This is a genomic window from Shewanella sp. YLB-07, from assembly GCF_009377275.1.
In genome coordinates this window covers 1-57,671 of sequence record NZ_VOQB01000023.1, presented here as the reverse complement: position 1 = coordinate 57,671, position 57,671 = coordinate 1, and the positions used below count along the sequence as shown (strand labels likewise).

The window sequence follows — 57,671 nt, the reverse complement described above, 5'->3', positions numbered from 1 at the left end:
TTTGTTGTTTTTTGGTGTTTTTAACTGCTATTTAGAATGGGTCTTTAATACGTTATTTTTAAATGATTATTCTGGAGAGAAAATCTATTTCACTAAAATGTTTTGTGAGGAGAAACTGGATAGCTTCATTGTGAATGAAGCCGAAGGAGAGTTCATAGGTGTTGTATTTACAGTGATGAATGAAGTCAATAATATGTTGGTTAGGGCCGATGACATCAAATTTAATATTATTGATCAAGTAGGTTGTCAGTTAAGAAATATTACTTGTTAACGTAAAATTATTTTGTAATATAGCTAGTGGTAAAGGTAAGTAAGAATAGGTTTTTAAGGTGTTGAGGTTTTTGATTTCGAGTCATTTTAAAATAGAAGTAATCAGGTTTGGAGATGATTAGTTGTATCTCATTTAGTTTGTGGTGGTTGTAAAATAGGAGCGAAAGATGAAGTATCTGATTTGGAGAGCTAAGGTAAGATTATTGATCGAAAAGCACTCGGATTCTGCTGAGGGTTGGGAGTCTTTGGCTGATTGGAAGGAATATTTTATCATGGGTTTTACCCCACTTAGGGCAATCCTCAATGTCAGAAATATAGCTAGTGAGAATGTCGAGTGACTGTGAACATTTGGGTAAACGACAGCACTTCTCTCAACACTGCCAGTATTTTCAAGCTGGCTAAGGGTTTCAATCACTCCTCCTGTTAAAGCTGGCTCATTATAAATTGAGTCAGAACCTGCTGTCTGAATTTCACCATTTACACCCCTAACACTTTCTTCGTTTCGAATAAAACATAGACTTGTTCGATTAGTTTTATCGCCAAGTAGAACATTTAACCAGCTATAGACTCAGTATGTTATTGATTAGCAATGGGCGGGTAGGGTTTTTAACTTAAGTTTCAATTACTTGGTTGTGTAGCTGTCCGTAAGGCTAGTTACGTTAATCTTGTTTTTCAGTTTAAATATTCAACGAAAGGGCTCGTTATTATATTTGGAGTTTAATTATGGAAAAAGTACTTAACTCTTTCGCTCATCGCACTCAATCAGTCCGTGAGAATGAATTGGAACTGTTATTGTTTAGGCTAAATGCGACACAAATTTTTGGCATAGATACTCAAAAAGTCAGAGAAGTGGTTAAGCAACCTCTGTTTAGAGCTCTGCAGACGCCACATCGCTGCATCAACGTTGAAACGAGTATACGTGGCATATCGATTTCGGCGATCGACCTCAGAGGTTTGATGGGGTATAGGGATGTCATTGGTGAGCATGAAAATAATATGATCATCACTGAGTATAATGGCAGTGTTCAGGGATTTAAGGTGGGTGAGTTTTTAAGAGTCGTTGAAATATCCAGACGGGATATCTCATCGATATCTAAGGTTGTTCGCTCCGATAAATACTTAACCGGGATATCTACCATTATGAACGTAGAGAGAATGGGGAGAATCGATCCTGTTTTCATCATAGATCTTGAGAAAATACTGGTGGACCTCGTCGATTACGAAACTCTGAAATGTTGAATTCGAGAGAATTGTTGCTGAACATGTCTAGATTTTTTATTTTTCTAAATCAATAACTTTGCAGCGTATCGGTAGCGTTGGCATGCTGGCACCTGAGGATAAGCTACGGACGAAATCGATGGCTTTTATCAGATCTTGTGGTTCAATTTTTAGGTCATTCGCGATACGTCCATCATTAGTCATATCAGTATCTACGACACTTGGACATAAACAGCAAACTTGAATGTTATCAGGAAGAAGTTCCTGATAAAGAGATTGACTATAGCTAACGATAGCCGCTTTTGTGGCTGAGTAAGCCGCAATTTTTGCTACGGGCTCTAAACCAGAGGTAGAACCTAGGTTATAGACTTCACCGTAACCTTGTAACTTCATTTTTTCGACCACCAAATTACATGTCGTGATAGTCGAGACTAGGTTTACGTTTATCAACTCAGAAAGCTGATCGAGAGTTAGGTTGGTGTGTCCAGCCATTAAAATACCGGCACTATTGACCAAAACATCAATCGTGTCGTGGCGCGCTATAATGGATTTAATCGCTGATTCAACTTCAGTGGGCTTGTTGAAATCTACCGTAATGGTTTCTATATTGTTTGTTGTATACAGTGATTCCAGCTCCAATTTTGTCTGGTTAAGGTTGTCCTTATTTCGGGAAACTAAAATAAGCGAGTAACCTTGCTGAGCAAAGTAGTGAGAGATAGCTTTTCCAATACCACGACTAGCTCCTGTGATTAACGCAAATTTGGACATGAGTGGTGACCTTTATCATTAGTTTTTGGCAATATACATTTTTTTTAGGACTTTCACAAAGTTGAAATATTGTTATAAATATCGAGTCTAGCGGTTATAAGATGTGTGTTACCCAACCATCTATCATACGTTTGATGCTGTGTTTAGCCCTCACTTCTCCTTAAATGTTGCGGCCTTACTGAGTCAGTGGCGGCTGATTACCATCGAGCAGAGACTCTGTTGCAACCATAAGAGAATTAAAGCGTTCCTTATGAATTTGAGGGCATTGTTCTGCGAGTTAATCGTGTCGTATTTTAGTATCGCGGATGGTGTTGTTATCTGGTTTGTTTTTGGCGTAAAGAAAGACAGTAATGATCAGTATACGTATGAAAGGCAAAGGCAAAGGTGGTTCTGTTTAATATGAATAAAGTGCAGTTTGGTTTTAAACCTTCGTCGCTTATTCTAGTGACTAAATTAGGATGTTAGCTTGCTAGTTTCCTAACATTATAGGAGTCAAGAATTCTGCCCAAACGAAACGCCTGTAACCTTAGAAGAGTATTTAGGTTGGCTTTGGTTAAAAAACCTAGTTTGGGTAATGAAATGATATTAAACTGTAGCGATGAACTTGCTAAATTTATTCGGCATTATCAAACGAAATGAATGTTTTTTTTCGTTCCTCAACATTTTAGTAAGAAATTTATTGTCCATTATTAGGGCGCTACACACATTTTTAGGTATGGAGTACCTTTATATGAAAAAATTGAATTTATCAGTACTTTTATTTACTTTGTTTTTCTCTTTGGCAGCGACTGCTAATAGCAGTTTTCGTCTAGAAAATGGCAAGCTGTTAACTATAGGTAAAAGTAAGTCTGAAATCATAATGCTCGCAGGTTCGCCAATTTCTGCAGATGTTGAAAAAGTAGCAATAGACAAGGGTCAAGATGGTGACTCAGTAAAGCGGGAAGTGTTAACTTATAAGCTAAAAGGCTCTATTGGGGGCTTCTACCTTGTTGTTGTAACCATTGAAAATAATAGAGTTGTATCCATTACATCAAAGCAATATGAGCGTTTTTAACTGTTTGGTTATTAATTATGTATAGCAAGGCGGTTAAGCGGGAATAAATACAGTTGCTTGTGTTCACTTCGTTCACTATTTTTAGCCAAACTGTATTTCCCCTCTTAGCTTAGAAGACTAACTTAGACATATATGGCATAATTTTAGTGTTCAATACTGTCAGTGTTTTCAAGTCGGCTAAGTGTTTCAATCACTCCTCTTGTTAAAGCCAGTTCATAATAAATTGAGTCAGAACCTGCTGTTTGAATTTCATCGTTTTCGTCCCTAAATACCCATTCCTAACACTTTTTTAGCTCCGAATATATGGTCCAGTTTTATTGGGGAAAATAAATGCTCCTGTTCTTTCCCTGAGTTAGCCCCCTTTGATACCAAGGTAAAAGATGACCTCGATGTAGTCATACTGACTTATTTCTTTATTATAGTGCTCTGCTTCATCTCTATTTTCAACGAGGTAATTACCTTGATAAAAATGCGTATATGGGTTGTGAGTCTATTTTTAGCCATCTTAGTGATGGGGTGTGATCGTAACAATGATGACGATAAAACGTCAGTAAATATTCACTGTCCACCTCAACAGAAATAAGGGATCTACCTATGTCACTTTGTATGAGTCGTCGTAAATTTCTAAAAAATGCCAGTGTTGGATCTGCAAGTGTAGCGGTATCCGCCATGATCCCCGCTTCCATTGCAAAAGCACTATCCATCTCTGCGAATACCAAACATGGCGATATTCGAGATGTAGAACACATCGTTATTTTGATGCAAGAGAATCGTTCATTTGATCATTATTTCGGTAAGCTAGCAGGGGTGAGGGGATTTGCTGAACGTCATCCTGTACCGACGAGTTACGGCAATATTTGGCAACAGAAATTTACGGATAGATTAATTTATCCGTATCACTTAGATGCTCGATTAGGTAATGCACAGCGAGTAAATGGTACACCACATATTTATCCAGATGCGCAAGATGCCTGGGATTTTGGCCGCATGAATGCGTGGCCTACGCACAAAGAAAAACAATCGATGGCGTATTACACTGAGGCGGAGTTACCATTTCAATACGCTCTCGCGAATGCTTTTACCCTGTGTGATGAGTATTACTGTTCGTTTCATGGTGGTACGAATCCAAACCGTCTTTTTCTTTGGACTGGGATTAATCATCATGCCGCAGATCCAAATGTTCCTGCTATTACCAATGATTTTTCAAATTTAGGCAAGCCAAGTGAAGGTTATACGTGGAAAACATACCCAGAGCGCTTAGAAGAAGCGGGCATAAAATGGAAGGTTTATCAAAATCTCCCCGATAATTTTACAGACAATCCACTGGCCGGATTTAGGCAATACCGAGAGGCTAACGCACAAAAAGGCAATGATTTAGATGGCAAGCCATATCCTGTTTGGGCAGAAAATGATAATGCGATTAACCCGCTATTGAAAGGGGTTAGCAACACCATGTCAGACGATGGCTTTTTAGACAGCCTGAAAGTGGATATTGCCAATGGAACCCTACCAGAAGTTTCTTGGATTATTTCGCCCGCTGAGTATTCGGAACACCCGGGGCCATCAAGCCCGGTACAAGGTGGCTGGTACACACAACAAGTCTTAGATCTTCTAACGGAAGATCATGAGGTGTGGAGTAAAACGGTCTTTATCGTTAACTTCGATGAAAACGACGGGTTTTTCGATCACATGCCGCCACCGTGTGCGCCGTCGATTGAAAACGGGATCAAGTATGGTGACAGCACCATAGACACTTCTGGAGAATATCACTCAGACGATCATCCTTATGGTCCGGGGCCGCGTGTTCCTGCTTTGGTTATTTCGCCATGGAGTCGAGGTGGTTGGGTGAACTCTCAAGTTTTTGATCATACCTCTATCATTCAGTTTATAGAGTCTCGCTTTGGTGTGATTGAAGAGAATATTACCCCTTTCAGACGTGCGGTTTGTGGAGATTTACAATCGACTTTAAATTTCACGGATCCGAATGCTGAATCCTTAATGCCCTTACCTGTTATTAACAAATATGACGCGGATCAAATAAGAGAGAATCAAGAGACACTGCCTCAATTAGATCCGCCGTCTGAAGCCGAACAAGGCTTTCCCGTCACAGGTCGTGGGATTCGTCCATCTTGCGCGCTGCCTTATGAATTACATGTCAATGCTGCTGTTGATAATGCTGATTTTTGCATCAATTTACAGATGAGCAATACAGGGGAACAAGGCGTTGTTATTCACGTGTACAACATGTATGAGCTGGACAGTATCCCTCGTCGCTACGCGATTGGTAGTGGAGAAAACATCAATGCGTCGTGGTTGGCAAATGAGAGTAACAATGAATATGATCTATGGCTGCTTTCTGCCAATGGTTTTCACCGCCGTTTTAAGGGGCGTTGTGATAAGACAGTAGCAGCGACGCAAGAGATATCAGTCTGTTATGACGTCACAAAGACAGATCCCGCAATTATCATCACGTTAAAAAATCAAACAGAGAAAGATGATGAACTAACTGTCGATTTTAGTCTTTATGAAAAAAGTAATGTGCAAACGTATCTGGTTACTGCTGGTACAGAAATGGAAATTAGGCAGTCAGTAAAAACGTGGGCTAATTGGTACGATTTTACCGTAACAAGCAAAGATACTGGATTATTACGGCGGTATTGTGGACGCATTGAAACAGGCCTTCATACTTATTCTGATCCGCTGTTAGGTTTGCGTTAAAAACGGAGCTTGTTCTTTATCGAACCGTCCAGCGATAAACAGTCCATATATGGCACGATTTTAGGCTTATTGACTGTTAGCGCATTAAAACCGGGGAATCATCAGGGCAAACTAACTTGACTGCACCAGGGAGCACACGGATATGGTGCGTGAGGTGAAAGGTGGGTTCACCATCTAAATTTACTGGTAGTGGAGTGTCAGAAGTTAAGGTGATTTCTGTCACTTGCATTCGATTGACATATTCACCGCTAACATGGGGATCTTTAAGTTCATCAACGACTTGCTTAAGTGCTGAACTTGGGAAGTGTTTCACCAAGACGACATCAAGCAATCCATCGTTTAATAAGGCTTTGGGCGCAAGGTTTTGTCCTCCGCCCGCTAATCGGCCATTACAGATCGCGCCCAATAGTCCAGCACCTTGCAGTTGGATCTGCTGTCCATCTGCTAAGGTTGCCGCGATTTTTCCTTGATACGGCGTAAAGTTAAGGGCTTGTATAAGTCCGGAGATGAAATAGGCTTGCCCGCCTAATAGATTTTTTAGTTCAACAGGGGTATCAACGGTGATTTGTGCGCCGAATCCGGCCGATGCAACATTAATAAAATGGCGGTCATTCGCCAGAGCTAAATCAATGGGATGTGCGGTAGCGGTCACTGCAAAGCTCAGGGCAGTGTCGATTTTTAATGGGATAAGGCATGCAGTGGCAAAATCATTGGCCGTGCCGAGTGGTAATATCGCGAGCTCCATCTCTACCTTATTAGGATGAGCTGAAGCGGTTGGGTTAGCCAAAATAGCTAACGCATCGGCAACTTCATTAACGGTTCCATCACCACCACCGGCTATGATACGGGTGATGTTAAGTGCGGCAGCTTCCTTAACATAACGAGCCACATCCCCGCCTTCCCACGTACAGCGAACCTCAATGCTATGTCCTTGCTCTCGAAGTAAGTTAACAGTCTGCCTAATGAGTGGCAAACCTGCTTTCTTGCCGTTAAGAATTAACATCGTCATAGTGAGTGTTCAGTCCTGAAATTGGCTGATTATTCAGCGTATGTACTATACCTTAGACCAGTACTGAGGTCTGGCCACAATAATAAACAGCACCATCCACATTTAATGATACTGGCAAGGTTAAATATTTCTTGTGAGCATGAGTTAAAAATTACTCCTCCTGTTAAATCCTGCTCATTATTGAGTCAGAACCTGCTGTCTGATTCTCATCATTTTCGCCCTCAAAAAAATAACCAAGACACCCAGGATTGTTAGATGAAGATCCCTTGGCCACGTTCCTTTTATGCCGCAGCGATTATGGTTGGGGGATGTGGTTTCCCTCCGCCAATACTCACTGGGCTGGAAGAGGGGCCCCTTGGCGTTCGCAGTACATGAAAATTCGCCGTTTTGAATATATCCCAGAGGCGACAACAGGCGCAATTTATCAGAATCAGGGAGAGTCCTATCCTAAAGATTTTTTCAGGGCGTTAAACGGACTGACCGTGGCGAATCAATTGGCTCAAGTGTATGCCAGTGCCCCCACCGGAGAGAGCATTTATTACACCGTTGAAATGAGCAGTCCCACCCTTAAGATTGAAGGCCATCCGCCAGGGAAGGTGTACTTAGTGCGCGGCTTTGACGCGCTGACGGCAAAAGATCACCAAGGCAATCTGATTGAATATCACGCGGCAGGTATTGAGATCCAATTCCCGAAAGTGGGTGAGGGCAATAGCACGTTGAATATCGCGGTGCCCAATGTGAATGGTGACGTCTCGCGAAGCTTAAGGGTCATTAAGGAGGCGGGTGACAAAATTGAAGTGGTATTGCGTTTATACACCAGCTCTGGCTATCAATCCGGCCCTGCTGCTCCTGAGCTGCGATTAACCGCTAAAAGTTATGAGAAAAAAGAGGGGGTGATCACGCTGGTGTGTGGCTGGAAAATTGAGTTTATCAATAAAAAGTGGCCCGCAAGAATCTATACCGCATCGGATTACCCCGGCTTGGATTATCTGTAATGGCGATAGCGTATAGCCGCTTACTTCGTTACCGCACCGTGCCTTATGTCGATGGTGGGCGAGATATGAATGGCTGGGATTGTTATGGCCTGGCGCGGTATGTGGCTCAAACCCATTATCACTACTCAGAGCTGTCTATGTTTGACACCATTTTAGCGGCCAATAAACGTCAACTCACCAAAGCCTACCGCGCAGAAACGACCACGTTAACTCGCACGAATACGGCAGCCGATGGGTGCTTGGTGGCTTGTCTGCAGCAGGGTGTTTGTGTGCACCTTGGCATCGTGGTTGAGGTTAGCGACAACAACCAACTGGTCGTGCTTCACACGGGCGAGAAAACAGGGGGCTTAATGACGCCGCTCCCGTTGTTTTTACATCAACAGCAGCAACTGGAATTTTGGCAATGATATCGTTAATCGTGTACCCCAATAAGCTAGATAAAAGCGTGTACTCATCTTATGGAGTTGAGCAGTCGAGCACACTCTTAAGTACGTTAGAGGGGTATTGCTTATCCCTTGAACGCGATCAATTTATGGTCTTTGTTAATGATAAGCCCCTGTTGTTTGAGCATTGGTCTGCGTGTCGACTTAATGACGGCGATATGGTGGAAGTCGTGATCGAGCCTAAAGAGCCTATTACTATCTTTTATGCGGTGGTGGCTGTGCTCGCGGTTGGCAGCGCAATCTACAGCATGAACAATATCCCCGATACGTACAACAGCACGACGCCGAAAGGCTCCTCTATTTACGATATCAATTCTCAAGGCAATCGAGTCAGGATCAATGGTGCTGTCCCTGAGTTATTAGGACGGCATAAAGTGATCCCCGATTTAATCGCGCCTCCTTATAAAACCTTTGAGGATAATGAGCAATGGCTGCTGTTGTTGATGTGTGTAGGCGGGGGGAATATCGATTTTGACCATCCAGATAAGCTCAATTACCCCAATGATAAACTTATCTACATTGCTGAAACGGAAGCGGATCGCTTAGGTATTGATTGCCAGTATTTAATCGCGCCCCCTGGTTCTGATTTAACGGCTCATCCAGCGCATCAAATCATGTATACGGCACCGGAAGTGGCCAATGGTGAGGTTGAGATTGAGGTGGCTGGGTTAGTGATTGGGGTGGCGTCGAGCTTTAATAAGTTTTTAAAACCCGCTTCAACGAGCAGTTTACGGCTGATTAAACAGGAGTTGATAGGGGGCCTTGAGCCTATTGAGCGAGAAATATCACAACAATGGCCAGTGACCTTTACCAGTGGCTCGAATATCGAAATAGAGGGCAGTACAAACGACAATGGTTTCTACAGCATTGTTTCGGTAAACGATAATCGTCGCGTGCTGATATTGAATAAACTCGACACTGATGGCATCGATGACCCCAGTTGGACAGGGTTTGTTGGCAGTGTATTAATCGCCTTTTCTCAAGTGAATTTAACCGGCTCCGTTGACGGGAGAAAGTCAGGGCCGTTTGCAGCCAGTAAGAGCGGAAAATCAGCTCGCTATATATGGATAGATTATAAATTTCCCCGTGGATTAGGGAAGCTTAACGACCGAGGTTCCATCGATGAGTTAACCGTGACGTTTCGAGTGGAATGGCGCGCGATTAGCAGTGCTGATGCGTGGCAAGCCGCTATGTTTACGCATACCGATAAGACGCTTGACCAACTGGGGTTTAGCCAGCGTATTGATATGCAGATTGATATGCGTGCAGAGGTCAGGCTATCACTGGTGACCAGTAAGCTCGATGATTTAAAAGCGCATGATGATTTGATGTGGGTGGGACTGCGCTCTGAGGTGCAGTCTCCTGTGAACTATCCACACGACACCTGTTTGCTGATGAAGCTTAAAGCCTCTTCTGCCTTGTCGGCAGCGGCCTCAACCAAAGTGAGTGGTATAGGCACACGGGTGATACCGACCATGCAGCCAGATGGCAGCTTTGTGACGGATAAAACCCGAAATCCTGTTAACGCTTTGGTACACCTGTTTAGCACGTCAAACTTAGATTATCTCACCGATTTAGACCATTCTCGATTGCAGTATCTCAATGATATCTGCGCGTCCCGTCGGCAGTACTTTGATGGGGTTTTTGATAACCAATTGACCTTTATCGATGCCGCAAAACGTATGTTAGATGTGGGGTTTGCGATACCCAGTATCGAGTGGGGCAAGTTAAGGCCGGTAAGGGATGATGCCAATCGAGTCGTGGAGCAGATGTTTCAACCAGATAACATGTTGTCGCCGCTTCGGGTGCGTGAAGAGCTTATCATTGATGATGAGTTTGATAGTGTTGAAGTTGAGTACATGGACAGTACGACCTGGAAGTCATCAACGGTCTTGTGTTCATTACCTGGTGACTCTGGTACTAAGCCTAAAAAGGTACGTGCGTTTGGGATAACGGAGCGGCGTGAAGCATGGCGCTATGGCATGCGCAAACGCAGAGAGTATAAGTATCGGCGTATCACTTATCTGTTTGATACCGAGCTCGATGGCTTTAACTGCGAGCGCTTGTCGTGTGTAGGCATTGCTGATGAGGATGACTTTCAGGGGCGTATCGTGAACTTTGATAGCCACGATAATGTCGCCTTGCTGTCTGGAATTATCGAGTGGATACCAGGAGAGAAACACTATACGGTTTTAAGGGCACCGGATGGTTCCCCTTGGGGGCCTGTTGAGGTGTATCAAGGCGGCTCAGATAGGGAGTTTGTGCTGTCCAGTTTACCGCCGTTCCCCATCTCTCAGGGCAGTCAGGATGACGTGCTATACCGCTTTGGCATACTGGATAACATAGAGACGAAAGCCTTGATAAACACCATGCAGCCCGCAGGGACTGAAAAGGTGTCATTAGTGGCATCTGGTTATGATGAACGGGTATATGCAGATGATAATAATGAACCACCTACATAGCAACAGTGTATTGGTTTAACTCGTTAGATTTGGATGAGAGAAAGTATGCTGAAGTCTTAGTCCATTATTTGAACTTAAAACCATCTTAATGTTGCCAAAACCTCACTTTGGAACTCTTCAGCTACCTCTTCAAATCTTTCATAGTTTCCGCCGAACATACCTGCTTTAATAGGCCCCCAATTATCCTTATGTAGGCTTGCCTCACTCTTTAACTTCTTGAATGGTGAAGTACCATTTCTATGGTTTTTCCAACCAAACCGTCCTATTGGCGCCCCCAGATAACTATCTTGTTGCTTATTTAGATCAACAATAGCTAAGGCAAAAAGAATTTCGAACTCATCAAAAACAGCTTCATAGCCTTTACCTAAGAAAAATAGGTCATCTAGTCTAGGCTGAAGTATTTTGAATAGGTACTCACTTAGTGGGGTGTGATTACGCTCGTGATCTGGGATTGTTTTGAACATATCCATTAACTCGCCTGCTGCGCTAGCAACTTTTTGAACAAAGAATGATTCCTTGTCGTAGGAATCACTAGAGCCTAGCTTAGTATAAAATAGCGCAGCAAGACTCAAGTAATTCTTACTTTCAATCGCAGCTATACCAGCGCAGTAGGTCAGTAGCAAAAGTGGATACCACCTAAGTTCAACCCAAACAACAAGCCCGTCTTGATTTGCCAATAATCGATCGCAGGATCTAGAAATAATCTTTGTAAGTGAATTCAATTGGCTATCTTTAGCCCAATAGGATAAACAAGCTACTATGGCAGATAGATCTTTTGTGTGTTGCTCATAAGATACTATTCGATCCAAAAACTCTTCGTTTGAGAATTGACCACGAACAGCAAAACTGTCTTCACTTGTGGTAGATAAGAATTGGCGAACCTCCTCAATGGTAAAATCATGAAGTTTTATTTGTGAACTTTGAGAAGATATCAGTTCTTTGACGTAATCGACTTTTTCTCCAGTGGTTTTAGAATTTCTTACTTCATTCAAATATGGGATGGTTATTAATTCATCAACACCTCTCGTTTCATCGTCTAAAGAAGTATCACGTTGTGGTGTAAATATTATAAAATCGCCATCACCATCAAACTGACCGTAATGAGGCGTTTGTTTAGAATTTATATCATTAGCAACCTTTGAATAAACGTAGGCCATTAAGCCACTAGCTGTAATAACTCCGTATTCGTTAGCTGCTTTCCCCCTTATCCCCTCTATAAAGTGACCTGTAAAAACTGAATGATTGGGTATTGGACCGCCAGAATCAGCTACAACTTCATTAGCTTTACCAGCTGTAATAACTTGCCTAGAAAACCTTTGGTACATATCCCTTAAAAACCGACTGCTTCCTGGCTTTAAGTCTCTATGAACAGCAAGTCCTCCATAACAAGCATCCATAACAAACAAAATGTGTTTCGGTCTAATTAATTCTGCATTTCGGGTGAGTTCATCCCATCGAATAAAAGTAGAGTAATCATCCATATCTGCATCATATGGCACGAGAAAGCCGACTTCACCTCTAATACCCGATTTAGTATGACCATGGCCAGCAAAAAAAACAAACAACCGATCATCAACTTTTACGTCATCTTTAGAAAACCGTAGAAATGACTTCAGAATATTAGATTTAGTAGCTTCTTGATCAATGAGATAAGTAACATTCTCTTTATCAAAGCCAAGCTCATTTATTAAAATTTCGCTTACTTCTTTAGCATCATTAACTGCGTACTCTAAAGGAGGAGCCTTCGTATACTGATTAATTCCTATAACAAGAGCTCTACTAGTCTCGTATTTTTGTTGAAGTATAAATTTTAAATCACGCACTGACTTTAATCCTCGTATGCGATAACGCGCTGTGATGCTGAGTAAGTGACCGAGCTACGACTGACTTCCCCTCGCAAGTACCGATGGTCACCGAGCGTTTTGAGTTGCTGATTAACACGTTCTCATCTTATTTGCCGCAACGAGGACAGCTCCCTGGAGTTGGTGCAAAGTTTATGGTTGATGATCCTATTCTATCACCGAAAAAATCACCACCACGATGCTTTACTCCATCCAAAGAATCACCTCTTTTAGTACGAATCATATGCATGAGTTGTTGTTGTTCAGCTTGAGATAGTTGCATAAACTGATTAATTATACTTTCAACATTACTTGTCATTATTTTTCCTTAATAGTTACCACAGGAGTTACATTTTGTCGGTTTATAAGAAGACGGCACCTTTTGACACGCATGACATATTTGACCGAAATACAGTAATGTTTGATGGTTAGCAAACCTCTTTTCTTTATCAGTTATATTTTGTCCTAAATCTCTGAACTCTCGGTCTTCGTACAATTTTCGTGTTTCTTCAAAGTGTATTTCAAGGACTTCAATTGGCTGATTTGATTCCTTGATTTTCTTGAACTGATTGTACAATTCAGTATTGGATCTAAGTGACTCCACTGCATACTCATATGTTTCATCCCAGCGTGCGACAATTGACCATGTTGATAGGGCCAATTGGAAAACACCTGTGATACCAGCAGTCGTAAGTAATACAGGGAGAATCTTGCTGTTATAGCCAAAAGATAAGACTATCGCGCCAACTATCACCGGAGTGACTAAGCCAAAAAAAGTTATTAACGTTCGCCTCAGTTTTAATGAATTTGCCCGTTTTTCAAATATTCTAGTAGTTCCAAAAGCCCAAAACTCGTAGTTGTTCGCTTTCTCTTTAATTTCCATCAAGTCTAACCGTCGCTCCTAAAAAATTAACGCTTATAAAAATGATATTTGAAGGCATTAACGTACCAATATACTTTAGAAAAACAATACCATACTTGGTTCACAGAAAGTAAAGATAACCGTATAAATCATTTAATATTTTGTGGGTTAGGTTTTGTATAGAGGTATAAATATCTCAAATAAAAATGAGCCATTGCATTTGACAAAGAATGGGGCTGAAATGGCTTAGAGTGATCACTTTAATCTGAACCAAAAGGGAGATTAAACTCGATTTAAAGATGGTTTAAATCCATCCTGATACTCGGGTCTATTTTTAATATTTGAACGTTAATAGGACTTGTGACAAGCAAGATATTCACTTTATGTACCTTTTCAGAACCTCGCCATACGCTGCAGCAATAATGTTTTGCCAAACCATGTGAACTGGTAATTATTTAGATGAGACCTGTTCTCATTTGCCAAACCGAGTGAAATGTTTTGCCAAACCTCGCGACGCGCTACAAAAATTTCAAACAAAAACTCTCCTACCTTAGTCTAAGGTTTAGCCTTGAAATGACACCTAGTTTACGCGCACGTCAACTTCTATCTGTCTGTTTTTTAACTGCTTTAACTGTTAACCCTTGCTGGGTTGCCGTTAGCGTTAGACTAAGGTCGCGATTGTTGTTGTGCTCTGCCTTGATAGATTAACTGTGACTTTAAATAACAAATCAGCACAGGGGAGTCGCTATGAGTTTTGAAAGCAACGACAAGGCAGAGGGATATTGGCGCGAGAATTTACGCCTGGTACTTAAATTATTAGCTATATGGGCTGCAGTATCTTTTGGATGCGGCATTTTACTGGTAGATGTACTGAATGAAATTCATTTTATGGGATTCAAGTTGGGATTCTGGTTTGCACAACAAGGTGCCATGTATGTGTTCGTCGCGTTAATTTTTGTCTATGTGGCGAAAGCCAATGCATTAGACAAAAAATATAATGTTCACGAAGACTAATGAACCGAACCTAGATAAGGAGTCATGAGATGGACGTACAAACGTTAACTTATTTGATTGTGGGCACAACATTTGCCCTTTATATCGGAATTGCGATCTGGGCGAGAGCCGGTTCGACAAAAGAATTTTATGTTGCAGGTGGTGGTGTTCACCCGGTAATGAACGGCATGGCAACGGCGGCAGATTGGATGTCGGCAGCCTCATTTATCTCCCTCGCGGGTATAGTGTCATTTACTGGCTATGACGGCTCAGTGTATCTGATGGGTTGGACGGGTGGTTACGTGCTGCTGGCATTGTGTATTGCCCCTTACCTGAGAAAGTTCGGTAAATTTACCGTACCTGATTTTATCGGTGACCGTTTCTACTCACAGACCGCACGTACCGTTGCGGTTATCTGTGCCATCTTCATCTGTTTTACCTATATCGCGGGTCAAATGCGCGGTGTGGGCGTGGTGTTCTCCCGCTTCTTAGAGGTCGAAGTTGAAACTGGCGTCTACATAGGCATGGCGGTGGTCTTCTTCTACGCCGTACTCGGTGGTATGAAAGGCATTACCTACACTCAGGTTGCGCAATACTGTGTACTTATCTTCGCCTTTATGGTGCCGGCTATCTTTATCTCTGTGATGATGACGGGTCATATCATTCCTCAAATTGGTTTCGGCGCTGAGCTTATCGATGCCGCGGGTAATGGCACAGGGGTGTATCTGTTAGATAAACTCGATGGATTATCCACAGAACTCGGATTTGGGCAATATACCGAAGGTTCTAAGAGCATGATCGATGTGTTCTTCATTACCGGCGCCCTGATGTTTGGTACTGCGGGTCTTCCACATGTGATTGTGCGCTTCTTTACCGTACCTAGAGTGAAAGATGCACGAGTATCAGCGGGTTGGGCGCTTGTTTTCATCGCCATTATGTACACGACCATTCCTGCACTCGCGGCGTTCTCTCGTGTGAACATGATTGAAACCATTAACGGTCCTGAGTCTACCGGTGTTGCTTATGAAACGGCTCCCGAGTGGATTAAGAACTGGGAAAAGACAGGTCTGATTGAGTGGGATGATAAGAACCAAGATGGCAAGATCTATTATGCCAAGGGTGCTGAGAATGAGATGAAGATTGACCGAGACATCATGGTTCTCGCGACACCTGAAATTGCTAACTTACCAGCTTGGGTTATCGCGCTTGTTGCTGCGGGTGGCTTAGCGGCTGCACTCTCGACATCAGCGGGTCTCTTGTTGGTTATCTCGACATCGGTATCTCATGATTTACTCAAGAAGAACCTGATGCCACATATCTCAGATAAGAAGGAGTTGATGTTTGCCCGTATTGCGGCGGCGCTGGGTATTGTGATGGCGGGTTACTTCGGCATCAATCCTCCCGGATTTGTCGCAGCAGTGGTGGCCATCGCCTTTGGACTCGCCGCATCGTCACTCTTCCCTGCAATCATCATGGGTATCTTCTCTAAGACCATGAACAAGGAAGGCGCAATCTCAGGTATGGTGGTCGGTCTGCTATTTACTGTAGGCTATATCGCATTCTTCAAGTTCATAAACCCTGAGATCAACAATGCAGAGCATTGGTTCCTGGGTATATCTCCTGAAGGTATCGGTATGCTAGGCATGATGATTAACTTCGCCGTGGCCTTTGCTGTAAGCAAGGTAACAACAGCGGTACCTGCAGAGGTGGTGAGTATGGTCGAGTCTATCCGTTTCCCTAAAGGAGCGGGTGAGGCGCAAGATCACTAGTTAGATGTTTATCTGACTTTGGTATCTGACTCAGGTATCTACATCTGGTATCGACATAAATGAACAGAGCGCTTAGGCGCTCTTTTTTTGTTTAAATAATGGATGAAACAAGTTAATCCAAAACATGTGTTGGAATAACAATTATAAAATTCATGTCCATTCCAACGGTGACTTAGGTATCCAACAGGTATTGGACTTTAACAAGCTGGATCAGCAAGCCTACCCGAGAAAGGATCATCGTTTCACCTTACATCACATGGGCTATTTCACCGATAAACAAGCCGATGAGATGAAGAGTCTGGGCATGGAAGCTTCGGTTAATCCTTTCTATCTATGGGCGTTAGCGGATAAGTATGCGACTGATGGACTCGGCCCCGAGCGTGCCGACTCTCTGGTTGCGGTGAAAAAGTTAGTCGATAGAGATATACCTGTGTCTTTCCATTCAGACTTTGCCATGGCTCCGGTTGAGCCGCTGACATTAGCCTGGACCGCGGTAAATCGAGTGACAGCTAACAATCGCAAGGTATCTCAAGATCAACGTATAGATGCATACACGGCGATGAAGGCAATTACCATCACAGCGGCGAGAACGTTAAACCTGGAGGCCAAGATAGGTTCAATCGAAGAGGGTAAGGCGGCTAACTTCACTATATTGAAATCCAGCCCGCTTAAAATAGATCCCATGGCGATCAAAGACATCGCTATCTTAGGCACGGTTTTTCACGGCGATATCAATATCAATAAGGCGGCTAATCTGAAACATTAGTTACACTAAGATCTAGTCTCTTTTTGAAAAAAACTAATTTGAAAAGACTAGGCAGTGACAGAAAAGAGTGAAATCGATTTCGCTCTTTTTTATTTTTACTCTTCAGCAAATAACCCCGTCTTATTGCTCAAGTTCCTCGTGCTCATCTGATTGTTTCGGGTTTTAAAACCCCCGCAACCTCAGGCAGTGCCTGGTATTAAGGCATATACTTACCACATTGCTCATGGTGCTTGCTCCTGCTTATAGTTGAAAGTAACAGCTACAAGCCTGCAAGATTTGGTGGTGTGGTATGTTTGGCTTATTTTTGTCTGCTTCGGTTATTGTGAACAGGTATTTCGCTAACGGCCTAATATGCCTCTGTTTACTGCTGACCAGTCTCACATCTGCTGTGATGGCAGAGACGCTAACCCGAGGCCCTTACCTTCAGCTAGGCACAGAACACAGCATGACGGTAAAGTGGAGGACGGATGTCACCGGGCCATCGGCTGTCAAATATGGCACCGAACTCAGTAATTTAGCTGGTAACGCCACGGGTCTAGATGAAACCGATCACAGCGTCACTCTCAATGGACTCGCGCCCAATACTCGCTACTATTATGCCGTCCTCGATAATCAAGGCGGCGTGCTTACCGGTGGCGACAGCACACATTTTTTCTTTACCTCGCCAAGTGTCGGTAACACAGAGCTGACTCGGGTGTGGATCATCGGCGATTCAGGTACGGCCAATAGCAATGCCAGAGCCGTGCGGGATGCCTATAAGGCCCGCACAGGCAGCAGTTATACGGATCTGTGGATCATGCTGGGGGATAACGCCTACTCGACGGGCACAGACAGTGAGTATCAGGTGGCAGTGTTCGATATTTATCCTGAATTGTTAAAGCAATCTCCGCTCTGGTCAACCCTTGGCAATCACGATGGTGCCACTGCCGACTCTGCAAGCCAGCAAGGGCCCTACTATGATATTTTTACCTTGCCAACAAACGGTGAGGCGGGCGGTGTACCGTCGGGCACCGAGGCCTATTACTCGTTCGATTATGGTCAAATTCACTTTGTCTGTTTAGAGTCATATGAGACCAACAGATCCGCTAGCGGCGCCATGTTGACCTGGTTAGTTAATGACTTAGAAGCCACCAGTCAGCCCTGGATAGTCGCTTACTGGCATCACCCGCCATATACCAAAGGCTCTCATGATTCTGACTCAGAAAGCCGTTTAATCGAGATGCGGGAAAATGCACTGCCAATTTTGGAATCATATGGCGTCGACCTGGTGCTATCGGGACACAGTCATTCCTATGAGCGTTCATACCTTATCGACAGTCACTATGGTCATTCGTCTAGCTTCACAGAAGCGATGCAGCTAGACGCGGGTGATGGCAATAAAGCGGGTGATGGCAGTTATCAAAAAATGGCTCAGATCCAGCAAGCCAACAATGGCGCCGTGTATCTGGTTGCGGGCAGCTCGGGTAAAATTTCAGGAGGGGCGCTCAATCATCCTGCCATGTACGCTTCGATCAATCTGCTTGGCTCGGTTATTTTAGAGGTTATGAATAATGAGCTGACGGCCACCTTTATTGACAATACTAATGCCATTCAAGATGAGTTTACCCTGACGAAGGGGCCGGATGTCCTACCGCCGACAGTGACGTCAATTCAGGCGATGGACTCTATGACAGTGAAACTGAATTTCTCCGAAAACCTAACCCAAGCCAGTGCGACAGATATGTCCCATTACCTACTGGATAAGGGGGCGAGTGTTATATCGGCGCAATTAAGTGCCAATCAGCGTCAAGTGACTCTGATCACATCAGCGCTGGTGCCATCACAAGTCTACACCTTGACCATCAATGGCATTCAAGACATCTCTCTTAATACTATTGCCGCCAATACTCAGCAGGAATTTACCTATATCAACCTGATCACCATAGAGTTTCAGGATGGTGTCAGCCCTGAACTCAGCTACAGTGGCACCCGTGATGCTTATATTAGTGAGCTCAATATAACGACTAACTATGGTGCGAACACCAATCTCTATATCGACGGTGACGATGGGGCCGGTGTCGATCTTTCGAGCCTGCTTAGCTGGGATATAAGCCAGATCTCCTCCGATGCAATTATCGAGTCTGTGGCCATAACCTTGGAGGTTTTTAATCCATCTTCAAGTCAATATGAGGTTTACCCGCTTAGCAGAGCTTGGGTTGAAGGTGAGGTTTCTTGGGATCAATATGCCACAGCTCAGTCTTGGCAGCTTGCTGGTGCTCAAGGGCTTGGCGATCGCAGTTGGGGAGCTTTAGCGACTATCTCTCCATCGACAGGCTTGTTTACGCTCAACTTTAATGAAGCTGGCATTACACTGGTTCAGTCTTGGCTTGATGACTCGGTCACCAATTACGGGGTTATCTTAGCTAATACCTCGTCCAGCGATGGCGCCGACTTTTACTCGAGGGAATCGAGCAGTTTTCATCCAAAATTGACTCTGGTCTATTCAATGCCTGAGCCTGAAGGGGATCTTGTGCCACCCACTCAAGTTGAAAACCTAGTGTTGATGTCTGTGGGTACCGATACCGCGTCGATTTCATGGGATGCAGCGAGCGATAATCTGGCTGTAAGCGGATATAAAATTTTTCGCGATGATGTGATGCTCACCACGTCGACTGATACGAATTTTAATGACAGCGGCTTAACGGCTTCGACAAGTTATATTTATAAAGTCGTCGCGTTCGATGGTGCCAATAATGAGTCAGTTCCCAGTATCGGCTTGGATGTGACCACTCAAGCTGTGACTGCTTCACTTCATATAGAAGACATTGGCTTGGCGATAGAATCCGTTAACAAGAAAAAGCTCAGGGCAAGGGCCGAGGTGTTAGTGGAAGATAGTGTGGGCATACCTGCTGCCAATGCTAGCGTTCAAGGCACTTGGTCGGGTCTGTCTAGCTTATCTGTGTCTGGGGTGACAACGAGTGGAGGTAAGGTGAGCTTTGGCTCAAGTAATGTGAGCAAGAACAGCAGCGGGCAATTCATCTTCTCGGTTAACTCAGTTAGCCTCACCGGATACGGTTATCAAGAGAGTGATAATCTTGAGACCAGTGATTGTATTGGCCCAGATGCCAGCCCATGTGATGGCCAGGGTGATGGTCTGAGTGCGCCAATGGGATTATCCGGCAGTTTCGATGGCAATCAAGTCTTACTTGATTGGAGCCCTGTACCTCAAGCGACACATTACTACGTTTACCGCTTGGGAAGTTCAGCTAATGACTATAGCCTTTTGGATCAATCATCAACAAGCAGTTATCAAGACAGTGGGATTAGCTTTAATACCAGCTATTACTACAGTGTTTCGGCAAGTGATGACATGTATGAATCGGATTGGTCAGCAGAAGTCCAGGTGACAACGACTATCTCTCCTCCCACAGTGTTAACAGCCGATGGTGTGTCTTTGTCTCTTAAGAGAAAAGGGCGAGCTTATGATGTTATCGCACAAATCAGCGTGAAAGATGATTCTGGTAATACTGCATCGCAAGCCTTGGTGAGCGGCGAATGGACCTTAGCCGATGGCCCTAAACTGGCGGATTCAGGGACAACAAGTGAAGCTGGAACCTTAATCCTCAAGCTGACTAAAGAGTCGGCAAAGAGTGGCGACATCTTCTTTTTTACCGTGACAGATATTGAACGAGGCTCAGATAGCTTTGATGGCGTAATGACCTCAAGCTCTGTGACTGTGCCTTAATGATGAACGCTGAAGTGATGGCAATATTAGCGATGAAAAGAGTTATGAAGATATTAATTGGCGTATGTCTCAGTTACAGCCTATTTTGTTCAGGGCTTGCGGGTGCCCATGCCCAGCTCGATGTTCGGGTTCAGCATATGAATGACTTGCTTGCCCCTGATTTGAATGCCCAATTAGCCTCCCAGACTAATAATGCCCACCTATTGCTGCAGCGTGGCGAGCTTCATAGTGAAAATCATCATTGGGGCTTAGCCTGGCAAGATTTTCAAAGCGCCATGGATAGCACTGACGATGCCAACCTGCGTATCGATATCTGGTTTTACATGGGAAGAATGAGGTTGCAATCCGGAATGCCAGACGAGGCCTATAACTTGCTATCTAAGGTGATCAAACTCGAGCCAAGTTATAAGTCGGCCAGGCTCAATCTGGCGCGCACTTATATAGAGCTCAATGATTATAGAGCGGCCGTCGATGAGATGGATATTTTTATGAGCCTGTTACAGCGGCCCACCCCAGATCAATATATAGAACGTGCGAATATGGCAGAGCTGATAGACAATGATGGGGAGGGCTTGGTCATCGAGGGGCTTAATGAAGCTGTTAATCAGTTAGGCCCTATCGTCAGTCTAGTGGACTTGTTAGTCGACAGTTATCTTGAACAAGATAAGCGCGAAGAGGCGTTGAGGGTTATCGAGCTGTTGCCCCATGACGTTAATAGCTTGCCTCGTTGGCAACTTAAGAAAGGAGATATCTACCAAGAGCTGAAGCAATATCTTGATGCCGAAACTGCTTATAAATATGGTTTAAACAGTATAAGCCAGATGCCTGAACATCGGCGTTTAACACCTGCAATAGAGGATTTAAAAAGCCAGCTTGAAGCTAAATTCTTAAATTAAATGCTGTTATAAATTACCCTGATTGAGCTCTTCTTAAAAAATTGCCCACTGTGGCCATTGGTCGAATACCCTTATCTTGTTCAACTGGGTATAGTTTTGTTATCAGTCTCTTCCGGTTTTCTGGTGACAGTCTATGGATGCAAGTGAGCTACAGCCAATATCTCAATTTATTAAGGCCCAAGCGCCGTTTGATACCTTAACTGCAGCCGCCCTCGAGCGTTGTTGTAAAAGTTTAACCGTCGGCTATTACAGCAAGGCATCGGCGATAGTGCCTCTGGATGAAACCCATCCTCAGCTTTATATCGTGCGCAGCGGTGCATTTGAGGTGCGAGATGATGATGGCGAGTTAGTCGACAGACTCGGTGAGGGGGATTATTTTGGTTTTCTCTCGCTGCTGTCCGGTGAAAAGGTCAGTAATCGGGTACAGATATTAGAAGATGGTCTGGTTTATCACTTAGATCCCGATACGTTCAATTACCTTCGCGGTGAAAATCGCCACTTCGATCGTTTCTTCAATCGTGCTTTCGCGAAACGGCTTCGCCATCAAGGCCGATTTAAGGCAAAAGAATTGGCTACCACGAGTCGGGTAAACACCTTGATGTCGAAACATCCTTTGGTGATCGACAGCAATTCTACGGTTGGTGAAGCAGCGCAAAAGATGCGTTTGGCGCGGGTTTCTTCGGTGCTGGTTATCGACAATCACCAGCTGGTGGGGATCTTGACCGACAGAGACTTGAGAAATCGCGTGCTGGCTGAAGGGTTAGACGGGCATCTGCCCGTGCATCAGGCGATGACGACCCGGCCGAAGACATTGACATCAAGCTCCCTGGTATTTGAAGCCATGCTGCTTATGAGTGAGCACAGTATTCATCACCTGCCCATCGTAGATGAGGGAAAGCCCATTGGTATCATTACCAGCACAGATATATTACGTGGCCAAAGCTCCCAACCTTTATTGCTTATCGGTGAAATAGAGAGACAAGACACAGTTGAAAGTCTTATTAGCGTGAGTAAGCAGATCCCCTTGTTGCTGCAAAACTTGATCAGTGCCGATGCCAGAGCCGAAGAGATTGGCCGGGTGCTGACGTCGGTGACTGATGCACTGACCAGGCGCCTTATCGTGCTGAATCAGCAGTTACTGGGCGAAGCTCCCATGGCTTTTTGTTGGCTGGCATTCGGTTCTCAGGGGCGACAAGATCAGGCTGCGTGTTCCGATCAGGACAATGGTCTGTTACTCGCCCATGAACCCGATGAAGCGGCGGCGGCTTATTTTGAGGCCTTATCGAAATCGGTCTGCGCCGGACTGGATCTGTGTGGTTATGTTTATTGCCCCGGGGAGATCATGGCGCAAAACCCCCAGTGGCGCCTCACTTTGAAGCAGTGGCAGCATAAATTTGAAACTTGGGTCAATACCCCTGAGCCTAAGGCACTGATGCACGCCAGCATTTTCTTCGATATGCGTCCTGTCTACGGCCCAAGCTCGTTATTTAATGACCTGCAAGATACCGTGCTGGCAAATACCAAGGGCAATGATATCTTCCTTGCCGGTATGGCAGGAAATGCCCTGACCGAGTCGCCGCCCCTGGGCTTTTTCAAGAAGTTTGTTTTAGAGCGTGATGGCCGTGAGGTCAAGGGTATAGATCTGAAACATAAGGGCAACGCGCTTATCAATGACATTGCCCGGGTCTATGCCTTGTCGGCCGGGATCAAGGAGGTAAATACGGCAAAAAGGATCCGAGAATTGATGGATCTCAATATCATCAATCGCAAAGATGCCCTCAATCTGGCCGATGCCCATGAGTTTATCGCCCATATGCGCTTATCCAATCAAGGCTATCAAGATAAGCACTCACAGGAGATCACTAACTATCTCAAGCCCCAGCATCTGTCTTCTCTGGTGCGCCATCAACTCAAGGATGCTTTTAAGGTGGTTCATGATGCTCAGTCCGGCATTAAACTTAAATTTACCCGGAGTTTTTAAGGTGATTAATGAGGTGGTTCATGATGTTCAACTCGGCATTAAACTTAAATTTACCCGGAGTTTTTAAGGTGATTAATGAGGTGGTTCATGATGTTCAACTCGGCATTAAACTTAAATTTAGCCGGAGTTTTTAAGGTGATTAATGAGGTGGTTCATGATGTTCAACTCGGCATTAAACTTAAATTTAGCCGGAGTTTTTAAGCCGTGATCTCTCTGCTGCTCAAATCTCAGTTGTGTTGGCGTGCCTTTCGCTGTCGCTCGGAAGTGATGAGGCAGTATCATCGCGAATTAATGGCCGTGATAAGCCAAGATGTCAGCCAATCTAAGTTAATAGCCCTAGATCTGGAAATGACAGGTCTAGACCCTAATCATGATCAAATTCTCAGTATTGGCTTAATTCCCATTGAAAATAACTTGCTGCTACTCGATAAGGCGGAGCAGAAGCTCATCAAAGTCGACGGCGGCGTGGGTCAGAGCGCGGCGATCCACGGCATCTTAGATAAACATTTGCAAGATGCGATAGACATAGAGGAAGCCATATCCTGGTTTCTTGAAAAGACACTCGGTAAGGTGCTGGTGGCTCATCATGCACCTTTAGATATCAATTTCCTGCAAAACGCCATGAGTAAAACAATCGGAGAGTCAGTTAAGCTTTGCGCGATAGATACCCTGACCGTTGAGCGCAGACGTTTACTGAGAAAGCATGATGTATTAAAAGAGGGGTCCCTGAGGCTAGGTGCGTGTCGTACTCGGTATGGTTTACCTGTGTACGCCGCTCATAATGCCTTGGTCGATGCCTTAGCATGTGGTGAGTTATTGCTTGCTCAGGTTGCAGCTATTGGCCAAGGAGAGCCATTAACGGTTGCCGAGTTACTTGCAATTAAATAACGCACAAACATACTTACAAAGTTCATATTCACATCTTTAGGTTAACTGACTAATCTCGAGTTAAGTTTTTATCTAAGAGGCTTATTTATGGCTTTACCTCTTCTCCTGGTTGGTAGTGCGCTGGGCGCGGTATTTTTGGCCAATGAAAGAGAGAAACGTCATCAGTTGGAGCTGAAGAGGCGCAGCGGCACAGTGCCGGTTCCCGAGGGTAATAATAAGCACGTGGGTCTTCACCCGAGTCTTTGGCAGGCGGGCCATAAGCGGGTTAAACCTTTACCCGGGACTATTATCTGTTGCTTTGTCTATGGCGTGATAGAGCACACAGGGATCTGGCTCGATGATCATACCTTGATAGAGCTCCATGGCAATGGTCTTATCCGCGCTGTATCGACCCAACGTTTCTTAGCCGGACGCACAGGCAGTAAGATCTATATCGCCTGCAGTCATGATCATCGACCGCTGGTGGATGAAGATGCGTTAATCAAAGCAGAGCAGGCTATTTTTACTTATCGGGAATATGACTTGTTTGATAACAATTGCCATCGTTTCGTCTGGTCCTGTCTCAGTGGCAAGGAGGAGTCATTACCGGGCTTTAATGATCTCAATAAACGCCTGTCAGTCCACTTTGGACAGAGTATTTATTGGGATGAAGCGATATTTTAGGATGATTTATCGATAACGCTGACTAAATTGTATTGTCCATTGTTCTAATATAGAAACAATTTTGCCCTAATGTCACTCCTCCTGATGTAGATGTAGTCAACTAAGGGGAAATTCGTTTGAAATTCTTCTTTCCATATGGATGAGATTGATAACTATTGTAAATAACTAATATCCGATTGCGATTGACAGCCCCGTACCATCAAAGATTCCTCATTATTTACTTGACCTCTGCTCCAATTCTTGAAATTTATTGATCCATAAGCCAAATATCTTGGTATTGTTGATTGGTTTTGTGAACATTAGCAACACGCCTTATTGTGCTTTTTGAGTCTGATACTGGCTGCATTTGACCCTATGCGTTGTTTTGTTATACCTAAACGAACTAAAAATAATGGCTATTGCGTGACTGAGTTTACATCTTAGGGATCTGCATTAGAAAACATCACTATCGCCACCAGGAAGACACTATGAAAATCGGAATACCAAGGGAGATCCTCGCGCAGGAGAGCCGGGTAGCCGCGACTCCAGCCACTGTGATACAGCTTAAGAAATTAGGCTTCAGTGTTGTAGTACAAAGCGGTGCCGGAGAACTAGCTAACTTCAAAGATGAAGCGTATCGAGAAGCTGGCGCCGAGATTGTTAGCCTTGAAGATGCATTTCAAGCCGATCTCATACTGAAAGTTAATGCACCGGCTATCAATAGTGATACGGGCGTTGACGAGGCCGATCTATTAAAATCCGGTGCGACAGTAGCAAGTTTTGTATGGCCGGCTCAGAATCCTGAGCTGCTAGAAAAATTCAAGGCTAAAGGCATTAACCTACTCGCTATGGATATGGTGCCACGTATTTCACGTGCGCAATCCCTCGATGCCCGTAGCTCTTTAGCCAACGTCGATGGTTACCGCGCCGTTGTCGAAGCTGCGAACCATTTTGGACGTTTCTTCACCGGACAAATCACAGCGGCGGGTAAAGTGCCGCCGGCAAAAGTCTTAATTATCGGTGCTGGTGTTGCCGGACTTTCAGCCTTAGGCGCCGCGGGAAGTATGGGCGCCATAGTGCGAGCCTTCGATACTCGTCCCGAGGTGAAAGAGCAGATTAATTCCATGGGCGCCGAGTTCCTGGAACTGGATTTCGAAGAGGAGTCTGGATCCGGTGACGGTTATGCCAAGGTCATGAGTAAGGCATTTATCGATGCCGAGATGGAGCTCTTCCGTCAGCAGGCCAAAGATGTCGATATTATTATCACCACGGCACTCATTCCCGGTAAGCCGGCTCCCAAGCTTATTCTTGAGGACATGGTCTACCTGATGAAGCCCGGCAGTGTGATTGTCGATCTCGCAGCGGCCAATGGCGGCAACTGTGAATTGACGGTACCGGGTGAAGTAACAGTGGTGAACAATGTGACCATTATCGGTTACACCGAGCTCTCCCGTCGTTTACCGACTCAAGCCAGTCAGCTATACGGTACTAACTTAGTTAACTTACTTAAAATTATGGTGCCTGAGAAAGATGGTAACTATGAGATTAATTTTGACGATGAAGTGATCCGTGGTTTGACTGCCGTGAAGGAAGGGGAAATCACCTTTCCGCCACCTGTGATCCAAGTCAGCGTTCAACCCAAAGCTAAGGAAGAAGCCGTAGTAGAAGTGGTTGAAGCTAAGCCTAAAAATCCATGGGTTAAGCCAGCTCTTGCCGTTGTCGCCGCGGGTCTGTTTGGCCTGATTGCCAACTCGGCACCGCTTGATTTCATTCAGCACTTCAGTGTATTTGTGCTCTCCTGCGTCGTGGGTTATTACGTGGTGTGGAACGTGAGCCATTCGCTGCATACGCCTCTGATGAGTGTGACCAACGCCATTAGTGGCATCATAGTCGTAGGTGCTCTGGTGCAGATGAACAGTGACAATACCGCTGTTTTAGTATTGTCGGGGATTGCGATATTGATCGCCTCAATCAACATTGCCGGTGGTTTCACCGTCACTCAGCGCATGCTGAAAATGTTCCGTAAAGACTAAGGGGAAAGATTGATATGTCTATAGGATTATTAAGTGCTGCCTATCTTATTGCAGCAGTCTTGTTTATCTTTAGCCTCGCAGGCTTAAGTAAACAAGAAACCGCACAACGCGGTAACTTCTTGGGTATGATCGGCATGGCCATCGCCATAGTGGCGACCCTAGCCAGTACTCAAATTGACGGTAATAGCTGGATCATTACCGGCGCCATGGCTATCGGTGCCGTGATTGGTATCCGTTTAGCGTTAAAAGTCGAGATGACCGAGATGCCAGAACTTGTGGCTATCTTACACAGTTTCGTGGGTCTGGCGGCAGTGTTAGTGGGTTTCTCGAGCACCATAGATCACGGCGCTTTGATGGATGCTATCACGGGGCAAATTGATCCAGTGGCTAAGATTATCCACGATGTGGAGGTCTTCCTGGGGATCTTTATCGGTGGTGTCACCTTTACCGGCTCAATCGTCGCCTTTGCCAAACTTCGTGGCTTGGTGAAGAGTACCCCTAAAGCTCTTCCTGGTGCTCATTGGCTTAACCTTGCCATGTTAGTTGCCTCTGTTGCTCTTGGTATTTATTACATGCAAACCGATGCCATAGCTGCTTTGGTTATCATGACGGCTATCTCGTTTGTATTTGGTTATAACTTGGTATCGGCCATTGGTGGCGCGGATATGCCAGTGGTTGTCTCCATGCTTAACTCATATTCGGGTTGGGCCGCGGCTTCAGCTGGTTTCATGTTAGGTAACGATCTCTTGATCATAACCGGTGCCCTAGTGGGTAGTTCGGGCGCCATCCTGTCCTACATCATGTGTAAGGCGATGAACCGCTCATTCATCTCGGTGATTTTAGGTGGTTTCGGTGCCGAAGGTGGTACTGTGGTTATTGGCGATGGTGAGCAAGGTGAGCATCGTGAAACTCAGGCTGAAGATGTGGCTGAGATGCTCAAGAATGCGCGCACAGTCATCATAGCCCCAGGTTATGGCATGGCGGTGGCACAGGCTCAATATCCAGTGGCTGAAATAACTAAGAAACTGCGTGATCTAGGTGTGAAAGTTCGTTTTGCCATCCATCCTGTCGCGGGTCGTCTTCCTGGTCACATGAATGTCTTGTTGGCCGAAGCAAAACTGCCCTATGACATAGTGATGGAGATGGACGAGATCAATGATGACTTCGCCAATACGGATGTGGTGCTGGTTATTGGTGCTAACGATACTGTAAATCCTGCCGCGAAAGAACCTGGCAGTCCGATTGCCGGTATGCCAGTACTCGAAGTGTGGAACGCCGATAACGTGGTGGTTTTCAAGCGCTCTATGGCGACCGGCTATGCCGGGGTCCAGAACCCGCTATTCTTCAAAGAGAACACTGAGATGCTGTTTGGCGATGCTAAGGATACAGTGTCTAAGATTTTAGCCAGCATCTAAGAGCTTCTGCCTAATTGTTAGTCTAAGTGTTAATCGATAAATGCCAGTCAGAGATGACTGGCATTTTTTATTGCAATAAAATTTACAATATCTTTTATTAACTGAACCTTAAAAAATTGATTTAAATCAATACTCAATAGATATCGCCTATTCTTATTGAGTTAATCACGCCTATTTCATGTCGTGTTTTTACTGGTAAATGTGATTTATATCAATATACTTACTTGGTATTCGACGTTTTCTAACTTAGATCTCTAACGTTAAGCACGAATATTTACTATGCCAATCCTATAGAAAATTAACCGTCAGCTTCATGATGAACTTTTCCGATTAAAGACTTTTTTGAATTTACTACTTACAGTTCATTCGATGGATTAGGCATGCCTGAACAAAATCAATACAAAAGGAAAGACTATGTCTAGATTCGATCTTTCGCGTCGCTCGTTTATCAAACAATGTGTGGTGGGCGGAGTCGCCGTCTACAGCGCGCCTATGCTGTTTAACGCAGGCAAGGCGAACGCGGCAATGATTTCTGATGAGTTGATGGAGCAGTGGAAAGGGACGGGTAAGCCTAAGTTTCGCCTAGATGGTGTCGCCAAAGTCACCGGGCAGAAGATTTATGGTCGCGATTATCGCGCCATGGACATGGATGGCTGGCCAGATATTCAGCACTATGGCTTTATTTTACGTGCTAATAAAGCGGATCACCGCTTTGAAGGCATAGATCTTTCCGCTATTCCGGAAAGTGCCAAGCCAAGCCTGATCATTACCTCTGCAACGCTTAAAGATGCGGGCATTAAATTGCCGGGCTTTTTCGGCGATAAGATGCTGCTAGCTAAAGGTCAAACGCCTGATTACTTAGGTCACGCCGTTGCCCTGCTGATATTCAATAACTTTGCTTCTTTTAAAGCCGCTAAGACCAGATTGCAGTTTAGCGATAGCGCCGTTATTTATGGTGAGAAAACGCCATTAACCAGTGAGAGCAAAGATCCCTTAGCCAGTTGGCGTATCGTTCGCTCTGAAGGGCAAAATGGTGCCAATGGCGTGGATAATTACAGCACCTTGAGTGATGGTCTGTTTTTCCCTAATTATGTCGATCATCAGGCGGTCTGGCCTACAGATGGTGATAAATCTGGTTCAACGGGTCAGCGCGCTATCTATTATGCTAATGCAATGGCGAAACAGATGGACGAAGAAGACTGGTTTATCTTCGAGCAAGATTATCAGACTCAGTCTATCGAGCCCATGATGATGGAGCCTGAGGCGTTCAATGGCTGGTTCGATCGTGCCAGTGGCACTCTACACACTGTGCTCACTATTCAATCTCCCCATGATTTTTATCTGCAAGCCGGTGAGATGATTGAACACAGCCAATATAAAGGTCAGATCACTAAGCTAGTGGTGCATTCTCCCTTTATTGGCGGCGGCTTCGGTGCAAAAGATCACTCCATATTTCCTTATTATGGCCTGATGGCATCTCTGCTCACTGACAAACCTGTGCATATCGCCAACGATAGATTTGAGCAATTCCAATCGGGGCTGAAACGCCATCCGTTTAAGATGCACCATAAGCTGGCCATCGATAAGAAAACCCTTAAATTTAAGACATTAATCTCGGACATGGTGATTGATGGTGGTGGACGCTTAAACTTTACCGGCTCTGTGACTATGGTGGGTGCCAGTGCACTGCAAGGTGTGTATTATCTGCCGCAAAATGACATCACCGCCGTGGCGCATCCATCGCAAAATCCGGACTGTGGTTCGATGCGAGGTTATGGCACCTTACAGTCTATGTCATCTATGGAGATGATGGTCAACGAGTCGGCAGAGAAACTCAATGTTGACCCCTTCAAGCTCAGGCTCGCCAATCTCATGCAGCCAGGCTATCGTAACACCCAGGGTGCTATTCCCAATGGGGCGCTGCGTTATCAGGAGATGTTGGAGCTGGCGCAAAAGCACGATATCTGGGTTAACCGCGAACAGAAAAAACAGCAGTTTGAAGCGAAAAATCCAGGCAAAAAATACGGTGTAGGCTTTGGCATAGTCACCAAAGATTATGGCACCGGGGCTAATGCACCTTCGACCCAAGTTTCTATCACTAAAGAAGGCAAGATTATTATCCGTCTCGCTTCGATGGAGATGGGAACCGGCACAGACACCTCCCAAGGCACGCTCGTTCAGCAGTATTTGGGTAATATGGCCGATGAGGTATTCCTCGGTGAAGTGACGCTTTGGGATGTGATGAAGCTCAAAGAGACCGACTCTCCCTATTTTATCTCGCAAGATAAGCAAGATGAGATGCAGAAAGATCCTCGCTGGACGCCGTCTATCGCGATGGCCTCTTCGGCGTCTCAATCTTCATATTTTCAGAGTCACACCACAAGTATTGCCGCCAAAATTGTTTTCGAACAAGGCTTATGGCCCGCGGCAATTGAGATCTGGCGAACCCAATTTTTCAATAATGACCACGCGGCTCCTGACTTTACCGATGTTAACAATGCCCATTGGGTTGACGGTAAGTTAACGGCGGCAGGTTACCCACCACTGTCTATCGATATTCTTGCTCATAAAGCCCACACCATGGGACTCGTGACCGGGGTGATGGTTCACGCATTTAACCGTTGGTCTTGGGCCGAGAGTGAATTTGTCATCGAAGGTAAGAGTAACAAGTTATCCATCGATGCCTTAGCCCTTCAATACGGCAGTGGTGCCAGTGAAAGTAAGCAAGCCTTGATGGCCAAGAGCGGCTATCACTTACTCGATAGAACCCAAGTGAGCTACCCAGCGACGGCTATGAATCATGCCATGGTGACTTACTATGCACCGTGCGCCACCCTATGTGAAATAGCCGTGCAAGAAGGCAGCGGTGAGGTCGAAGTATTGGCCACCCATACTTGGCTGGAATGTGGTCGGGTAATTGTCGAGAAATTAGTCGAAGGCCAGATAGAAGGCGGCCTGGTGATGGGGCTGGGCCATGTGCTGCATGAGTACCTGCCATTGGGTGAAGAGGGCGCGGGTAACGGCACCTGGAACCTCAACCGTTATCAGGTTCCGCTGGCTAAGCATGTGGGTGTGTGGAATTTAACCCATACCATATTGCCGCCGTTGTCGGAGTCAGATCCGACCAAAGGCATGGCGGAAGTGGTGATGATCCCTATCGTTCCGGCCATCGTGGAAGCGGTTTATCAGGCTATAGGGACGCGTTTCTATCATCTACCTATCAGTAAGAAAGAGATTAAGAAGGCATTATCATGAGCACTATTGCACTGAGTATTAACAACAAAGCCATAGGTCCAATTGAGACCAGTGACGATATCATGATGATTGAATTTCTTCATGAGCATCTGAATATGACAGGGACCAAATTCGGTTGTGGTGTGGGTGTCTGTCATGCCTGTACTGTGATCGTCGATAACGAAGATGGCTCCAGTGAATCCGTGCGTACCTGTATCAATGGTGTGTCGAGATTTAATGGCAAGAAGATCAGAACTATCGAAGGTCACGCCAAGGAGAATGAATTTGGTGAGATCATTAAGCTGTCTCCGGTGCAGGAAACCTTTATCGAGAACTTCTCCTTCCAGTGCGGTTGGTGTACCTCAGGTTTCGTCAATGAGACGACTGTCTTGGTTGAGCGATTAAAGCTGATGCCAATTCGTGTGAGTGAGATTGAAACCGTAATCGAGAAAGCCTTAGGCGATCACGTCTGTCGCTGCACTGGGTATGTTAAATACTACAAAGCGGTGAAAGAGTTAATCTTATCGACAGAAGGACTCACACGCTCATGAAGATCAATTTAAATGCATTTACATTATCGGCGCTGTTTCTGGCCTTGCCTCTGACAGTCAATGCCGCGCAGGATGAGTTGGTCGAGCAGGGCAAGTATCTTGCGAAACTTGGCGACTGTACCGCCTGTCATACCATAGATGAGGGCCAGGCCAATGGTGGCGGTCTGCCATTTACGACTCCTTTTGGCATAGTGTATTCCACCAATATCAGCTCAGATGAAGAGTTTGGTATAGGCCATTACAGCTTGGAAGATTTTACCGATGCGATGCGGGGCGGTGTAGCACCTAAGGGGAATCTCTATCCTGCCATGCCTTACACTTCTTATCATCTGCTGATGGACCAAGATATCGAGGCCCTGTACCGCTATTTTTTGAGCACTAAGCCGGTGAAACAGAAAAACAGGGACAATGACCTGATGTTCCCAACCAATATTCGTTTTGGGCTTAAGGCCTGGAACTTGGTGAATCACGACTCAAAGGTCTTCGAGGCTGATGCTGATAAGAGCGAGAAGTGGAATCGAGGCAGCTACATCGTCAATGGCCTAGGCCATTGCGGTGAGTGTCATACTCCAAGAGATGTCATGTTTGCTATGGATCAGTCCAGGCATTTTGAAGGTGAGCTTATTGGTGGCGCTGAAGCGTCCGACATTACCCCGAAAGAGTTAAACCGTCAGGGTTGGACTAAGCAAGACCTTGACGATGTGCTACGTAAAGGTTACTCGAGAAAAGGCACTGTGTTTGCCGGCATGTATCCCGTTGTCTTCCACAGTTTTAGTCACCTAACCGAGGATGATATGTCGGCTGTGACCAGTTACTTATTGGATAATGATGCTGAAGTCACGGCTAAGAGTGATACCTTCAATGGCCACGATAAATCAGATCCAGGATATAAGCTTTACAGTGGGTATTGCGCCGGTTGTCATGGCATCAATGGTGAAGGAAAGCCCAATGTGAGCCCTGCATTGATTGCTAATGCCACCATAGACAAGGTGGTGCCAATCAATACCCTGTCTGTGATGCTCAATGGCGTAGAGGAGCAGAGATACAGTCATACTCATGGTTTTTATGCCATGCCGTCTTATCGTGACACATTGAATGTGAAGCAGTTAACCGAGCTGACTAACTACATACGTAAGGTATGGACGAAGCAGTCATCGGATTTAACTGAGTCTCAGGTCCAGGGCTGGGTGGATAAGATAGAGGACAGCATTGCCGATGCAGCTCACTGATATCTCGGTATTAGAGACCGTATCTGACTGGCTTATTGATCACCGTCAGGTATGGCTCTGCACAGTTGTGAGTACCTATGGGTCTGCACCAAGACCCATAGGGTCCTTGTTTGCGACCGACGGTCAGTCGCGCGCGGGCTCTATCTCTGGGGGATGTCTCGAAGAGGCATTCCTTAAGATGATTAATCAAGGTGAGTTTACCGGACCTGCCTGCTTATTTGACTATGGCAAACACCATAACGAAGAGGGCAGTGTATTCGAGCTTCCTTGCGGTGGCACTATCCGTCTGCTCATAGAGAAGCTGACGCCGAGCCCAGATTCGATCAATCAGCTGTCGGTTTGGCTTAAGGCTGAGCAATCGTGTCTGAGCTATTGTCGCCGGGTTAACCTGGAGTCAGGTTTGAGCCAAATTGAAGCAGAAGGTCAATGTTCAAACCAAGCCGTGTCAGTGGAAGATAAATCAGTATCATTGCACTACGCTCAAGCCTGGAATGTCTTGTTGTTGGGGATAAGCCTGGTGAGTCAGCATCTGGCTCAACTGGCACGCCTTGCTGGTTACACGGTCAAGATATGTGATATTCGCAAAGATCTTGCCGGTGATTGGCAATATGCTTCAGTTAATGGTGGGGTGGATGTGAGCTGGCAATCACCTGATCAATTTGTCGAGCAAAATGTTAACTCCTGCTCTGTGGTTCTTGCTTTAGCACATGACCCTAGGGTGGATGATTTAGGCTTGATGGCGGCGCTGGAGTCTGATGCATTCTATATCGGTGCCATGGGCTCCAAACGCACCACGGCGACGCGAATAGAACGCTTAAAGCGTATCGGCGAATACAGCGAGCAGGATATCTCACGCTTGCATGCGCCCATAGGCTTGGACATAGGCAGTAAAACGCCTGTGGAGATTGCAATTTCTATCATGGCCGAGGTGATAGCTAAACGTAATGGTATTAAGTTAGCTAAGGTTAGTTAAGGTTAGCTAAAGCCGATATTGGTTTTACCTGTCTCTATTTTGTAGCAAAGCGGCTAATAATATTTAGTTGAATGTAATGTCGACCCACAAGGTCGGCATTTTTTGTCTACAGCCTAAGCGCTCTGCAAGCTGAATTCATATTATTAAGCTCACTAAGAGAACGCATACTTATTTTTACGTCATAAATCTGTTTTCTTTCCGTCATGTTAGTGTCATCTATCCTCATTAGAGTTCAGCTCAGAATATGTCAGCAATTAGTCGTACTGAGGATATTATGAGTAAAGCAACCCACGATGGAAATGTGTATAACAAAAGCAATAATGAAGCCTTTTCTGAGGTCTTAGATAAGCACATCTCAAGAAGAAGCATGCTAAAAACCGGTTTAGGCGCAGCGGGTTTTTCACTCTTTAGTGGAATAGGCCTCACGGGCTGTTTTAGCAGCAGTGATACTAAGCCTGATCCAATACCAGAACTTAAATTAGGCTTCGACTCCATCGCAGGTGCCAAGAAAGACAGTGTCATGATTGCGAATGGATACTCGGCTCAGGTACTGGCCCCTTGGGGGACACCGCTCAACGATATGGCTCAGGAGTGGCAGAGTGATGGCAGTAATACTGCATTAGATCAAGCTAACTCGGTCGGTCAGAATCATGATGGCATGTACTTTTACCCGCTAAATGAATCGTCTACAGATGGTTTGTTGTGTATTAATCACGAGTATATTCAGCAAGCTGCACTGCACCCGAATGGAGCGAGTGTCGATCCTACCTCAGGTCTAAGAAATAGCGTCGAAGAGATCAGAAAAGAGATCAATGCCCACGGGATAAGTGTTGTTCGCGTTCAGCTTATTGATGGCAGTTGGCAAGTCATTAAAAACGATGAGCACAACCGCCGATTTACTGCAGCATCAGAAATGATGATTGCAGGACCTTTATCTGGACACGCTGAACTCGTTACACCTTTCTCTCCAACGGGCGAGCGCACCCGAGGCACATCTAATAATTGTGGCAATGGTTTCACTCCTTGGGGCACTTACCTGACCTGTGAAGAAAATTGGCCTGGTTATTTCGTCAACAAGAGTGAGTTAACTGAGCAACAACAAAGAATTGGCATTTCAACCAGTGGTGGTCGTTATGGCTGGGAAGATCTTGCCGGAGATGAAAGTGAGCAAGAAAGTGAGTTTGCTCGCTTCAATATTACGCCAACAGGGAATAACTCGCGGGAAGATTATCGAAATGAAGCCAATGGTTACGGCTTTATCGTCGAGATAGACCCTCACGATCCTCAGTCTGTCGCCGTTAAGCGTACCGCACTGGGACGTTTTCGCCATGAAGGCTGTGCTTATGGCAAGGTGGAAGAGGGCAAGCCAATTGCTTTTTACTCGGGGCATGATGCTCGCTTCGAGTATATCTACAAATTTGTCTCGGAAGCCTTGTGGGATCCTGCCGATGCAGATCGCAGCGATAGATTAACTGTCGGTGCTAAGTACATGGATAAAGGCACCCTGTATGTGGCGCGCTTCAGTGAAGATGGTGTAGGCCATTGGCTGGCGCTAACCTTAGAGGGTGAAACTAAAACTGGCGGTACTCTGGGTGATCATTTCGGCTCTCTGGCTGAGATTATTCTCAATACGGCTGGCGCGGCAGACTTAGTTGGTGCAACTCCTATGGATCGTCCCGAGTGGACAACCGTAGACCCAATCAGCGGCACCGTCTATCTGACTCTGACAAATAATACCAAGCGTGATGAAGTGAATGTGGCCAACCCTAGGCTGGATAACAAGTTCGGTCATATCATTCGCTGGAACGATAGCCAAGATAGTAATGAGTTTAGCTGGGATATATTTGTATTCGGCGCACCCTCAGATGGTGCGGATGATATCAATCTATCTGGCCTGACAGAGTCTAATGAATTTGCCTGTCCCGACGGCTTGGCATTCGATGCTCGGGGCATTCTTTGGGTACAAACCGATAATAGCGGGGCGATGGAAGTTAAAGACAAGACTAACGATCAGATGCTGGCGGTTATTCCGACTAATCTGGTCGATGCCAGTGGCGAAGCCGATATAATCCATACTGATAATCAAAACGAATTGCGACGTTTCTTCGTCGGGCCAAATGGCTGTGAGATCACGGGTCTCACTTTCACACCAGATCAGAAGAACTGCTTCTTGAATGTTCAGCATCCTGGAAACTGGCCTTATAGTATGGATGCCACTGCTGAGACCCCTGAGGGGCTGCTTGTTAGGCCTCGTTCTGCCACTGTGATCATACGCAAAAATGATGGCGGTGAGATTGGTGTTTAATACATTAGTGTAACCGTTAATAGTAAAAAGCTAATGGTGCTGGTAACTAGCCACTGCCATTAGCGATTCTCCTTCCTGCTCATTCATATCTGCCTATGCTTATTCTCTCTAGACCCTAGAGGGTCACTCGATCACCTTCCCCATTACAGACTACTTAAAATAGACTGTTGAATATTTTATACTATGATGTATTGTTGATTAGACACTCGTTGTGACTAACACTTAAGTTTTATTGTCTTCAAACTCAAGTTTTAATGTTAGATATTTAACAACAGATGAATTTACTGTCTAATTATTTTATCAGTTGGAATTATTTAGTACCTAATATCTATTGGTATAAGAGCGAACGCTAAATCTTCCTCAAGCTGACTTCGTGGGAAAAATATATAGGTATATAAAGGATGTATTATGAATAATTCAAAAAAAATAATCTTAAAGAACGATCAAAATAATCACCTGAATGACCAGATAGAAGGCTTTGGAGAGTTTTCAGTGATGAGTGCCAGTAAGAAAGAATATCAAGCTTATAATATCGAGGCTAACATGAGCGACGATGTGACCTGGAACTATGTGCGCGGCTATAACTAGGCTTCATTTCACTAGGCATTAGATTCGGGAGCTAGGAAACTAGGAGCTAGATGTCGGTTGATCCCCCTCTAGCACCATCTGACCTCTAGGGATGGAGGAAATGTCTATAGCTGTAGGGAACCGCTGAGACCATGGTGTCCGGGGATAACTTTTCAGGTAAGGAAGCCTTGTACAAACCCCCTCTAACACCATCCATAGTGTCCGGGGATAAGTACATCCCTGTACAAAAACACCAGCCTAGGCTGGTGTTTTTCGTTGAAGCTTATTGATCGCTAAGTTAGCGGTTAGCCACAGAAGTGCTTAACGGCTTTGCTGACCAGTTCGATACCTGTCTTATCACAAGGGGGAAGCTCGGCATAACTCTCGTTAATAGGCGTGACCCTGTCACCCCATTTGATTAATGCAGCCGCCGAGGTGAGTCCCGCGCCGAAGGCACAAGATAAAATCGTCTGACCAGGCTTAATCTTGCCTTGTGCTAAAGCATCACAGATGGCGATAGGGATAGTTGCCGCCGAGGTATTACCATAGTTAGCTATGTTTACTATGGCCTTCTCTTTCGGGATCTTCATGCGGTTGATGAGGGTATCGATAATACGCTCGTTGGCCTGATGAGGAATAACCCAATCGATATCATCTTTAGATATTTCGCACTTCTCGAGTACCTTAGTGCTTAACTTACCCATGCCGGCGATAGCACGTTTGAAGATCTCTTGACCATTAAACTCAATATAGAAGTCCAATGATGAAGCTTCAAACCTGTCCATTGCCGTACCAAAGGTTGATTTGAGTATATCGCGTCCGGCAGGATCGTTGCTTAGCTCGTAGCCTAAAACGCCGATTTCTTCATCTGTTGCTTCCAACACGACGGCACCCGCACCATCACCGAACAGCACGGCGGTATCACGACGTGACCAATCTAAATAGAATGACAAGCGCTCGGCACCGATAACCAGTACCTTCTTGCACTGACCACTCTTGATCTGAGAACTCGCCAGGCCTACGCCATATAAGAAGCCACTGCATGCGGCATTGATATCAAAAGCAGCACAGGTCGCGCCTACATTGGCTTGAACCGTAGAGGCAATATTCGGGATCAAGGTATCTGGACTGGCAGTAGCAAGAATAATCATATCCAGCTCGCTACCCTCTATGCCCGCAGCGGCAAGTGCATGCTGCGCAGCAACTGAAGCCAGCTCTGAGGTGTTCACGTGACTAATATGACGTTGGCTAATGCCGGTACGTGATTTGATCCACTCGTCTGAGGTTTCGATGAAAGTGGATAGGTCATGGTTCGTTAATGTGGCTGGTGGAACGCATTTTCCCCAACCTGTAATCGTGGCGTACTGCATGTGCTTTCTCTCAAATAAAAAGGCAGAACCTGAGCTCTGCCTCATCTAACAAAATTAACTCAGCTTAGTGCATCTTAAGCTTAACAACCGTGACTCATTCCACTTGCTGAGCGACGAGATCACGTATTGCTTCGGCTGCATGCAAAATATGTGCGCGTAAAAGCTCGATAGCCTTGTCTGTATCTTTGTTTCTACAATAGGTCAGCAGATCTCGGTGATCTTGTTCAGCACGGGGTATTCCCCCAGCAAGCAAAAGCTGTAAACGGATATAACGATCGCAATTGGTATTGAGTCCGTGAACCACTTCTAGCGTGTGTGGACGATCAGCAGCTTGATACAGGCAGGTATGAAATTGTGTATTGAGTTCGCTCCAACTCGCTACAGCGTCTTCTTGTTTGAATGCCGACTCGAGTTCATCGAGTACTTTTTCAGCCTGAAGCAGATGCTCATCTTGTAAATTGGGAATCGCTTTAGCCAGTAGATCGGTTTCAATCAGGGCTCTCAGCTCAAATAACTCTGTGACTTGCTCGACAGAAAGTTCGGTGGCTGTAGCACCTTTATGGGGCTCAAATTTGACTAAACCTTCGGCTTCAAGTTGCAATAGCGCTTCACGAACCGGGATACGGCTGACATTTAATTCATCGGCTAGTGCACTTTGTCTAAGGGGTTCACCGGCAGCGATATCACCAGAAAGAATTTTTTCCCTAAGCACCTCAACAACGACTTGAGTTCGTGTTTTATGGATAATTGGTGTAGATCGGCTCATAGTTCCCGTTTTTATCTGTTCGTTATTCTATTTTATCCGACTAAGATTACCGTTAAAGCTTGTTAAAATAAAGGGAAACTGTGTTTCCCTCTATTTATTTTCTCATTTCAAGCAGGATTAAAAGCGGATGACTTTAGATGCGCCGCTTTTTAATTCATCGGGAAGCAAGGATGCAGGCATATTCTGATAGCAGATTGGACGCTCGAAACGCTTCATGGCCTGACTGCCTACGGACGTTGTGCGGCTGTCCGTACTCGCAGGGTAAGGCCCACCGTGATTCATCGAGTGACAGACTTCGACTCCCGTTGGCATCTGATTGAAGATGATACGACCTACGCTGAAGGCTACCGCCTCAATCAGTTGCTGATTTTGGATTAATTCAGCTTCATGGCCGTGAATGGTGGCCGTGAGTTGGCCTTCCAATTCAGTCGCTATGTTGAGCATCTGCGCCTCATCTTCACATTCTACGATCACTGCACATGGACCAAAGATCTCCTGCTGCAGTTCAGGCGTTGTCAGGTAATCGTCGGCATTGACTCGTACTGTCGTTGGTCTGGTTAAATGACTCGCTTGTGCCGATTGACCCTGTGCAACTAACGCCACACAGGTGTCTTTAAGCAAAGCTTCAACTTGGGCTTGATAGGCTGCGGCAATGCCTGGGGTCAGCATCGCTGATGCTGGCAGTGCAGCTATTGTATCGGACATAGTGGCAATATATCGGTCGAGTGCTGAACCTTTTACTGCGACCACAACGCCTGGGCTGGTACAAAACTGACCATGACCCATCATCATCGACTGGACTTGAGTCTGTGCCATCTGTTCTGCGTTGGCTGACAATATGTTATTGAGCAAGAATTGCGGGTTAGTCGAGCCTAATTCGCCATAAAATGGGATCGGCTCAGCACGTGCGGCGCACAGATCAGCCAAAATACGTCCCACCTTGAGTGAGCCGGTAAAACCAACGGCTTTTATGGCACTGTGGGTGACTAAATCTGTGGAGACTTGCGGCGCGGCGCCTTGCACTAAGCTAAATACCCCAGTCGGCATGTCACAGGCGATGATGGCTTTCTCGATGGCGCGGGTGACAAGTTCACTGGTGGCAGGGTGGGCAGGGTGGCCCTTAACGATCACCGGACAACCAGCGGCTAACGCAGATGCCGTATCACCACCTGCGGTTGAAAATGCCAGTGGAAAGTTTGATGCGCCAAAAACGGCAACCGGGCCAATGGGCAGTACACTCAAACGGCTGTCGGCTTTTGGCAGCGGGGCACGGTCAGGATTGGCTAAATCGACAAACTTTGGCTCCAGTGGCTCACGCAGTGTGCCTGCGAATAGTCTTAGCTGATTACAGGTTCTTCCCGTTTCGCCTTGAACGCGTGCCATAGGCAAGCCTGACTCACGGTTTGCCGCCGTGGTGATTGCCTCTATATCCGCTTCTAGTTCACTGGCGATGGCATCGAGAAAATCGGCTCTTTGACCCGGTGTTTTGGCTCTATATTGGACAAATGCCGACTTGGCTGCTTTAGCTGCACTATCTATATCGCTTTGACTCGCACTGGCAAACTGCCAGTCTAGCTTGGCATTTGCGACCGGATCTAAGCTATTAAATGCATTAGCTTCACCAGTCCAGGCGCCATTGATAAAATGTTGGCCAGTAATTCTTGAAGTAACTGAGTCTGTCATATTGTTCCCTATTAGGTTTGTTGCTTAGATATGTATCCAGAAACAAACTGATCTTAAGTTATGGGGTTAAGTAACTTGGAAGCCAAAGGCGTATGGGTCACTGTCATCTATGGTGATTGAGTTTTGGCCGGTTATTCTGGCCCAGCCTTGAATACTTGGCATAATCCCTCGGTATCCGCCTACAAAAGTGGCAGATTCGATGCAGCCGATAAATTGGCTGCCTATGATGCTCTCATGGGTGTATTTATCGCCAACGTTTAGCTGTCCCTTGGCATACAGCTGAGCTAAGCGAGCGCTGGTGCCAGTGCCGCAAGGGGAGCGGTCTATGGCCTTGTCGCCATAAAACACCGCATTGGCGCCATCGGAACCTTCACTGATGGTTTCGCCGGTCCAAAGAACATGAGTGATACCAGATACTGTTGGGTCATCGGGATGTACACAAGTTAACTGCTCATGGGCAATCTGGCGGACGATGGGGCTCCATCTGAGAATATCGGCAGCGGTCCAGTTTCTTAAACCAGGGAAAATGGCTTGGGGTTCGACGATGACATAATAGTTACCGCCGTATGAGACATCGACCTTGAGAGGGCCAAGTTCCGGGATATCTAAGATCACATCTTGATGGGCGAGGTAAGCGGGGACGTTGTAAATCTTGACCCAATCGATTTTCTCTCCGGTCTGCTGATATTCGATATTTATCTGACCCGCGGGCACATCTATGATGAGTTTCCCTGGCTCCTTTGCCGTCAACAAGCCTGATTCGATAGCCGCGGTGATGGTACCTATGGTGCCGTGTCCACACATGGGCAGGCAGCCACTGGTTTCGATAAACAAGATCGACGCGTCGGCGTTATCACTGCAGGGTGGATACAAAAAAGCCCCCGACATCATATCGTGGCCCCTTGGTTCGAACATCAATCCTTTGCGGATCCAATCATATTCTTTGAGAAAGTGTTGGCGCTTCTCGCTCATTGTGCGGCCCTTAAGCTCTGGATGGCCACTGGTGACCAAACGAACAGGATTGCCGCATGTATGAGCATCGACGCAAAAGTAAGTGCCTTTTAACATCTGTGCTTTACTCCGTTTCCTTCAGACCCTTAATTCTTTTTATAGTGGAGCCTCAGTTTTAGTGAGACTCCATGGGTCTTGAACCATTTTTGAGATTTAATCCAGATTGTACTTGTCTAGATCTATGCGTGTGTCCATTGCTTCTTTAATTACTTTTTCAACATAAGCACGTTCATCGCCAACCAAGGTCATGCGCGGCATACGGACATTTTCATTACCACGGCCAAGTAGTTGTTCGGCAAACTTGATGCACTGAACTAATGTTGGAATCGTGTCTAATCTAAGTAGAGGCATGAACCAACGGTAGATCTCGCGCGCTTCCTCTATGCGACCAGCACGTGCCAGTTTAAACAGGGTCACAGATTCACGTGGGAATACGTTAGTCAGGCCTGAGATCCAACCGGTAGCGCCCAATAATATGCTTTCCAGGGCGATGTCATCGACACCACAAAGTATGCTGAAACGTTCGCCGAAACGGCTCTGAAGTTCAGTTAAGCGGCGCGTATCTGTCGTTGATTCTTTAATGGCAACTATGTTCTCTTCTTCTGCAAGAATCGCTGTCATCTCCAGGTTGATATCGATACCGTAACTGACAGGATTGTTGTAGATCATGATAGGTAGCTTAGTCGAACGAGCCACGGTCTGATAATGAGCCACAACTTCACGATCGGTACCACGGTAAACCATAGCCGGTAGTAGCATTAAGCCATCTACACCTAGTTTTTCAACATCTTGAGCATAGAGACAGGCTTGTTCAGCCGTGTTTTCAGTACAACCGGTTAGTACCAAGATGCGGCCTTTAACGGTTTCTACTGTGTGCTTGATAAAGTCACGTTTCTCTTGTGGGCTAAGTGAAGCATTTTCACCAATAGTGCCTAAAGCGATGATGCCATCGATACCATCTCTGATGAGATCTTCGAGCATGCGTGCATTCGATTCATAGTTGATTGAACCGTCATCGTTGAACTGAGTGGAGATTGCTGGGAAAACACCTTGCCAATTTACTTTCATGTTTAGGACCTCATTGAGCTATATGCTTTATATAAAAAATGTAATGGATCGGAAAAACGTATTCTAAATTTGGCTTGTTCCGAAAACTTATAGTATATTGTATACAATTATTCGAAGATTAAAAGCCCCCGTCAGATTTTAATTGTCTTCGTTGTTATCAAATACTATATATTGCATACAAATTATAAGAAAGGAGTAAGCCATGCATCTGAATCATCTCCCTGCCGAATTATTAGAAAAGTGTCAACAATTCATAACAATCGATGCCCATACAGAGGGGGAGCCCCTGAGGATCATCACATCGGGTTATCCTGAGATAGTGGGTGAAACCATACTTGAGATGCGTCAATATGTAACTCGCCATATGGACAGGTACCGTACTTTGTTGATGCATGAGCCAAGAGGACACGCAGACATGTACGGGGCGCTTATTACCCGGCCTGTGACGGCAGGAGCCGATTTTGGGGTCTTGTTTCTACATAATGAAGGCTATAGCAGCATGTGTGGTCATGGCATTCTGGCCTTGGTTAAAGTCGCCTGCGAAACGGGAGCGATCAGTTTAGGTACTGATGCAAGAGTGATTAAAATCGATGCACCTGCTGGACTCATTACTGCCAAGGCGAGCAGAGACAGCCAAGGGAAAATCCACGCGAGTTTCTTAAATGTCGATTCCTGGGCCGAGTCCTTAGCGTGCACTGTGATGGTCGAAGGTTTTGGTAGGGTTAATTATGATATTGGTTTTGGCGGTGCTTATTATGCCTATGTAGATGCAGACGCCCATGGGATCTCCTGTGGTCAAGAAAATGTGGCCCAATTAATCGATATGGGTAGGCGTATCAAGCAAGCTGTGATGGCATCACATCCTTTAGTGCATCCTATTGAGGAAGATTTAAGTTTTCTCTATGGCACTATTTTTACCTCTCAAAAAGTCACAAATAAGCAGGCACATTCCCGCCATGTGTGTATTTTTGCCGACGGGGAAGTCGACAGATCGCCCACAGGTACAGGAGTGGCCGGCCGTATAGCGCTTCTGTATGCCAAAGGAGAAGTGGAGCTCAATCAAGAGCTGATGATAGAGAGTATTGTCGATGGTAGGATGATCGTCAGTGCCACTACTGAAACTGAGTTCTTTGGCAAGCAGGCGGTGATTCCAGAAGTCTCTGGCCGTTCATATATCACCGGCCGTCATCAGTTCATCATAGATCCCGATGATCTGTTTCAAAATGGCTTTATGTTGCGTTAAACCATGCTCGCTTAATAGACACTGAAATGCAGATAAGAGATTAAAGATGAGTGATAACACAAATAGCCTAGTAACAGGCAGCGTCACTATTGTAGGCGCTGGGATCATAGGATTAACGACTGGCATTGAGTTGCTGCGAGCGGGGCATAGGGTTCGAATTTTAGATAAAGAGGGAGTGGCAGCCGGCGCATCTAAAGGCAATGCCGGTCATTTTGCCACCGAGCAGATTTTTCCATTAGCCGACCCAAGTATGTTACCTAAGTTGCCGGGCATGTTGCTTGACCCTCTAGGGCCATTTCGTATTCAACCTGCATATTTCTTCAAGGCATTACCTTGGTTTATGCGATTTCTAGTGAATATGTTGCCGGGTAAGAGAAAGCACAATAGCCAAGCCATCAAGCGATTAAATCAGGCATCTATTGCTGCTCTTGTGGAGCTAACCGATTTTTGTGACTGCTCTGAGCTAATGATACTCAATGGCAGCTTGTTGGTATTCGAAGATACGCCTCTCGATGAGGTCACCAAGGAATATCGGCATTACGCAGATGCAGGCGTACAAGTTCGGTTACTTACGGGAGAGGAGGTTAGACAACTTGAGCCTTGCCTGAGTCAAACCATTACCCATGGTTTATATTTCACTCATGTTGGGCATACCAGTGATCCCTATGGTTTATGTAAAGCCTTCGCCGATAAGTTTATTGCCTTGGGCGGCGAACTGCTCATCGATGAAGTGAGCGAGATTATTGCTTCCTCTACCGATGAAGACAATGTTTCGCTACAGCTAAGCTCTGGTGAGTCTATACGCTCAGAAAACTTGCTTATTGCGTCAGGTGCCTGGTCCAAGCCTTTTGCCAAGCAGTTAGGTTACCGTGTGCCGCTGGAAACAGAGCGAGGTTACCACCTGATGATGCCGCAGAAGAGTACGCTCTCTCGCCCGGTTGCATCCTATAATCGCAAGTTTATCATCACCCCCATGCTTGATGGCACATGCCTTGCGGGAACCGTGGAGTTTGGTGGTTTACAGGCCCCGTTAGTTGAGGCTCGCGCCGATTGCTTATTTCCACACGGCAAGGCCTTGCTGCCTGAGTTATTTGCCGATGCAACAGCCGCAGATGGTGAGCGTTGGATGGGGTTCAGACCCTCGATGCCAGATAGTCTTCCTGTGCTTGGACGCAGTGAAAAACATAAAAACGTGTTCTTCTCTTTTGGTCATCAGCACCTGGGACTGACCTGGTCTGGAATTACCGCTAAGCTTGTGAGTCAAGAGATATCGGGTAAGCAAACCGCAATCGATTTGAGTGATTATCGTATCGATAGGTTTCGCTAAAGCTGCTTGCATATAGCCTAGAGAAGTCAGGTGTTTTTCAATAAAGATGAGTGACATTTTTATCTTTGTTTATTTTGTTTTGGTCGATACTTTTGCCATTCTGGTAGATCTTTTGAGCCGGAATCCAGTGATTTTTTCGTTGGGGTAAGTGATTGTTCTTGACCGTTTTCGGCGTAGTCACTTCAATAAATTCTTTATGAGTGTCTAAATCTATGAAAGTTATGCTATGTTTTCTCATACTAGCCTCCTTTGTAATATTGTATGGTCACAAATACGGTATGGCCCAGGTGTACAATTTAACTATTTTGGACTAACCCACGAACTTGGAGGCTAGCACCTCGTGGGGAGTCATTATGTCTATGCAGTCGTGAACTGTTTCAAGAATAGGAAAGTATAATGAGTGATAGTTGGGATGATTACGCTGATGGTTGGGATTCAAATTCAGATGTAATCGAGTATTCTAAAATAGCTTTTGATTCACTGTGTGAATTTATAAGTCCAGAAGGCTTAAATGTTTTAGACTTTGGCTGCGGAACTGGACAACTAACAGAAAAAATAGCTCGTGTAGCATCTTCAGTCGTTGCTATAGATTCATCACCAAAAATGATTGAAGTGTTAAAGAATAAGAATATCCATAATGTAAATTCACTATCATGCGAAATTTCAAGAAACTCGATCAATGAAAATCCTATTTTTAAGCCTGGTTTTGATTTAATTGTTGCGTCATCTGTTTGTGCTTTTGTTCCTAATTACGAGAAAAAATTATCCGACCTTAAGCTTCTTTTAAAGGAAGGCGGTATATTTATCCAGTGGGATTGGAAGCGAAGCAATGAGGATGATGATTTTGGTTTTACCAATGAAATAATTACAAATGCCTATTCAAATGTAGGCCTTTCACTTGTACGTGTGTCAGAAGAGTTTTCGCTAACAAGTGAAAAAGGCACCATGCAAGTGTTAATGGGAGTAGCAAGCAATGCATAACGAGTGACTATGGTGTCAAACCTTAAGAGCTAATTCGTTTTTGGGTTCCACATGCACTATCTTTAATCATTAAATGGCTTTCAGGTACAGCCAATGATGGCCATTTTTTTTGGTTTTCCAGAGTGCATGCTCAGATTACACTCTGGACCAGTAAACTGTAATGGTTATCTTATAAACTAGTTCATTGAGGTTTTTAAATTAAAGAGATCGAACCAATTTGCTAGCTTTTGTTTTTCCTCTTGAAGCATGGCTGGAGTTTGCTGACCAAGCTTATTCAGATCGAGCTGTGAAGAGTTTCTATCATAAATCAGTTTTGCCCACTCTTTTGCCCAGTCTTCTAATTTATAAATGGTAGCGTTCGCCTGTGAAGTCTGCTGTTCTGGTTTTGAGTCCTGCTTAAGAGGACGGGTGATCTGAAAGTCAATCTCAGTTTTATCTAGTTTCTTAATATGCATTCCTTCATCTGATTTACCTGTCACTAGGTACATTTGCGAGGATTGTTCTCCCACTTTCAGTTTCAGTAAGTCGTATTTTTCGCATGAATCATACAGGGGTTGGTTGTCAGATATAAGTTGAACAACTTTGTTTGGGTCGTACCGAAAGCCCACATCGTTCCCCTCTAATTGCATACTAAAGGTATCTAATTCGAGCTTATTAGCGATGCCAGCCGATTCGATAAGTGTAGTTACCTGATAGTCATAAAACGGGATCATGAACCCTTTGCCCCCAAATGACAGGCCTTCGTTCATAGACCCTTCACCGGAATATACTGATGGGATATCTGCATGTTTCATAATGGCGTTGACGAGAGTGTTGTTGAAAAAACCTTGAACGATCACAGCTTCCTTTCCGGACTGTGTTTTTAAATGGAATTGTTTGTAGTCACTACCACTCACGTTAAAGCTTGCTTTTGGTGTGAGCTCCAGACCTGCTTCACTTGCCTGTTCCGATAACGCTTCGATCTTTCCTGTTGCTAAAATGATGGGTTTGTCGACGTTCGCTTGCTCTGTCATCGCTTTGAGAATATCAGCAAGAACACGCTTCCCTACGCTTAAATTTTGACCTTCATGGACGTCATCGTAACGGTAAAACTGTCGCTGATTAATCACCTGAGAATTTTCACGAGCCATCATCAGACCGAAGCGCTCTTTGATAATTGAATCAAATGAGGCGTCATTGGAAGGGGTTTGTGTTTGGCCGAGAGTATGCTGGATAATACTCGAGAGTACATCTTTGATTTCCTGTTGGTTAGCATCCACGTCAGCATTGGGAATGCCAAAACCTATAGCGCCGCGAGATAAACCGGTGAAGTACGCATCATCCACCATGCTCACTCCAGCCATTCCTCCAATTTCACCTACTCTCAACACGTTTTCGTCTTTGGATACGGACTGGAAAACAGATCCCACATTATATTGAATTTCAAATTTTGGTTTGTGGTCTTGGGCTATTTCCGAGACCAATCGATAGCTGTAATTGGGATCCCATTGGCGATTAGCATTATGGTGCGTGATAACTTTAATGTCCTTATCTAGCAACTTGTCTAGTGTGCTGTTGGCAATGGAGTATCGGTAAAAATGCGCATAAGCGTCGATACGTTCTTTTAACTCAGGATGCTTGGAAGTAATTGATTTATAGAGCATCTGGAAGTTCACTAGATCACCAAACCCAGCAATGGCGTAGCCAGTCATTAAAATTCGGCCTTCGCTGTTTAGAAGCTTTTCACAAAATCTCTCAACTTCCTGTTGATGTTGCTTAGTGAGTAATTCAGAGTCGTCGACAGTATCAAAGTTATTGATACTGTACTTTTCACTCATTAAATCTTGCTTCAGATTCATTGGTTTTTGAGTATCAAAAGCTAACGAAATGCCTTTGTGCGTAACCAGAATTTTTTCATCGGCTAAGAGCGCTGTCTCTTTGTTTTTCAGGCGTGTATTGATGTCTGATGGGGCATTTGGGTACTCAAAATGCGAGCCAGTATTAGTGTAGTTTTGCAGTTTTTTGGCCACTTCCTGATCCGTTGTTTCTGCATTGATACCGATTTTTTCAAGCGTCTTGAGGAAAGACCCTAAGCGAAAAAATTCAGCTTTCTCTTGTTGATTAAATTTCAGAAAAGTGTCCGATAGCGCTGGTTCCATCAGCTTCTCTTCTGGTGTTCTCAATGCTGGATATTCATCTGTACCATAGTGAACAATTTTGACTGTAGTGCCAGACTTGTCGAGACGCAGCCCCGTGTATGTCCGGTCAGCATCTTTCAGGAAGTTGAAGAGTTTTCCTATCCCCGATGTGTCGTCAGTTTGAGGCATTTGAAGCTGATCCTTAATGTCAATTTGATATTTTTCAAACAAATTGGAGGATCTGATCACTGTGTTCGGCCCAGTGTGATCATAACTGGGCATATTGGTGAACTGACCATGGGTAAAATTACTTAAGTGGTGATCTTCAAATTTGCTTGTGTCAAGCTTATGCAACACCAATAATTGCTCCCATTGATACCGTATCTCTTTTATGTTCTCTGGTGTTAAGGCGGTACCGTTCATTACTGGCACCGTATTATTCCTTGCTGGAGCCTCGGCCGCTGAAAACTGGAGATTTAAATCTGGAGCCAAGTCTTTCAAATCTTTATTTACAGCATTCTGGGCTAATGATCCTATTTGATTTCCAGAAGTGGTGAATGACGCTGAGTTGATATCAGTATTGGTACTGTGATTAACATTTGTCACCATACTATTCGAAGTTACTTTCATGCCAATGTACCTATTAAATTATGCAAATTAATAGTCTCACCTACTTGATTTTGTGTACTGTAATCTTTTTTTAGCTGGTCAATTTTTGAAGAAAAATGATACATCAAATTAGTGAAGCCAATCTGATCTAAAGAACTTATATCCCTGGAATGGGATAAAACAAGCTTGTTGTCAATTAAACTTATCCAGCAACCTTCCATCTTTTTCGCATTTGCATTATCAATTAAAGCTCGTTCAAGCAATCCATTGAAATGACCATCGTTGATATTATGAAATGGGCCAATTACAGTTAATTGATAGTTTTCACTTACAAAAAATAAGCTGAACTCAATGTTTAAATCCTTTTGTATGATGTTACAGACACCATCATTTATAGAAAAATCAGGGTTGATATCTTTTAACCACTCTTCAATTTTGCTATCCATACCACTCCCTCTGTTAACTGTTAATTATTGGTCAATAAAGGTAACGATAATAGAGCTGGAAGATTAGATATATCAGAAAAAATCGACACTTTTTATAAAGTGATTGGACCACAAACACAATTTGAGAATACCCCGTGTTATAACTTTATATCATATTGTATTATATGGATTTTTAAATAAACAGAGACACTCAAGATTATTGGTTAAACTTTTCCTATCGAAGCTAAGCTTCGATTGTTACTTACTGTAGGAGCTTGGTATGCCCGGACTACGAAGCACTCAAATAAGTATTGAAGACACAGCTTTCTACTATTGCTGTAGTAGAACCGTTAGACGAGCCTACTTTACGGGAGTTGATGATTTTACAGGGAAATATTATAAGCACAGGCTTGGTTGGATTGAAGCTTAAGGTATAACATTTAGCGGAGGGAGATTAGCAATGGACAGTATGAGTTTAGATACTGCTATTTTTATCTCTGGTAAGATTTGTCTTCTTCATTTTTTGGTATGAATTAAGGCTTAATAATCAGTAATAAATAACCAAGATACCTTTGAAATCTATACTGAAATGAGTGATGCACTTCTACTTTGAACAAGGGCAACCATCTTCCTTAGAATAAGAATGGATGATGGGATGGAGCTCCCTAATTCTGCGTCAATACGCCAAACTGATGCTTTACCCTTAGCGCCTTAAGATGGTGCTCATTTTTCTTGCCGGGCGAGAAATATGAGCACTTATGCGAGTTGCACTTAAGCGAATGACATTTTAGTTAGTTTATCACTGTGCGCCATCTTTGGTTTGACCCTGAGTTATAGTCCCAAATGGTGATCTCTGAGCGATCACTATTTCCATTGGCATCGATGACCTTGTTGTGATTTAAACGGGAACGGAAATATCCACCATCATGCTCCCATTGTTGACTCTTCTCATTGTTACAATCTGAGATGATGATGGGAGTGTTGTTAGCTGTGTTTGCCCCTTCGAGTGCAACGCACTTGTTCCAGTTGAGTTTGCTGCGAATATTGCCCAGCTTAGGATCGTAGAACCACTGTTGATTATTAGCCCCGTGGCAGCGATCGAGCTGCAAGCTGTTGCCATTGCTGAGGTTGCCATAGGGGATATCTAAACAGCGGCCACCTTGATGGGTACGTAAGGTCGACCATGAGTAGACTTCCCTCTCAGTGCGCAACTCCCATGCCTGACTATTACTGCCGTCAAAGGTCCATGAGCCGATGAAATTGGTGTTACTCGACCCCCATACGTCTATGACATAGTTTTGATCTTGCTTGGCTCTTAACCAGTAGCCGTCGTAGACCCATCGTTGATTATCGTTGTTATTACATCTGCTGATCCCGATGTTGCCGTCCTTGTATGTTTGACCTCGATTATCAAGACACATATTCGGATCGACCCGGTTGCGCAGTGTTTGACTTGATCTGTCATAGAGCCATTGCTGGTCGTCAGACTGATGTTGGCAGTCATACTGCTGTACGGCTTGGCCGTCGGTGACGCCGTTATCCTCTCCGGCAATATCGATACACTTGCCATTACCCCAGTTAACCACCCGAACATACAGCTCTAGTGGGTTGTGATAATCGCGATTGTCATTCGCTTCGGCTCGCTCCCACATTTGTAAATAGGCTTCGGCCGAATTCATGATAGATTCATAGATACGAGCGGGGGCCTGTTCACGAATATCTTGCAGGTGATCGGCGACCATGCCGTAATGGGCCATACCATCATTGTTGTAATCGTAGCTGCGATTGCCTGATTGCTGTCTGTCAAATTGCAAACCAAACTCAGAGGTAAAAGGGTATTTAAGCGGATTCGTTTGGGCGTCATCACGGGGCCCAGGTTGGTTACCTAGTCCACTCATGTCGGTCGCAAAACTGACACCGTGAACGAAGGGCGTTTTTTCAACCTCATCGAGATATTGAGATATGGTGTTGGCGATATCGGTCGATGTCCAATTGTAGGGAGTGACGAAGCCGCCCACTTGCACCGCACGTTTTAGGTTGTTGTGTAATTCGCCATTCTTACCTGCAGTCATCCAGCTGTGTGAAGAGATCACGCCGTTGTAGTGCCTGGCTTCTACTATGTCCATCACCGAGGAGGCCGTTTTTTCACTCATATGATCGAGTTCGATCAACATCTTCTTATCTATCATGCGATTGACCAGGTATACCCCAAGCTCTGACAAGCCTTGTTGGTTACAATTTTCGACGCCAGGCTCATATTGAGGATTGGCAATCGTGTTGGCTATATCGCCGATGACGGGTATACCGCCGAGCAGGGGAAAGCCGGATGTCATCTCAGGGCCATGGGTAAATGCATCACATTCATTGGTGTCGAACGCATACCCTGTGCTGAGTACCTGTCCCACGTTAATCAGGCTGTCCTCGACACGGGAACCGCCGAATTTATTGTCAAATTTATGTGTAGGATAGATAACCCTTATTCCTAAATCATAGACCTCTTGTAGCTGCTTTTCGACATCAAATCTGTTGCAAGTGTCCTTAAGTCCGCAGTTGAAAGTCTCTGAGGCTTCGATTCCCATGAGCACGGCTAATTTGCCCTCTGCTATCACCTCTCGGGCTTGCTCCGGTGAGGTGATCAGACGGAAGAAACCTTTACCGATACCACCGGCTTGTGCATCTATGTAGGTTTGCATTTCATTGAGTCGTTGTACCTGCAGACGAATGCTGTCCATGGTATTACAACTGTTATGTCCGACCCATGCAGCTGGGTTTACCGTGGATTGAAGCTTACATAACACCTCATTTTCCACCAGGTTGGTGACGATCATACGTTGACCACTCAGGTAGGCCCGCTCCATCCATTTATAGTAGTAGCCCATATGGCTCATCTGTTGGTAATTAGGCCAGTGTGGAAATTCTGGCCAGCCACGGGTGTCATAGCGGTAGTTCACATCATTGTAGGCCATTAAGTTGCCAATAATATCCAGCGCGCCCCAACTACCATGGATATCGCTGCTGTCGCTGAGTGCCGTTTCTACACCGAAACGGTGAAATGGGTACCCGTGCATGAAACGGCCGCCCATAAATTCATAGGACGTGATGTGGGTGTGGGGATCGATAAAGCCGCGCACTGGCATATCGGAATCGCCCTTCAGGGCTTTAATATTGCCAGTGACATTGGTTTGGATCTCCGGGAATGGTCGACAATTCGTTTGCTGAACCAGTTCGAAGTCGGTTTCGCTGGTGTAATTATAGGGATTTAAAGCGTCCACGAAGTACAAGCTATCTGAGCTGTAGTTATGGCGCACGTCTCTGTCTAAGCCGGTTACTCTAAGTCGATAACGAAATGTCCCATCGGTTTGTTCGATCGCTGTGGTTTTCCATTCGGCAAACTTTCCTGCATAGGTGCCGGCGGTGATGTTAAAGGGTAAACGGGCTGCCAGATAATAGCTGTCTTGATCTGTCATCATGTAGTGATCTAAACCCGTAGGTTTAAAGTAAAAACGGCCGGCATCTTGTAAGCTGGTACTTAGGAAGCCATAACTTTGGCCATCGTTCACAGTGCCGCCACTGGTATAACGCTTCACGAACTTATTGGTCTGTGGGGATCTAATCGAGTAACAGCCCTGGGCCAATGAGTGAACCGGGCTGTCGGCTGTCGATAGAGGGTTACTTTGGAGATATTCAGTTGTTGCCCAGGATGTGCTTACCGCCGAGACTCCGGCTGTAAACATGAGTAGTCGAACTAATGATCTAATCTGCATTATTCCATGTCCTTTTTTATTATGATGTATTTCTTATTTTTAATGAGTGGTTAACCTAGCCACTCGGTGAAGAGTTGCAAAATCATCAATAATTTTATTGCAGCATAGAAATGATTACAGCGGATGGTTTTGAACGTCACTAATAAACTTAAACACTTGTTTTATTATTTATATAGTAGGAAAGTACTATTTTTATTATCAGGTGTTTATAGGAGGATAAATAGAGTCGGGTAAATGTATCGAGTTGATCAGTTTCTGGCTTATATATCTGGATTTTATATAGGGAATGAAAAACTATCTGGTTATTTAAAACACTTATCACCTTATGGTTTTATGATGATTATATTCTTAGCCTTACGCTTGAATTTAACTTGGTGAGTCCGTTAAGCTTATGAAGTTATCATTGTTTTTATTTCCACATAATGGTCACTATAATTGTTCTTAGTGCTTGTATCGAGGGAGTACAGTTGATCTTCGTAGAGTTGTGAATTCCGACTGTTTTAAACTGTAATATATGTGACTAACTATTGTGGAATAATAGACCTTAAATTGTAACCTGAATGTTCGTGTATATATTCATCGCAAATATTATTTTAAATGCTATTAATTTTAGTTGAGATTATTTGTTATGCTTTTATATTATATAAGGCGAGAGGGAACTGAGGTGTTATTTTATAACCGAGCTTAAATTAGTGGTAATAGTGAAGTGCATAGTGCTAGAATTTGTTGAGTGTGGATTTAGCTAGATCACCGTGAAGCGGCGTCTAGCTATAAAGGGCTGGTGCCAGGATTAAAAAACCTCCTGAGAGGGACATATTAATCATATTTATCTGGTCATAATGGCTTCAATTTCGCTTATTGTTCTGGGTACACCTGCCGATAGGTTTTCATGACCAGCTTCGGTAACCAAAATATCATCTTCGATACGGATCCCCATGCCCAGATACGCTTCAGGGACATCAGTTGCTGATAATGGAATATAGATCCCAGGTTCAATAGTAAAAACCATTCCAGCTTCTAGCTTACGCCACTGATCTTGTTCATCGTGATAGGGACCCACATCGTGGACATCCATGCCAAGCCAATGACCCGTCTTGTGAACGGTGAAACGTTTATAGGTTTCATTTTTCATGACGTCATCGATATTGCCATTTAATAGGCCAAGTTCCAGTAAGCCTTTAGCCATCACTTCCATACAAGTTTCATGTAGGCTGTTCCAACTCGCGCCAGGTTTGACTTCAGCTATGGCGGCATCTAAAGCGCTTAATACTAGCTGATAGATGGCTTTTTGTTCGGTGGTGAACTTACCATTCACCGGATAGCTGCGAGTGATATCCGATGCGTAGTGAGCAAGTTCGGCGCCTGCATCGATAAGCAATATCTGTCCATCTTCGACGGTGCAGCAGTTCTCTTCATAATGCAGGCAGCAGGCATTGTTGCCCGAGGCAACGATATTGGGGTAGGCCACATCGGTAGCGCCATATTTGGCTATGGTAAAATTAAAGGTGGCGGCGAGTTCGGCTTCGTTGACCCCAGGTTTACAGGCTTTCATGACGGCCTCGTGGCCGTCGGTAGAGGCTTTGACTGCGGCCTTGATCTTAGCTATCTCATCTGGACTCTTTAACACTCTCATAGGATGAAGCACCTTGGCCAAGGGGCTCAGGCTGAGATGGTGTTTGATTGTGTCGAAAGAGGCGGTGTTACGCTGATGATTCATCCAGCCGATGACTTGGCTTGAGAAACGACCCAATTCATCACCAATGAAAATGTGTCGCTGCGTTGTTAACTGTGACAGAAGTACTGTCTCTAACTTGGCAACATCATAAGCCTCATCGGCGTTAAAATCTGTTATGGCTCCATCGACACCGGCGCGTTCTCCGAAGCTGACTTCCTGGGCTTTATCTTTGGGACGGCAAAATAAGCTGTATTTAAAGCCTGAATCTTGACTTTTATCGGAGCAGAGTACGGCCACCGCATCGGGTTCATTGAAGCCTGTTAGATATAGAAAGTCATTGTCTTGTCTGAAATGATACTTGATGTTCTTACTGCGAACTTTCTGCTGATAGCCAACAAGAATGACAATACTGCCTTCAGGGAGTTGCTCGAACAGGGCTTTTCTTCTTGTTTGGTATAGATCACTGCTCATTTTTATAAGTCTCTTCATTGGTGTACTTATGTGAACTCACCTTGCGATAAGCCTCATTACACTGTTGCTGGTGTTTACTTGAGCCAGCCGTGTGAATCGTGCTTTTCCTGGCGAGCCCCAAATATAGACATAGTGGTAAAACTAGCATGTTTGTATATTTTATTCAGTGTAAATATTCTTAAGATTAATCGATAAGTTCGCGGTGCAATATGCTTCAATGGATGGGATAATGTCTGGAATCAGACTTAGGAGTTAAACACGTGAGCCCAGCAGTTTTTTTAGACAGAGACGGTGTGATCAATATAGATCACGGTTATGTGCATCAAGTTGATGACTTTGAATATGTAGAGGGCGTGTTCGATGCGTGTCGCTCTCTTAAAGAGATGGGGTATAAGCTGGCGGTAGTCACTAACCAATCGGGTATTGCGCGTGGTATGTATAGCGAAGATCAATTTCATACCCTGACAGAATGGATGGATTGGAACTTTGTCGATAAAGGCGTCGAGCTTGATGGCATCTATTATTGCCCACATCACGCCGAGCAGGGCGTAGGTGATTACAAGCAAGATTGTGATTGCCGCAAACCTAAACCTGGCATGATGTTGACCGCGGCCAAGTTTCTTAAGGTCGATCTTAGTCAATCAGTCATGGTGGGAGACAAGCGCGATGATATGTTGGCGGCAAAAGCGGCCGGGATCCCGACTCGCATATTGGTTCGTACCGGCAAGTCGGTCACCGATGAAGCCATAGCTGCCGCAAGTGTGGTACTCGATTCCATTGCCGATGTGCCTGACTATCTGAAGAGCCTTTAATCAAATCCTCTCCATGCGAAGAGCCTTGGGTTATTTATCGAGAGATAAAGCGCTTCATGCTGGCTGACTTCAGCAATCCAGCTCGTTTTACTGAGGTTTTATTAGGGCTTTACTGGCTTAGCAATGGGATTCGCGATGGAAATAGTACGGGATTTAGACGTATTGTTTGATATGTGAGCGCTTGAGTCGTTTTTATAAAACTATCCCATTAAAGGGGTTGACGATAAAACCCAAATCAGTAGAATACGCAACCCAAGCCAACGACCAAGCGTCACGGCAGTATCTGCAATATGATGCAACGCTCTTTAACAATTTATCAAGTAATCTGTGTGGGCACTCACAGGTGTTGAGTTATTCGAAATCATTTTCTACTACGTAGTAAATGAAAATAAAATTTACTCAATGATATGAGTGTTCATAATTGGAATCATTTATGGTTTCAAAAAATTTATGTACAAATATTTTTAAGATTCTTCCGAGTCTTTTAAATGAATCAGAATTCGTTGAGCCGATGTCATTGCCGAAAGGTAATGTATCAAAAAACTTTAATTGAAGAGTTTGATCATGGCTCAGATTGAACGCTGGCGGCAGGCCTAACACATGCAAGTCGAGCGGAAACAGAAAGGTGCTTGCACCTTTGCTGTCGAGCGGCGGACGGGTGAGTAATGCCTAGGGAACTGCCCAGTCGAGGGGGATAACAGTTGGAAACGACTGCTAATACCGCATACGCCCTACGGGGGAAA

The 57,671-nt window shown here is 44.9% G+C and carries 42 protein-coding genes, 1 rRNA gene and 1 pseudogene; 28 read left to right on the top strand and 16 right to left on the bottom strand.

The window, feature by feature from the left end; translation table 11 throughout:
- The first annotated feature begins 437 nt into the window (after window positions 1-437).
- Together FS373_RS31735 and FS373_RS30075 are read left to right on the top strand one after the other, a co-directional pair.
- Window positions 438-608 carry a hypothetical protein gene (locus FS373_RS31735; RefSeq protein ID WP_185977009.1) on the top strand — a complete coding sequence of 57 codons (171 nt, stop codon included), beginning with the start codon at window positions 438-440 and terminating at the stop codon, window positions 606-608.
- A gap of 385 nt (window positions 609-993) precedes the next feature.
- On the top strand, window positions 994-1,509 hold the full coding sequence (locus FS373_RS30075) for a chemotaxis protein CheW (protein ID WP_152831388.1): 516 nt from the start codon (window positions 994-996) through the stop codon (window positions 1,507-1,509).
- A gap of 36 nt (window positions 1,510-1,545) precedes the next feature.
- On the opposite strand, the gene FS373_RS30070 is transcribed toward FS373_RS30075, so the two are convergent.
- Window positions 1,546-2,256, bottom strand: coding sequence for an SDR family NAD(P)-dependent oxidoreductase (locus tag FS373_RS30070; RefSeq protein ID WP_152831386.1), 711 nt, complete (start codon window positions 2,254-2,256; stop codon window positions 1,546-1,548).
- Between the two features lie 74 nt (window positions 2,257-2,330).
- Window positions 2,331-2,512, bottom strand: a pseudogene (locus tag FS373_RS32650) (IS4 family transposase); the annotation flags it as partial.
- Window positions 2,513-2,986: 474 nt separating this feature from the next.
- On the opposite strand from FS373_RS32650, the gene FS373_RS30065 reads away from it, so the two are divergent.
- Both FS373_RS30065 and FS373_RS30060 read left to right on the top strand, forming a co-directional pair.
- Window positions 2,987-3,310 carry a hypothetical protein gene (locus tag FS373_RS30065; protein ID WP_185977010.1) on the top strand — a complete coding sequence of 108 codons (324 nt, stop codon included), beginning with the start codon at window positions 2,987-2,989 and terminating at the stop codon, window positions 3,308-3,310.
- Between the two features lie 594 nt (window positions 3,311-3,904).
- Complete coding sequence (locus FS373_RS30060) at window positions 3,905-6,028, top strand: phosphocholine-specific phospholipase C (protein ID WP_144046054.1); 2,124 nt, start codon at window positions 3,905-3,907, stop codon at window positions 6,026-6,028.
- Between the two features lie 76 nt (window positions 6,029-6,104).
- Here the strand turns inward: FS373_RS30060 and yegS are convergent, their stop codons facing one another.
- Window positions 6,105-7,037 (bottom strand): lipid kinase YegS, encoded by a 933-nt coding sequence (gene yegS / locus FS373_RS30055; protein WP_152831384.1) that lies wholly within the window; start codon window positions 7,035-7,037, stop codon window positions 6,105-6,107.
- Window positions 7,038-7,345: 308 nt separating this feature from the next.
- Between yegS and FS373_RS30050 the strand changes: the two genes are divergently transcribed.
- Genes FS373_RS30050 through FS373_RS30040 form a run of 3 tightly spaced genes read left to right on the top strand, consistent with a single transcriptional unit; the run spans window position 7,346 to window position 10,937 of the window.
- A complete protein-coding gene (locus FS373_RS30050) occupies window positions 7,346-8,032 on the top strand; it encodes a DUF1833 family protein (RefSeq protein ID WP_152831383.1) in 687 nt (228 codons plus the stop codon).
- The gene (locus FS373_RS30045) at window positions 8,032-8,439 is read left to right on the top strand and encodes a hypothetical protein (protein WP_152831381.1); all 408 of its coding nucleotides are present in this window, start codon (window positions 8,032-8,034) and stop codon (window positions 8,437-8,439) included. Before FS373_RS30050 ends, FS373_RS30045 begins: the two co-directional genes overlap by 1 nt.
- On the top strand, window positions 8,436-10,937 hold the full coding sequence (locus tag FS373_RS30040; RefSeq protein ID WP_152831379.1) for a host specificity factor TipJ family phage tail protein: 2,502 nt from the start codon (window positions 8,436-8,438) through the stop codon (window positions 10,935-10,937). The genes FS373_RS30045 and FS373_RS30040 overlap by 4 nt, the downstream gene beginning before the upstream one ends.
- A gap of 74 nt (window positions 10,938-11,011) precedes the next feature.
- On the opposite strand, the gene FS373_RS30035 is transcribed toward FS373_RS30040, so the two are convergent.
- From FS373_RS30035 to FS373_RS30025, 3 genes are all read right to left on the bottom strand, one after another.
- Entirely contained in the window at window positions 11,012-12,760 is a 1,749-nt protein-coding gene (locus tag FS373_RS30035) for a caspase family protein (RefSeq protein WP_322619586.1), read from the bottom strand.
- Window positions 12,761-12,887: 127 nt separating this feature from the next.
- Window positions 12,888-13,097, bottom strand: a complete 210-nt coding sequence (locus FS373_RS30030; RefSeq protein ID WP_152831377.1) for a hypothetical protein — start codon at window positions 13,095-13,097, stop codon at window positions 12,888-12,890.
- Window positions 13,098-13,106: 9 nt separating this feature from the next.
- On the bottom strand, window positions 13,107-13,661 hold the full coding sequence (locus tag FS373_RS30025; RefSeq protein WP_152831375.1) for a mobilome CxxCx(11)CxxC protein: 555 nt from the start codon (window positions 13,659-13,661) through the stop codon (window positions 13,107-13,109).
- 726 nt (window positions 13,662-14,387) lie between these two features.
- On the opposite strand from FS373_RS30025, the gene FS373_RS30020 reads away from it, so the two are divergent.
- The 16 genes from FS373_RS30020 to FS373_RS29945 all read left to right on the top strand — a co-directional run bounded on the left by FS373_RS30020 (window position 14,388) and on the right by FS373_RS29945 (window position 37,627).
- Entirely contained in the window at window positions 14,388-14,654 is a 267-nt protein-coding gene (locus tag FS373_RS30020; protein ID WP_005502042.1) for a DUF4212 domain-containing protein, read from the top strand.
- A gap of 29 nt (window positions 14,655-14,683) precedes the next feature.
- Entirely contained in the window at window positions 14,684-16,402 is a 1,719-nt protein-coding gene (locus tag FS373_RS30015; RefSeq protein WP_144046061.1) for a sodium:solute symporter family protein, read from the top strand.
- Between the two features lie 124 nt (window positions 16,403-16,526).
- Complete coding sequence (locus FS373_RS30010; protein WP_227993405.1) at window positions 16,527-17,168, top strand: amidohydrolase family protein; 642 nt, start codon at window positions 16,527-16,529, stop codon at window positions 17,166-17,168.
- Between the two features lie 289 nt (window positions 17,169-17,457).
- A complete protein-coding gene (locus tag FS373_RS30005; protein WP_152831373.1) occupies window positions 17,458-20,892 on the top strand; it encodes a DNRLRE domain-containing protein in 3,435 nt (1,144 codons plus the stop codon).
- 44 nt (window positions 20,893-20,936) lie between these two features.
- Window positions 20,937-21,788, top strand: coding sequence for a tetratricopeptide repeat protein (locus tag FS373_RS30000; RefSeq protein WP_144046063.1), 852 nt, complete (start codon window positions 20,937-20,939; stop codon window positions 21,786-21,788).
- A 133-nt stretch (window positions 21,789-21,921) separates the two neighbouring features.
- Complete coding sequence (locus tag FS373_RS29995) at window positions 21,922-23,769, top strand: DUF294 nucleotidyltransferase-like domain-containing protein (protein ID WP_152831371.1); 1,848 nt, start codon at window positions 21,922-21,924, stop codon at window positions 23,767-23,769.
- Between the two features lie 204 nt (window positions 23,770-23,973).
- Entirely contained in the window at window positions 23,974-24,657 is a 684-nt protein-coding gene (locus FS373_RS29990) for an exonuclease domain-containing protein (protein WP_144046065.1), read from the top strand.
- 87 nt (window positions 24,658-24,744) lie between these two features.
- Window positions 24,745-25,320, top strand: coding sequence for a hypothetical protein (locus tag FS373_RS29985; RefSeq protein WP_144046066.1), 576 nt, complete (start codon window positions 24,745-24,747; stop codon window positions 25,318-25,320).
- Window positions 25,321-25,787: 467 nt separating this feature from the next.
- On the top strand, window positions 25,788-27,332 hold the full coding sequence (locus tag FS373_RS29980; protein WP_144046067.1) for a Re/Si-specific NAD(P)(+) transhydrogenase subunit alpha: 1,545 nt from the start codon (window positions 25,788-25,790) through the stop codon (window positions 27,330-27,332).
- Window positions 27,333-27,346: 14 nt separating this feature from the next.
- The gene (gene pntB / locus FS373_RS29975) at window positions 27,347-28,747 is read left to right on the top strand and encodes a Re/Si-specific NAD(P)(+) transhydrogenase subunit beta (RefSeq protein ID WP_144046068.1); all 1,401 of its coding nucleotides are present in this window, start codon (window positions 27,347-27,349) and stop codon (window positions 28,745-28,747) included.
- Window positions 28,748-29,161: 414 nt separating this feature from the next.
- On the top strand, window positions 29,162-32,002 hold the full coding sequence (locus FS373_RS29970; protein WP_152831369.1) for a xanthine dehydrogenase family protein molybdopterin-binding subunit: 2,841 nt from the start codon (window positions 29,162-29,164) through the stop codon (window positions 32,000-32,002).
- Window positions 31,999-32,532 carry a (2Fe-2S)-binding protein gene (locus FS373_RS29965; protein WP_152831367.1) on the top strand — a complete coding sequence of 178 codons (534 nt, stop codon included), beginning with the start codon at window positions 31,999-32,001 and terminating at the stop codon, window positions 32,530-32,532. Before FS373_RS29970 ends, FS373_RS29965 begins: the two co-directional genes overlap by 4 nt.
- The gene (locus FS373_RS29960; protein ID WP_144046071.1) at window positions 32,529-33,761 is read left to right on the top strand and encodes a c-type cytochrome; all 1,233 of its coding nucleotides are present in this window, start codon (window positions 32,529-32,531) and stop codon (window positions 33,759-33,761) included. Before FS373_RS29965 ends, FS373_RS29960 begins: the two co-directional genes overlap by 4 nt.
- Window positions 33,748-34,734 (top strand): XdhC family protein, encoded by a 987-nt coding sequence (locus FS373_RS29955; RefSeq protein WP_144046072.1) that lies wholly within the window; start codon window positions 33,748-33,750, stop codon window positions 34,732-34,734. The genes FS373_RS29960 and FS373_RS29955 overlap by 14 nt, the downstream gene beginning before the upstream one ends.
- Before the next feature lie 274 nt (window positions 34,735-35,008).
- Window positions 35,009-37,039 (top strand): PhoX family protein, encoded by a 2,031-nt coding sequence (locus tag FS373_RS29950; RefSeq protein WP_152831365.1) that lies wholly within the window; start codon window positions 35,009-35,011, stop codon window positions 37,037-37,039.
- Window positions 37,040-37,447: 408 nt separating this feature from the next.
- Window positions 37,448-37,627, top strand: a complete 180-nt coding sequence (locus tag FS373_RS29945) for a hypothetical protein (protein ID WP_144046074.1) — start codon at window positions 37,448-37,450, stop codon at window positions 37,625-37,627.
- A 284-nt stretch (window positions 37,628-37,911) separates the two neighbouring features.
- Here FS373_RS29945 and FS373_RS29940 read toward each other — a convergent pair whose 3' ends face one another.
- The 5 genes from FS373_RS29940 to dapA form a co-directional block, all read right to left on the bottom strand.
- The gene (locus FS373_RS29940; protein ID WP_144046075.1) at window positions 37,912-38,976 is read right to left on the bottom strand and encodes a ketoacyl-ACP synthase III; all 1,065 of its coding nucleotides are present in this window, start codon (window positions 38,974-38,976) and stop codon (window positions 37,912-37,914) included.
- 94 nt (window positions 38,977-39,070) lie between these two features.
- On the bottom strand, window positions 39,071-39,742 hold the full coding sequence (locus FS373_RS29935) for a GntR family transcriptional regulator (protein WP_144046076.1): 672 nt from the start codon (window positions 39,740-39,742) through the stop codon (window positions 39,071-39,073).
- Window positions 39,743-39,859: 117 nt separating this feature from the next.
- The gene (locus FS373_RS29930; protein WP_152831363.1) at window positions 39,860-41,425 is read right to left on the bottom strand and encodes an aldehyde dehydrogenase (NADP(+)); all 1,566 of its coding nucleotides are present in this window, start codon (window positions 41,423-41,425) and stop codon (window positions 39,860-39,862) included.
- 66 nt (window positions 41,426-41,491) lie between these two features.
- Window positions 41,492-42,493, bottom strand: coding sequence for a 4-hydroxyproline epimerase (locus FS373_RS29925; protein ID WP_144046078.1), 1,002 nt, complete (start codon window positions 42,491-42,493; stop codon window positions 41,492-41,494).
- A 96-nt stretch (window positions 42,494-42,589) separates the two neighbouring features.
- Window positions 42,590-43,504 (bottom strand): 4-hydroxy-tetrahydrodipicolinate synthase, encoded by a 915-nt coding sequence (dapA, locus tag FS373_RS29920; protein WP_144046079.1) that lies wholly within the window; start codon window positions 43,502-43,504, stop codon window positions 42,590-42,592.
- A gap of 202 nt (window positions 43,505-43,706) precedes the next feature.
- Between dapA and FS373_RS29915 the strand changes: the two genes are divergently transcribed.
- Together FS373_RS29915 and FS373_RS29910 are read left to right on the top strand one after the other, a co-directional pair.
- Window positions 43,707-44,747: a proline racemase family protein gene (locus FS373_RS29915; protein WP_144046080.1), complete on the top strand. Its 1,041-nt coding sequence runs from the start codon at window positions 43,707-43,709 to the stop codon at window positions 44,745-44,747.
- Window positions 44,748-44,793: 46 nt separating this feature from the next.
- Window positions 44,794-46,074, top strand: coding sequence for an NAD(P)/FAD-dependent oxidoreductase (locus FS373_RS29910; RefSeq protein ID WP_144046081.1), 1,281 nt, complete (start codon window positions 44,794-44,796; stop codon window positions 46,072-46,074).
- A gap of 37 nt (window positions 46,075-46,111) precedes the next feature.
- On the opposite strand, the gene FS373_RS29905 is transcribed toward FS373_RS29910, so the two are convergent.
- Window positions 46,112-46,312: a hypothetical protein gene (locus FS373_RS29905; protein ID WP_144046082.1), complete on the bottom strand. Its 201-nt coding sequence runs from the start codon at window positions 46,310-46,312 to the stop codon at window positions 46,112-46,114.
- Window positions 46,313-46,470: 158 nt separating this feature from the next.
- Here FS373_RS29905 and FS373_RS29900 point away from each other — a divergent pair, with 158 nt between their 5' ends.
- Window positions 46,471-47,055 (top strand): class I SAM-dependent DNA methyltransferase, encoded by a 585-nt coding sequence (locus FS373_RS29900; protein ID WP_152831361.1) that lies wholly within the window; start codon window positions 46,471-46,473, stop codon window positions 47,053-47,055.
- A gap of 176 nt (window positions 47,056-47,231) precedes the next feature.
- Here FS373_RS29900 and FS373_RS29895 read toward each other — a convergent pair whose 3' ends face one another.
- The 4 genes from FS373_RS29895 to FS373_RS29875 form a co-directional block, all read right to left on the bottom strand.
- Window positions 47,232-49,802 (bottom strand): hypothetical protein, encoded by a 2,571-nt coding sequence (locus FS373_RS29895; RefSeq protein WP_152831359.1) that lies wholly within the window; start codon window positions 49,800-49,802, stop codon window positions 47,232-47,234.
- Window positions 49,799-50,227 (bottom strand): CesT family type III secretion system chaperone, encoded by a 429-nt coding sequence (locus tag FS373_RS29890; protein WP_144046085.1) that lies wholly within the window; start codon window positions 50,225-50,227, stop codon window positions 49,799-49,801. Before FS373_RS29890 ends, FS373_RS29895 begins: the two co-directional genes overlap by 4 nt.
- A gap of 770 nt (window positions 50,228-50,997) precedes the next feature.
- Entirely contained in the window at window positions 50,998-53,970 is a 2,973-nt protein-coding gene (locus tag FS373_RS29880) for a ricin-type beta-trefoil lectin domain protein (protein WP_144046086.1), read from the bottom strand.
- A gap of 826 nt (window positions 53,971-54,796) precedes the next feature.
- Window positions 54,797-56,116, bottom strand: a complete 1,320-nt coding sequence (locus tag FS373_RS29875) for an aminopeptidase P N-terminal domain-containing protein (RefSeq protein ID WP_152831397.1) — start codon at window positions 56,114-56,116, stop codon at window positions 54,797-54,799.
- Between the two features lie 260 nt (window positions 56,117-56,376).
- On the opposite strand from FS373_RS29875, the gene gmhB reads away from it, so the two are divergent.
- Both gmhB and FS373_RS29865 read left to right on the top strand, forming a co-directional pair.
- A complete protein-coding gene (gmhB, locus tag FS373_RS29870) occupies window positions 56,377-56,928 on the top strand; it encodes a D-glycero-beta-D-manno-heptose 1,7-bisphosphate 7-phosphatase (RefSeq protein ID WP_185977013.1) in 552 nt (183 codons plus the stop codon).
- 546 nt (window positions 56,929-57,474) lie between these two features.
- Window positions 57,475-57,671: ribosomal RNA gene (locus tag FS373_RS29865) — 16S ribosomal RNA — on the top strand; the annotation flags it as partial.

What these genes read in the sequence shown, in the direction of transcription:
- FS373_RS30065 (WP_185977010.1), top strand. Translation starts at nt 2,987, where the DNA reads ATGAAAAAATTGAATTTATCAGTACTTTTATTTACTTTGTTTTTCTCT.
- FS373_RS29985 (WP_144046066.1), top strand. Translation starts at nt 24,745, where the DNA reads ATGGCTTTACCTCTTCTCCTGGTTGGTAGTGCGCTGGGCGCGGTATTT.
- FS373_RS30005 (WP_152831373.1), top strand. Translation starts at nt 17,458, where the DNA reads ATGTTTGGCTTATTTTTGTCTGCTTCGGTTATTGTGAACAGGTATTTC.
- FS373_RS29995 (WP_152831371.1), top strand. Translation starts at nt 21,922, where the DNA reads ATGGATGCAAGTGAGCTACAGCCAATATCTCAATTTATTAAGGCCCAA.
- FS373_RS30010 (WP_227993405.1), top strand. Translation starts at nt 16,527, where the DNA reads ATGTGTTGGAATAACAATTATAAAATTCATGTCCATTCCAACGGTGAC.
- FS373_RS30075 (WP_152831388.1), top strand. Translation starts at nt 994, where the DNA reads ATGGAAAAAGTACTTAACTCTTTCGCTCATCGCACTCAATCAGTCCGT.
- FS373_RS29980 (WP_144046067.1), top strand. Translation starts at nt 25,788, where the DNA reads ATGAAAATCGGAATACCAAGGGAGATCCTCGCGCAGGAGAGCCGGGTA.
- pntB (WP_144046068.1), top strand. Translation starts at nt 27,347, where the DNA reads ATGTCTATAGGATTATTAAGTGCTGCCTATCTTATTGCAGCAGTCTTG.
- FS373_RS30040 (WP_152831379.1), top strand. Translation starts at nt 8,436, where the DNA reads ATGATATCGTTAATCGTGTACCCCAATAAGCTAGATAAAAGCGTGTAC.
- FS373_RS30015 (WP_144046061.1), top strand. Translation starts at nt 14,684, where the DNA reads ATGGACGTACAAACGTTAACTTATTTGATTGTGGGCACAACATTTGCC.
- FS373_RS29955 (WP_144046072.1), top strand. Translation starts at nt 33,748, where the DNA reads ATGCAGCTCACTGATATCTCGGTATTAGAGACCGTATCTGACTGGCTT.
- FS373_RS29880 (WP_144046086.1), bottom strand. Translation starts at nt 53,970, where the DNA reads ATGCAGATTAGATCATTAGTTCGACTACTCATGTTTACAGCCGGAGTC.
- FS373_RS29970 (WP_152831369.1), top strand. Translation starts at nt 29,162, where the DNA reads ATGTCTAGATTCGATCTTTCGCGTCGCTCGTTTATCAAACAATGTGTG.
- FS373_RS29890 (WP_144046085.1), bottom strand. Translation starts at nt 50,227, where the DNA reads ATGGATAGCAAAATTGAAGAGTGGTTAAAAGATATCAACCCTGATTTT.
- FS373_RS30050 (WP_152831383.1), top strand. Translation starts at nt 7,346, where the DNA reads ATGTGGTTTCCCTCCGCCAATACTCACTGGGCTGGAAGAGGGGCCCCT.
- FS373_RS30030 (WP_152831377.1), bottom strand. Translation starts at nt 13,097, where the DNA reads ATGACAAGTAATGTTGAAAGTATAATTAATCAGTTTATGCAACTATCT.
- FS373_RS29945 (WP_144046074.1), top strand. Translation starts at nt 37,448, where the DNA reads ATGAATAATTCAAAAAAAATAATCTTAAAGAACGATCAAAATAATCAC.
- FS373_RS29910 (WP_144046081.1), top strand. Translation starts at nt 44,794, where the DNA reads ATGAGTGATAACACAAATAGCCTAGTAACAGGCAGCGTCACTATTGTA.
- FS373_RS29875 (WP_152831397.1), bottom strand. Translation starts at nt 56,116, where the DNA reads ATGAGCAGTGATCTATACCAAACAAGAAGAAAAGCCCTGTTCGAGCAA.
- FS373_RS30020 (WP_005502042.1), top strand. Translation starts at nt 14,388, where the DNA reads ATGAGTTTTGAAAGCAACGACAAGGCAGAGGGATATTGGCGCGAGAAT.
- FS373_RS29965 (WP_152831367.1), top strand. Translation starts at nt 31,999, where the DNA reads ATGAGCACTATTGCACTGAGTATTAACAACAAAGCCATAGGTCCAATT.
- FS373_RS29900 (WP_152831361.1), top strand. Translation starts at nt 46,471, where the DNA reads ATGAGTGATAGTTGGGATGATTACGCTGATGGTTGGGATTCAAATTCA.
- yegS (WP_152831384.1), bottom strand. Translation starts at nt 7,037, where the DNA reads ATGACGATGTTAATTCTTAACGGCAAGAAAGCAGGTTTGCCACTCATT.
- FS373_RS30025 (WP_152831375.1), bottom strand. Translation starts at nt 13,661, where the DNA reads ATGGAAATTAAAGAGAAAGCGAACAACTACGAGTTTTGGGCTTTTGGA.
- FS373_RS29935 (WP_144046076.1), bottom strand. Translation starts at nt 39,742, where the DNA reads ATGAGCCGATCTACACCAATTATCCATAAAACACGAACTCAAGTCGTT.
- dapA (WP_144046079.1), bottom strand. Translation starts at nt 43,504, where the DNA reads ATGAAAGTAAATTGGCAAGGTGTTTTCCCAGCAATCTCCACTCAGTTC.
- FS373_RS29940 (WP_144046075.1), bottom strand. Translation starts at nt 38,976, where the DNA reads ATGCAGTACGCCACGATTACAGGTTGGGGAAAATGCGTTCCACCAGCC.
- FS373_RS30000 (WP_144046063.1), top strand. Translation starts at nt 20,937, where the DNA reads ATGAAGATATTAATTGGCGTATGTCTCAGTTACAGCCTATTTTGTTCA.
- FS373_RS29950 (WP_152831365.1), top strand. Translation starts at nt 35,009, where the DNA reads ATGAGTAAAGCAACCCACGATGGAAATGTGTATAACAAAAGCAATAAT.
- FS373_RS29930 (WP_152831363.1), bottom strand. Translation starts at nt 41,425, where the DNA reads ATGACAGACTCAGTTACTTCAAGAATTACTGGCCAACATTTTATCAAT.
- FS373_RS30070 (WP_152831386.1), bottom strand. Translation starts at nt 2,256, where the DNA reads ATGTCCAAATTTGCGTTAATCACAGGAGCTAGTCGTGGTATTGGAAAA.
- FS373_RS29925 (WP_144046078.1), bottom strand. Translation starts at nt 42,493, where the DNA reads ATGTTAAAAGGCACTTACTTTTGCGTCGATGCTCATACATGCGGCAAT.
- FS373_RS31735 (WP_185977009.1), top strand. Translation starts at nt 438, where the DNA reads ATGAAGTATCTGATTTGGAGAGCTAAGGTAAGATTATTGATCGAAAAG.
- FS373_RS30060 (WP_144046054.1), top strand. Translation starts at nt 3,905, where the DNA reads ATGTCACTTTGTATGAGTCGTCGTAAATTTCTAAAAAATGCCAGTGTT.
- FS373_RS29960 (WP_144046071.1), top strand. Translation starts at nt 32,529, where the DNA reads ATGAAGATCAATTTAAATGCATTTACATTATCGGCGCTGTTTCTGGCC.
- FS373_RS30045 (WP_152831381.1), top strand. Translation starts at nt 8,032, where the DNA reads ATGGCGATAGCGTATAGCCGCTTACTTCGTTACCGCACCGTGCCTTAT.
- FS373_RS29895 (WP_152831359.1), bottom strand. Translation starts at nt 49,802, where the DNA reads ATGAAAGTAACTTCGAATAGTATGGTGACAAATGTTAATCACAGTACC.
- FS373_RS29905 (WP_144046082.1), bottom strand. Translation starts at nt 46,312, where the DNA reads ATGAGAAAACATAGCATAACTTTCATAGATTTAGACACTCATAAAGAA.
- FS373_RS29915 (WP_144046080.1), top strand. Translation starts at nt 43,707, where the DNA reads ATGCATCTGAATCATCTCCCTGCCGAATTATTAGAAAAGTGTCAACAA.